Genomic DNA, 41,321 nt, shown 5'->3' with positions numbered 1-41,321 from the left:
GTAGGCACAATTGGACTCGAACCAACGACCCCCACCATGTCAAGGTGGTGCTCTAACCAACTGAGCTATGTGCCTGTCGTGTGGTGCGCATATTAGTGATCGATTGCGTACCTGTAAAGCGTTTTTTTGAGAAAAATCAAAAACTTTCGAGTTTTGTACACATGGAGCCGTGCAGCATGAGCACGGCACCGGTCGGATGGGCTGCACACCGCCGCCTGGCTGCATAAAATCACAATGAAAAAAGGGGTGACCCTTTCGGATCACCCCTTCTTCGATTTGGTAGGCACAATTGGACTCGAACCAACGACCCCCACCATGTCAAGGTGGTGCTCTAACCAACTGAGCTATGTGCCTGTCGTGTGGTGCGCATTCTACCCATTCCAAAAACCCTGTCAACACTTTTTTTCGCGCTAACCTACTGAATCTTAAACTCTTTATAGAAACGCGCGCTGACGAGGGCCGAGTAAAGGATTTTCAACAGACGACTAGCGGGTGTTTATTATTATTGATAGCATCGGTACATTCGTTAAAAATATAAAACACGAGGTTCCTGCAGCATGGCTAACACCCCCTACCCCCAGTCCTACTACGCCGCCTCGGCCAACCCGGTGCCGCCACGTCCGGCGCTGCAGGGTGAGGTGGAAACCGATGTGTGCATCATCGGCGCCGGCTACACCGGCCTCTCCAGCGCCCTGTTCCTGCTGGAGAACGGCTTCAAGGTGAGCATCGTCGAAGCGGCCAAGGTCGGCTTCGGCGCATCGGGCCGCAACGGTGGCCAGATCGTCAACAGCTACAGCCGCGACATCGACGTCATCGAACGCACCGTCGGCCCCAAGCAGGCCCAACTGCTGGGCCAGATGGCCTTCGAAGGCGGGCGCATCATTCGTGAGCGCGTGGCCAAGTACAACATCCAGTGCGACCTGAAGGACGGTGGCGTGTTCGCTGCCCTCACCAGCAAGCAGATGGGCCACCTGGAGTCGCAAAAGCGCCTGTGGGAACGCTTCGGCCACAATCAGCTGGAGCTGATGGATCAGAAGCGCATCCGCGAAGTGGTCGCCTGCGACAACTATGTGGGCGGCATGCTGGACATGAGCGGCGGCCACATCCACCCGCTGAACCTGGCCCTGGGCGAAGCCGCCGCGGTCGAGTCGCTGGGCGGCATCATCTATGAGCAAACCCCGGCCGTGCGCATCGAGCGTGGCGCCAACCCGGTGGTGCACACCCCGCAGGGCAAGGTCCGCGCCAAGTTCATCATCGTTGCCGGCAACGCCTACCTGGGCAACCTGGTGCCGGAATTGGCCAGCAAGTCCATGCCATGCGGCACCCAGGTGATCACCACCGAGCCGCTGGGCGACGAACTGGCGCGCACCCTGCTGCCGCAGGACTACTGCGTCGAGGATTGCAACTACCTGCTCGACTACTACCGCCTGACCAGCGACAAGCGCCTGATTTTCGGTGGTGGCGTGGTGTACGGCGCGCGTGACCCAGCCAACATCGAGGCGATCATCCGTCCGAAGATGCTCAAGGCCTTCCCGCAGCTGCAGAACGTGAAGATCGACTACGCCTGGACCGGCAACTTCCTGCTGACCCTGTCGCGCCTGCCGCAGGTTGGCCGTATCGGCGAGAACATCTACTACTCCCAGGGCTGCTCGGGTCACGGCGTGACCTACACCCACCTGGCGGGCAAGGTGCTGGCCGAGGCCATGCGCGGCCAGGCCGAGCGCTTCGACGCCTTCGCCGGCCTGCCGCACTACCCGTTCCCGGGTGGCCAGATGCTGCGCGTGCCGTTCAGCGCCATTGGTGCCTGGTACTACAGCCTGCGCGATCGCCTGGGCTTCTGATGTAGGCAGGGCTGGCCTCTTCGCGGGTAAACCCGCTCCCACAGGGATATCACTGGGCCTGAGGGCAGCGGGTTTCCTGTGGGAGCGGGTTCAGCCGCGAAAGGGCCGGCACAGATAAAGCTATTTGTTCAGGCTACTCACAGCCTGCTTCGCCGCAATCTCCTGCCCCGCCCGGGCCAGTTCATCCGCAGCCTGCAACCAGCGCTGGCGGTCCACCTGGGCCGGCAGTTGCCGCGGTGGCTGCACCAGCACCGCCCAACTCCCAAGCTTCGCCCAGGCCGAGGCAAAGTCATCGAACGCCATCAGCTGCCGCCGGTGCATGCCCGAGCGCAACAGCACCCGCTGCTTGTAGCGGTCGTAGCCGATCAGCACGGCGTAGCGTGGCTCGCTCCACCAGGCCGAACCATCCTCGTAACGCAGCAGCACCGGGTTGCCCGCCGCAACCTGGGTCAACAGCGCGTCCAGCTGCTTGTCCAGTGGATACACCACCATGCCGTAGTCGCGCGCCACCCGGGGGATGCCGGTGTCCAGCGCCTCGGCGCCCTGGGGCAGGTTCAGCGGCTTGTCCAGCAGCCCCGGCGTGATCGGAGCCCCCTGTTGCGACAGCACCGCCGCCAATGCCATGGCCCCGCTGTGGTTGGCGTTGCCACGGTAGAACGGCACGCTGCTGATCTCGACCCGCTGTGGCAGGCCCTTGAGGTTGGCGGAGGGTGCGCTGGCACAACCGGCCAGGCTGGCCGCTACCAGGCAGGCCGCCAGCAGCCGACGAGGGATGGTCTTGAAGGAAGGTTGCTGCATGGACACTCGCTTGCTCCAACGCCGGGCAGGCAGCGCCCGGCTCTGGCCACCGATCATAGGTCGGACAGCGGCGCGGGTATAGTCCGACACCGGTTAGGAGCAAATCGGACCAAGCAATAGACCTTTGGTCAATGGAACGTCACTGGCGAAAGACTAGACTAAAGCAGTGTCTGGAAGGCCAGCGTCGGCGACCGAGCGCGGCCCGTAGAGATGGAGGCACAGATGAGCCTGACCATGGCGATACTCATGCTGGTGGGCATGTGGCTGAGCGTTGCAGCTGCCATGCTGTGGGGTGTACTGCGTATCGTGCGGCGTCATTCCCACCACCACCTGCCACCGCAGGCCCCCGCCAAGCCACAGCCTGTGCGCCGGGCGCGGCGGCATGCCGGGGTGCACTGACTAGAGATTTTCCCTACCCCCATTCGCGGGCTTGCCCGCTCCCACAGGGACCGCGTAGCTATCTGGCTGACGCGGCACCTGTGGGAGCGGGCAAGCCCGCGAACGGGGCGCAAGCGCCCCGCTTTTCTTGCATCAACCTTCAGCCGCCTCACGCTTCAACCGCGCCCGACGGGCCAGGATGTTGAGGATCTCGATCGCCGTCGAGAAAGCCATGGCCGCGTACACATAACCCTTCGGTACATGGGCGCCGAAACCTTCGGCGATCAGCGTCATGCCGATCATGATCAGGAAGCCCAGGGCCAACATCACCACGGTCGGGTTGTCATTGATGAAGTTGGCCAACGGGTCGGCGGCTACCATCATGACGATCACGGCAGTGATAACGGCAATGATCATGATCGGCAGGTGTTCGGTCATGCCCACGGCGGTGATGATGCTGTCGACCGAGAAGACGATGTCCAGCAACAGGATCTGGAAGATCGCCGCGGCAAAGCCCAGGGTAACCGTCGACGACACCTTGGCTTCTTCCTTGGCCCCGTGCGGGTCGACGTTCTCGTGGATTTCCTTGGTCGCCTTCCACAGCAGGAACAGGCCACCGGCAATCAGGATCACGTCCTTCCAGGAGAAGGCATTGCCGAACACTTCGAACACCGGGTCGGTCAGCTGGACGATCCAGGCCACCGTGCTGAGCAAGGCCAGGCGCATGACCAAGGCCATGCTGATACCGATACGGCGCGCCTTGGAGCGATACTCCACCGGCAGTTTGTTGGTCAGGATGGAGATGAAGATCAGGTTGTCGATGCCCAGCACGACTTCCATGGCCACCAGCGTAGCCAGGGCAACCCAGGCGGTAGGGCTAGCGACGAGTTCCAGCAAGTATTCCATTGTTCAAATCCTGCAGCAGCGGTTGGGGTCAGATTTCCTGGGTGTCTTCTTTCTTGTCGGCGTCCTTGGGCTTGTGCCCTTCGCTGCCGATGGCCTCGCTCAATGCCTGCTGTGCGGCCTTGTTGGTGTCGTCGATGGCCTGCTTGGCCGACTGTGCAGCCTGGTCGAGCATCTGCTGGGCAGATTTCTCGGCCTGCTCGCAACCTGCCAGGGTGAACAGGGACAAGGCCAGCACCAGCGGCGTGCCGATGGATTTTAGTTGCAGCATGGGTTCCTCGCTTTTCATGTTCCTGCGGCGCACACGGCGCTGATGGAGTCACATTCTAAAGAGCGCAACACATCCGGAAAATTCGTATTTTCAGCGGTTATACTTCGGTTTTTACGAATCCGGAAACATACCGATGCTCAACTATCGGCAGTTGCACTACTTCTGGGCCGTGGCCAAGACCGGCAGCATCGCCCGCGCCAGCGAACAGTTGAACCTGACCCCGCAAACCATCAGCGGGCAAATCAGCTTGTTCGAACAGACATACGGCCTGGAGTTGTTCCAGCGCGTGGGGCGCCAGCTGGAGCTGACCGAAACAGGGCGCCAGACGCTGATCTATGCCGAACAGATGTTCCAGCTGGGTAGCGAGCTGGAGGCCATGCTGCGGGCCGGCCCGCAGGAGCAGATCCTGTTCCGCGTGGGCGTGGCGGACGTGGTGCCAAAGTCCATCGTCTACCGCCTGCTGGCACCGACCATGGAGCTGGACGACGTTCTGCGTATCAACTGCCGCGAAGACAAGCTCGAACGGCTGCTGGCGGACCTGGCGATCCAGCGCCTGGACCTGGTGATTTCCGACAGCCCCATGCCCAGCCACCTGGACATCAAGGGTTATAGCCAGAAACTGGGCGAGTGCGGGTTGAGCTTCTTCGCCACTCCGGCGCTGGCACAACGCCTGGAAGGCCCCTTCCCCGCCTGCCTGCAGGATGCGCCATTGCTTATCCCCGGGCAGGAAACCGTGGTACGCAGCCGCCTGCTGCGCTGGCTGGGTGAGCAACAGGTGCAGCCACGGATCGTTGGCGAGTTCGATGACAGTGCCTTGATGCAGGCGTTCGGGCAGTCGGGCAGCGGCATCTTCGTCGCGCCCAGCGTGATCGCCGAGGAGGTATGCCGCCAATACGGCGTGGAGCTGATCGGGCAGACCGAGGCAGTGCACGAGTCGTTCTATGCCATTTCGGTAGAGCGCAAGGTCAAGCACCCGGGGATCGTGGCAATTACCGAGGGGGCGCGACGAGAGTTGTTTCATTGGTAGCAGGCGGATTTGACGCCTCCCGCGTTTCAATGGTCATATGCCCGCCAGTTTCAGGTGCCCTGCGCCGCCGCGCGCAGGGTGAAACGGGAAGCCGGTGCGTCGTGTTGCCCACGACAAGTCCGGCGCTGCCCCCGCAACGGTAAGCGAGCGAACCCTTCGAGATACCACTGTGCACCTGCATGGGAAGGTGAAGGTTTCATGCCCCTCGCAAGCCCGGAGACCGGCCTGAAGCTTCACTTGGCAACCCGCGGTGGGCGGGCGCAGGCCGGTATCCGTGCGCGCGCCTGTGTGCACGGTGCGCCTTTGCGTGTTTTCCACCGGGATCCATTCATTCCTGCAGTAGTGGAACGACATGTCCCGTATCTTCAAGCTTCACCCTCTGGCGGCCTGCCTGGCCGTTTCCCTGCCGACACTGGCCGATGACCTCGACCGACAGCCACTGGCCCTGCCCTCCACGGCCATCACTGACACCCTCGACAGCTACGCCATCGACCTGGCCACGCCGACCCAGGCTGGCTCGCGTCTTGGCCTCAGCGCCCTGGAGACACCGGCCAGCACCAGCAGCATCAGCGCCAAACAGATCCAGCAGCGCAACAACTTCACCGTACAGGATGCGGTGACCCGCTCACCGGGCATCAGCTACATCGGCTCCCCGGGCGACGGCGGCACGGGCCTGTCCGCCCGCGGCTTTACCGGGCACAACTCGGTGATGACACTGTTCGACGGGGCCCGCCTGTACACCGGTGCCGGCACCCAGACGTTCCCGGTCGACCCATGGATGGTCGAGCGCATTGATGTGATTCGCGGCCCGGCCTCGGTGCTTTATGGCGAAGGCGCCACCGGTGCGGTGGTCAACGTGATCCCGAAAAAGCCGTTTGCCGGCGAGGTACGCAACCACCTGCGCCTGGGCTACGGTTCGTGGGACCGCCAGCAGCTCGGCCTGGACAGCGGCGGCAGCCTCGGCGAGCGCCTGAGCTACCGCCTGGCCCTGAACCAGCAAACCGGTAACGGTTGGGTCGACCGCACCCCGTCCCGCAGCCTGGCGCTGAGCGCCGCGCTGCGCTTCGACGCCAGCGACGACCTCAGCTTCACCCTCGCCCACGACCGCGGCGATGCGCAGCCTGCCAACTACTACGGCACCCCGCTGATCGACGGCCACTACCGCAGCAGCCTGCGCAAGAAGAACTACAACGTGCAGGACGACGTGCAGCATTACGTCGATGAATGGACCCGCCTGAACACCGACTGGGCTTTGAACGACCACCTGAGCGCCAGCAACCAGCTGTACTACATCAAGAGCCCCCGTCACTGGCGCAACGCCGAGGACTACAGCTGGGATACCGGGCGCCAGCAGCTGCTGCGCGGCAGCTACCTGCAGATCAAGCACAACCAGGAACAGTTCGGCGATCGCCAGGCATTCACCCTCGACCACAGGCTGCTTGGCCTGGCCAGCAAGACCGTGGTCGGCGCCGAGTACAACAAGGTCCGCTTCAACGTCGACAGCAACGCACCCTACAACGATGCAGGCAGTGACTACATCGACCCATGGCAGCCGCAACCGGGTTGGTTTCACAGCGCCTCGCCGCTGCGCCCGCAAACCCTGTCCACCACCCACACCTTTGCCCTGTTCGCCGAAAACCGCCTGCAGTTGAGCGATCGGCTGTCACTGGTTACCGGCGTGCGCCGCGACCAGAACCACATCGTCCAGGAGAAACTGACCACCGACAGCCGCAGCGACCGCAGCCTGCAAGGGGGCAACTGGCGTGCCGGGCTGGTGTTTGCGGTCAGCGACGACCTGTCGCTGTATGGCCAGTACTCCACCAGCGAGGACGGGGTCAACAACCTCATCAGCCTCAGCGCCAACCAGATGCACTACGACCTGACCGAGGCCAGACAGACCGAGGTGGGGCTGAAGCAGCGCTTCTGGGAGGGGCGTGGCGAATGGACATTGGCGGCCTACCACATCGTCAAGAAGAAGCTGCTGGTGGATGACCCGATCACGCACGAGAAGCAGCAGGCTGGCCAGCAGACGTCCGACGGCCTGGAGGCAACCCTGGAACTGGCGCTGGCGCACCAGTGGCAGGTGTCAGCCAACGCGGCGATCGTGCGCGCAAGGTACGACGACTTCGACGAAATGGTTGGCGCCGTGGCGCAGGACCGTGCGGGCAATCACCCGGCCAATGTCCCGCGGCGTACCGCCAACCTGTGGCTGAGCAAAGGCTTCGGCCAGCGGCTGGAGGCCGGCATTGGCGCGCGTTATGTGGACGAACGATATGCCGATACCGCCAACACCCAAAGCGCCCCCGGCTACACCGTGGTCGATGCCGACATCGGCTGGCAGGTGTTGCCGGATGTGCGGCTGGGGTTGCAGTTGAACAACCTGTTCGACCGTGAGTATGTGCAGTCGGCGTTCAGTGGCAAGCAGTGGCTGATGGGGATGCCACGGTCGTACTTTGCGACGGTGGATTACAGCTTCTGACCTGAACTGCCTGCACCGGCCTCTTCGCGGGTAAACCCGCTCCCACAGGTACGTCACCGTACTCGAATCCTGTGATATCCCTGTGGGAGCGGGTTTACCCGCGAAGAGGCCGGCACAGGTAGCACAAAAACATCTACCGTCCCGCCACGTTTTAGTTATAAGATAACGTTTCAGTTGACATCCATTCCTATCAGCGAATTCCCATGACAAGCGCCAGTGCCACCCCCACCCTGCTCACCCAGCGCCTGCAGAGCATCGATGCCCTGCGCGGCCTGGTGATCCTGTTCATGCTCCTGGACCACGTCCGCGAAACCTTTTTCCTGCACCGCCAGGTCAGCGACCCGATGGCCATCGATACCACCGAGCCTTCGCTGTTCTTCAGCCGCACCCTGGCCCACCTGTGCGCGCCGGTGTTCGTCATGCTGACCGGGCTGTCGGCCTGGCTGTACGGCGAGAAACACCAGGGCCGCGGCGATGTCTCGGCGTTCCTGTTCAAGCGCGGGCTGTTTCTGGTGGTGCTGGAATTCACCCTGGTCAACTTCGCCTGGACGTTCCAGCTGCCACCCAGCGTCATCTACCTGCAGGTGATCTGGGCCATCGGCGTGAGCATGATCGCCCTGTCGCTGCTGGTCTGGTTGCCACGCGCCGCCCTGATCGCCCTGGGCGCAATCATCATCGCCGGCCACAACCTGCTCGATGGCCTGCACTTCGGCGTCGAATCAGCCTTGCATGTGCCTTGGGCGATCCTGCATGACCGGGGTTGGCTGGAGTACTCCGAAAGCCTGCGTCTGCGTACCTCTTACCCGGTGCTGCCGTGGATCGGTGTCATCGCCCTGGGCTATGGCCTGGGCCCGTGGTTCGCCCGTGCCAGCGAGGCCGGCCAACGCCAGCATCGCCTGCTGCTGGCCGGGCTGATCGCGCTGCTGGGCTTTGTTGCGCTGCGCCTGGTCAACGGCTACGGCGAGGCGCCGTGGAGCGCTTACCCGACCGTCACGCAAACCCTGATGAGCTTCTTCAACATCACCAAATACCCGCCGTCGCTGCTGTTCCTGGCCCTGACCCTGGGCTGCGGCCTGCTGTTGCTGCGCGCCTTCGAGCGCGCCGGCCAGGCCCGGTGGATCAGTGCCCTGGCGGTGTTCGGCGCGGCACCGATGTTCTTCTACCTGCTGCACCTGTATGTGCTGAAGCTGCTGTACCTGGCCAGCGTGGCGCTGTTTGGCCGCAACCATGGCGACTACTTCGGCTTCGACGGCATCCCTGCGGTGTGGCTGGGGGCAGCGCTGCTGGCGGTTTCGCTGTACCTGCCGGTGCGCTGGTTCGCCCGCCTGAAGGCGCAGCGGCGCGACATCACCTGGCTGAAGTACTTTTGAAAAGCGTTTTCACCCGGCGGCACGATGGTCTACCATGCCGGCCGCCGGTTTCCACCACGGAATCAATAGGGAATCCCAAGCCCGCCAATTCGGGCCAAACGGAACTGCCCCCGCAACTGTAGGTGCCGAGCCTGCTCCATCGATGCCACTGGGCCACGAACCCGGGAAGGCCGGAGCCAGGCCATGACGCACCAGTCAGGAGACCTGCCGGCCTACATTCACCAACCGGCGGGGTGTCCGGGATTGGCCATCAGTGTTGCCCCTGCCGCCAGCGGGGGCTCGGCGATGCCTGTCCGTGCGTTCCTCACCCGAACTGTCCGATAGGAGATCGCCCAGCATGCTGCCCCGTTTTGCCCCCCTGCTCGCCGGCCTCGGCCTCACCGGCCTGGCCCAGGCTGCTGCCACCCATTACCCGCTGACGGTCGACAACTGCGGCAAGCCGCAAACCTTCACCCAGGCGCCGCAACGCACGGTCACCATTGGCCAGGCCGGTACCGAGATGCTCTACGCGCTGGGGCTGGGCGACAAACTTGCAGCCACCTCGCTGTGGTTCAACAACGTGCTGCCCGAGTACCAGATGCAGAACGCCAAGGTGCCGCGCCTGGCCGACAACGAACCCAGCTTCGAGGCGGTAGTGGGCAAGCGCCCGCAACTGGTGACGGTGCAGTTCGAATGGATGGTCGGTGCCCAGGGCGTGGTCGGCACCCGCGAGCAGTTCGATGAACTGGGCATCCCCACCTACCTGCTGCCGTCGGACTGCGAAGGCAAGGACAACCTGGTGGGCGCCGATGGCACCCGCCTGCAGGCGTTCCAGGTCGACACCATCTACAAGAGCGTCAGCCAGCTGGCGGCAATCTTCGACGTGCAGGACCGTGGCACGGCCCTGAATACCGAGCTCAGAAGCCGCCTGGACAGTGCCAGGGCGCAACTGGCCGACAAGTACCTGGCCGCCACCTCGGCGCTGTTCTGGTTCTCCAGCGCCGACCTGCACACCGACCCCTACGTGGCGGGCCGCCAGGGGGTCGCCGACTTCATGCTGCGTACCCTCGGCGTGCGCAACGTGGTCGAGTCCAGCGAAGAATGGCCGACCGTAGGTTGGGAAACCCTGGCCAAGGCCAACCCCACCTGGCTGATCATTGCCCGCATGGACCGCCGCCGCTACCCCGCCGACGACTACGAGAAGAAGCTGGCATTCCTGCGTAGCGACCCGGTAACGCGGAACATGGACGCGGTGAAGCACGACCGCATCATCATCCTCGACGCCGACGCCATGCAGGCCGGCATTCGCTTGTTCAGCGGCCTGCAGACGCTGGCTGCCGCCTTCGCCAGCGGCAAAGCAGCCCAGTGATGATGCGCCTGCTACCCTGCATCGCCGTTGCCCTGGCCGCCCTGTTGGCAGCCCTGCTGGCCGGCACCGCCATCGGCGAAACCAACCTGTCGCCCGGCGTGGTCAGCCAGGTGCTGGCCAACCACCTGTGGCAGGCCGGCTACCCGGTCGACCCGATCGACGCCGGCATCGTCTGGAACTACCGCCTGCCCCGCACCCTGGTTGCTGCGGCCTGCGGCGCCGGCCTTGCCACCTGCGGCGTGATCCTCCAGGCACTGTTGCGCAACCCGTTGGCCGAGCCTTACCTGCTGGGGCTGTCTGCCGGCGCCTCGACCGGTGCGGTGCTGGTGGGCCTGCTGGGTTTCGGCAGCCTGGCGCTGAGCATGTCTGGCGGCGCCTTCATCGGCGCCCTGGCAGCGTTCGCCCTGGTACTGGTACTGGCCCGGGCAGCCGGCCCCAGCAGCAACAATGCCCAGGTGATCCTTGCCGGAATCGCCGGCTCGCAACTGTTCAACGCCCTTACCGCCTTCCTCATCACCATGTCGGCCACCGCCGAGCAGGCACGCGGCATCCTGTTCTGGCTGCTGGGCAACCTCAGTGGCGTACGTTGGCCTTCGGTGTGGCTGGCCGTGCCGGTTGTACTGTTCGGGCTGCTGGTGTGCCTGTGGCATCGCCGTGCCTTGGATGCCTTCACCTTCGGTGCCGACTCGGCGGCGTCGCTCGGCATCCCGGTGCGGCGTACCCAGTTGCTGCTGATCAGCTGCGCGGCGCTGGTGACCGCCGTGATGGTGTCCATCGTCGGCGCCATCGGTTTTGTCGGGCTGGTGATCCCCCATGCCCTGCGCCTGCTGCTAGGCCCCGGGCACAGCCGCCTGCTGCCCGCCAGCGCACTGGGCGGGGCACTGTTCCTGATTGCCGCCGACATCCTGTCGCGCACCTTGATCCCTGGCCAGGTGATCCCGGTTGGCGTGGTCACCGCGCTGCTCGGCGCACCGGTCTTCGCGTTGATCCTGATCAGCCGCCGGGGGCGCCCATGACGGTCATGACGGCGGTACGGATGGCCCCCTTGAGTTGCCAGAACCTGGGGCTGCAACTGGCCGGCAATACCGTGCTCAGCAATATCGAACTGAGCGTTGTCGCCGGTGAAACCCTGGGCATCGTCGGCCCCAACGGCTCCGGCAAATCCTCGCTGCTGAAGGTGCTGGCCGGGCTGCGCAAGCCAGGCAACGGCGGCGTGCAACTGCTGGGGGAACCGCTCGCACGGTTGCCCCGCCGCCGGGTCGCCCAGGCCTTGGCGCTGGTCGAACAGCAGGCCGACACCCTCGATGCGATCAGCGTGTTCGATGCCGTTGCCCTGGGCCGTACCCCCTGGCTGTCGGCGCTGGCGCCGTTCTCCCGGGAGGACCACGCGATCGTCGAACAGGCCCTGGCCGACCTCGACGCCCTGCACCTGCGCACACGCCTGTGGGGGTCGCTGTCGGGTGGCGAACGCCAGCGCGTGCACATCGCCCGTGCTTTGGCACAGCGGCCGCAGGTGCTGCTGCTGGACGAGCCGACCAACCACCTGGATATCCAGCACCAGCTGAGCCTGTTGCAGCAGGTGCAGGCCTTGCCGGTGACCACCCTGGTGGCCCTGCATGACCTCAACCAGGCGCTCACCTGCGACCGCATCGCGGTGCTCGACAAGGGCCGCCTGGTCGCCCTCGGCAAACCGCTCGAGGTGCTTACACCCGAGCGCCTGCTGAACACCTTCGGCGTGCACGCCCATTACCTCATCGACCCTTTCGACGGCGCGCGCATCCTGCGTTTTCGCGCCCCCTGAACAGGAAGTTCTGCCCATGTCGCGCTCTGTCCCTTTGCTGCTCGCCAGCGCCCTGCTCGCCCCCCCTGCACTGGCCGACTCCGCCCAGTCGCAAAGCAACGGTTTTGTCGAGGATGGCCGCTGGAGCCTGCTCAACCGCAGCGTATTCGACCAGCGCGATTACAAACATGGCGGGCGCAACAGTGCCGGGCGCAACGCCTACAAGCCGCGCAATGAACGTAGCGGCAAGGCAGAGGAATGGGCCTATGGCCTGATGGGCACCTTCCGGTCCGGTTTTACCCAGGGGCTGATCGGTGTCGGGGTCGACGCCCACGCCTACCTGGGCGTGCAACTCGACAGCGGCGGCGGGCGCGTGGGCAAGGCACGCTTGCTCGGGGTGGATAACGAGGGGCACCCGAAGAACGAATACAGCCGTGCCGGCGCGGCACTGAAACTGCGCATGTCCGATACCGTGCTGTCCTACGGTGAGCAACGGGTCAAGACCCCGGTGTTCAGCTCGTCCGATAGCCGCCTGCTGCCCGAGACCGCGACCGGGTTCTTCCTTGACAGTACCGAGTTCGACAACCTCAGGCTGGTGGCAGGGCATTTCAACGAGAACGCCGACCGCAATGCTTCCAGCCACGATCAGGGTTTCGTGGTGAACTACTCCAATGGCCGCCAGGGCAACAGCTTCGACCTGGCCGGCGTGGTGTGGAACCCCGGCGCCGTCTTCAGCGGCAGCCTGTACACCTCACGCTACCAGGACAGCTGGAACCAGCATTACCTGGGCAGCACCCTCAGCCATGCCCTGGATGAGCGCCGCAGCCTAACCCTCGACCTAAACCTGTACCGCACCACCGACACCGGCAAGGCGCTGTCCGGGCACATCGACAACACCACCTGGAGCCTGGTCTCGCGTTACGACCACGGGCCGCACGGTTTCAGCCTGGGCTGGCAGCAGGTGGACGGCAACACGCCGTTCGACTACGTGACGCGAGGGGCAATCTTCATTGCCAACGCGGTGCAGATGTCGGACTTCAACGCACCAAACGAAAAGTCGTGGCAGGCGCGCTATGACCTGAACATGGGCGCCTATGGCGTACCGGGGTTAAACCTGACGGCGTTGTACGTGCGCGGGTTCGATATCGACGGCAGCCATGTCGACCCTGCGGGCGGGTATGCCTACCTGGGTTATGGCAAGGGGGGCAAGCATTGGGAGCGCGACCTGGAGGCCCGGTATGTGGTGCAGAGCGGCAAGGCCAAGGGCACCGCGTTTTCGCTGCGGCATAACGTGCATCGGGGCAATACGGCGCAGGCGGAGCTGGATGGGGACCAGATACGGTTGGCGGTGGAATGGCCGTTGGGGGGTGGGTTCTGATGTTCCGCGTTGCCTGAATGGGGCTGCAAGGCAGCCCCAAAATCCATCAGGCAACCACAACTGCCGTATAATCGGCAGCACTCACTGCCCAACCAGGCCACGCCATGCCTCGCTTCCAGAAGTTGCTGCTGCCCCTGCTACTGGCTGCAGCCCTCACCGCCTGCGACCAGAAACCCTCCCGCGAAGAACAGATCCTGGCCCAGCTGCCGCTGCAGGATGCCTACACGCACAATATCGAGCGCATGGCCGCGCTGCTCGGCCGCACGCACCCGCAGCTGTCGCAAGCGACCATCCAGAGCGTGCTGCGCAAGCACCTGACCGTCGAGGACCAGCGCCAGGACCTGTTCCGCCTGTACAGCGAAAAGAACTTCAGCAATGCCGAATTCGCCACCATCGTCGAGGCCACCCAAGACCCGGCCAAGGCCCGCGCCCTGGAAGACACCGAGGCCGGCAAGCGCCTGAGCGAGAAGCTCACCGCCCTGATGCGCGAATCGGCCCGCGACGCGAAGGTGCAGGCCCTGGCCGAGCAGCGCATGCAGCAGGTTGAAGACGAGCTGGACGCGCTGGAAAACCCAGGCTCCTGAACGCGGTTCCCCACTGCGCCCATAAGGCGTAACGTTGTACCCATTTCGTAGCCGTTTTCGATCATCCGAGGTCAGGATTGCCACACGCCAAGCACGGACTGCGTCTGGATCTACGCACACTCATTCTGGTGCTTTGCGCCCTTACCGCCGTGGTCATGCTGTGCGCCAGCTATTTTGCCAGCTACCGGGTGCAACGCCAGCTGCTGATCGACCACGCCCTGGAAGCCAACCGGGTGTATGCGATGAAGCTGGCCAGCATCACCGAGACCTTTATCGGCAACGCCTTGCAGCAGCTGTCGTTCAGCGCTGGCGTGCAAGGCCGCCAGCTGGGCGACGCCGTCGCCCTGCAGGCGGAGACCGAGCGTGTACTGAACCAGAGCATGGCCTTCAATTCCACGTTCGTGATCGATGCCAACGGGGTGCTGCTGGCGATATCCCCTGCACACTTGCGGCACATGGTCGGCCGGCACATGCATTCGCCCGGTGTCCAGAAGGCACTGCAGGTGCGCCGCCCACTGGTTTCGACGCCCTACATGTCAGCGGCCAACAACCTGGTGGTGGCGCTGTCGCAACCCATTTTCGACAGTAACGGCCGCTACCTGGGGTATGTCGGCGGCAGCCTGTACCTGCGTGAACGCAATATCCTCAACAGCCTGCTGGGCGAGCATTTCTACAAGGACGGTTCCTACCTGTACGTGGTCGACCGCAATCGCCGTCTGTTGTATCACCCCGACAGCCAGCGCGTGGGGACAGTGGTGGAAGGCAATGAATTGATCGACCAACTGTCAACGCTGGGCAGTGGTACCCGGCAACTGACCAACAGCCTCGGGGTGGAAATGCTCGCTGGCTTCGCCACCGTGCCCAGTGCCGGTTGGGGCGTGGTGGCGCAGCAGCCGCTGACCCAGACAGTCATGCCACTGAGCCACCTGATCCTCAACGTGGTCGGCACCTCTGCGCCATTGGCGCTGGTGGGCAGCGTGCTGCTGTGGTGGCTGGCCATGACCATCGCCCGGCCGCTGTGGCAGCTGGCCGCTGGCGCCCGCTCGATGGACCGGGCCGGCACTGCCGAGCGCCTGCATCGGGTGCCGGCCTGGTACTTCGAGGCGGCCGAGCTGAAGCGCGCGCTGCTGTTCGGGCTGAACCTGCTGCATGAACGCATCGGCCGGCTCAACCGCGACGCCCAGACCGACCCGCTGACCGGCCTGGGCAACCGCCGCAGCCTGGATTTCAACCTGTCGCTGCTGGAAGCCGAGGGGCGCGCATTTGCGGCCATCGTGCTGGATGTCGACCATTTCAAGCGGGTAAACGACTGCCACGGGCACGAGATGGGTGACCAGGTGCTGCGCCGGCTGGCGGAACTGATGCGCCGCTGCTGCCGCGAGGGTGACCTGCTGTGCCGCACCGGCGGCGAGGAGTTCCTGATGCTGCTGCCGGGGGCCAATCTGGAGGTTGCGACAGCGGTGGCCGAACGGCTGCGGGTGACGGTGCAGGATACGCCGGTGGAGCCGGTGGGGGCGGTGACGGTGTCGCTGGGGGTGGCGCGTTGGGATGGCGAGGCCGAGAGCGAACCGGGGGATGCATTGAGCGCGGCTGACCGGGCGCTTTACCGGGCCAAGCAGGAGGGGCGCAATCGGGTAGTTGTTGCCTGAGCGCCCTTGCTTGCCTGTGCCGGCCTCTTCGCGGGTAAACCCGCTCCCACAGGTAACCTGCTGCCCTCAAGGACAAAGCACCGGGTGGCGATCACCGAAACCCGCTATCGCAACCTGCACCTGGGGACCGCCAGCCCCGACCTCAGCGACCAGCAAGGCAAGCTGGAGAGCAAGTTCAAGATCAACACAAAACCACGCCGCCTTTGAAAGCCGTGCACGGCCTTGTGTCGCGATGGGCTGCAAAACAGCCCCGAAATATCAAGCCAGAACCACTACCCGACCGTTCATCCGGATGGTAGATTCGCCGCCATGAAAATCACCCGGCATACCCGCACGCTGACCGCCTGGACACTCTACGCCTGCGTCCTGTTCAGCCTGGTTCTGTGCGGCCTGCACCATGGCCAGATGGGTGGCCTGCGCCTGGCCGGCCTGGAAGGCGGTTTCTGCTCGATCAACAGCGAACACGGCGTTGCCATCGACCTGGACGGCGCCGGCGGCGAGCAGCACATGGCCCAGCTCGATTGCCCGGTGTGCTCCTCGTTCGGCCTGGCCGTGCCGCTCAGCAGCGGCGGCTGGTCGTTCACCCCTACGCAAGCCGTGGCCAGCTCGCCCATCGTGGTGCGCAGCTGGGCGCAACCGCCGCCGCGCTATCAACGCCCCGCCCTCAACCCCCGCGCCTCCCCCGTCGCTTTCCCCGCAGCCGTACTTCATTTCGCCTGACCTCAGCCGGGCGCGCCTGACTGCGCGCGCTCGCGGTCAGCCATGACCTTTGCGTGGAAGACACACCAACATGCTTCGCAATACCTCCCTGGTGCTCCTCATGGGCACCTGCAACCTTGCCTGGGCGGATGCTGCCCCGGTGGAACTGAGCGCCACCACCATTGACGGTGAACGCGACGCCGCCAGCGGCGTGCAACTGGACGAGCCGATCCGCACCGGCTCGCGCCTGGGCCTCACCGCGCGGGAAACGCCGGCCTCGGTCAGTGTCTCGGACCGCCGCCTGATCGAGGAGCGCGGCGCAAGGACAGCCAGGACGTGATCAACGCCATGACCGGCGTCAACGCCTCGGCCAACCCCGGCTTTGGCGGCTTCGTGGCCTACCGCGGCTTCACCCAGAACCAGGTTACCCAGTTGTACAACGGCATCAACCTGGGCTACAGCAGCGCCACGCGGCCAGTGGATGCCTGGGTGCTCGACCGCGTCGAACTGATCGGCGGGCCATCGTCGTTCCTGCATGGTGCGGGCGCGGTGGGCGGCTCGATCAACTACATCACCAAACTGGCCAGCCGCGACCAGCAGACCATCGACGGCCGTATCCGCCATGGCAGCTTCGACGACAGCGAAGTGGCGTTCGGCATCAACCAGGCACTGGCCAGCAACCCCGCCGATGCCCGCCATTTCATGCGCCTGGACTTCAGCCGCGGGCATGGCAACGGCTACGTCGACCGCAACGAACGGCACACCGACAGCCTGGCCCTCTCGTTGCTGAGCGACCTGACGCCCAACCTCACCCACACCCTGGCCCTGGAATACCAGGAAGACCGCGAAGACAGCCCTTACTGGGGCTCGCCGATCCTGCCCGGGCGCAGCACGATGAAGATCGACAACAGCCGCCGCTTCGAAAACTACAACGTCGGCGACGGGCGCTACGAGCAGCGGGTACGCTGGCTACGCTCGATCCTCGACTACCAGCTCAGCGACAGCACCAGCGTGCAGAACACGCTTTACCACTACAACGCCCAGCGCGATTACCGCAACCTCGAACGCTACAGCTACACCGACGATGGCAGGGTACGACGCAGCAGCCCTTATCTGCAGCGCCACGACCAGAACTTGCTGGGCGATCGCATCGAGCTGCGCCATGACAACCAGCTGTTCGGCCTGGCCAGCCAGTGGTCGCTGGGGCTGGAGTACTCGCGCATGCGCCAGACCCTCTACCCCACCTCGAGCAGCTGGAGCGACGTGGTCGATGCCGAGCACTTCGACCCCGGCAGTTTCGACGACATCCCCGGGGTGAATGCCGGCCTGACCAAGCAACGCCGCCACGAGGTGATCAACCGCGCGGTGTTTGCCGAAAACCGCCTGCAACTCACCGAGCGCCTGGCCTTGCTGACCGCGCTACGCTACGACTACCTGGACATGCAGGTGACCAACTACGGCGCGGTAACGCCAACCTCGCCGGCGTTCTTCGAACGGCGCTGGGAACCGCTTTCCGGGCGTATCGGCCTGACCTATGCGCTGACCCCGTCCGCCAGCGTCTATGCGCAGTACAGTACCTCTGCCGACTTGCCGGCCGGCTCGCTGGCGGCAGCGACCTATTCCAACGTCGGGCTGTTCGACCTGTCCAAGGGCGAGCAGTGGGAAGTGGGCAGCAAGTTCGACTTTCTCGACGGGCGCGGCGCGGCGACTCTGGCGCTGTACCAGATCGTGCGCAAGGACTTTGCCGTGCGCGACTCCAACGACGCCAATCAGACAGTCCAGGCCGGGCAGCAGACCTCGCGTGGTGTCGAGGTGTCCGGGCGCCTGCAGGTGACGCCGAAGCTGCTGGCCGAGGCCAACTATGCCTATGTCGACGCGCAGTACGACGAGTTCAACGAGGCGGTCAACGGCGTGTCGGTATCGCGCAAGGGCAACGCCCCGGTGAACGTACCGGCCAACGTCGCCAACCTGTGGCTGAACTACAGCCTGACCCCGGCGTGGTCGTTGGGGGCAGACGCGCGCTACGTGGGCTCGGTGTATGCCGACAACGCCAACAGCCTCAAGGCCCCGGCGTACACCCTGTTCGGCGCGTTCGCCCGCTACCGGCTGGATGAACACACCACGCTGACCGGGCGGGTACGTAACCTGACCGACGAGGTGTATGCCAAGCAGGCCTACAACAGCCAGTACTACATGGGGCCGCCGCGCACCTTCGAACTGGCGCTGGACATGCGTTTCTGAGCGCAAGGCCCTATCGCCGGCAAGCCAGCTCCCACAGGTACTGCACAAGCCTTGAGTGCGGTGCAAATTCTGTGGGAACTGGCTTGCCGGCGATAGGGCCATCAAGGGGCATCCCACCATGTTCGGTTGATTCAGGTATCCCGAGGTCGCCCTCGACAAAGCGCCTTCCAGCGCCCGGCTATCTACTGGCAAGCACAACAATGATGGCGCAGCCCGACCGCGCCACTTTCATCATGCCTGCCAATGGAACCGGAGAGCACTCGCATGCCCGCACCTCACGAGGTATCCCCCGCCACCCTGCGCCGGGTGATCGCCGCCTCGGCCATCGGCAATTTCGTCGAATGGTTCGACTTCGCCGTCTACGGCTTTCTCGCTACCCTGATCGCCAGCCAGTTCTTCGCCAGCGAAGACGCCAGCGTGGCCTTGCTCAAGACCTTTGCGGTGTTCGCCGTGGCCTTCGCCCTGCGTCCGCTGGGTGGCATCGTGTTCGGCGCGCTGGGTGACCGCCTGGGGCGCAAGCGCATCCTGTCGCTGACCATCCTGCTGATGGCCGGCTCGACGACCCTCATCGGCCTGCTGCCAACCTACGCCAGCATCGGCCTGGCAGCCCCCGCGCTGCTGACCTTGGCGCGCTGCCTGCAGGGCTTTTCGGCCGGTGGCGAGTATGCCGGGGCCTGCGCCTACCTGATGGAGCACGCCCCCAACGACAAGCGCGCCTTCTATGGCAGCTTCGTGCCGGTGTCGACCTTTTCCGCCTTTGCCTGCGCGGCAGTGATCGCCTATGGCCTGGAAGCCAGCCTGTCGGCCGAGGCGATGAACGCCTGGGGCTGGCGCATCCCGTTCTTGATCGCCGCGCCGCTGGGGCTGGTCGGCCTGTACCTGCGCTGGCGCATGGAAGAAACCCCGGCGTTCCGCGAAGCCATCGCCCAGGGCAAGGAGCATGAACATTCGCCGCTCAAGGAGACCTTGCGCAACCATGGCCGGGCGATCCGCAACCTGGGGGCCTTCATCTCGCTGACCGCGCTGTCGTTCTACATGTTCACCACCTACTTCGCCACCTACCTGCAACTGGTCGGCAACCTGACCCGCGCGCAATCGCTGCTGGTAACCACCGTGGCCTTGCTGTTCGCCGCGGTCGGCTGCCCGCTGGCCGGGGCGTTCTCGGACCGCGTCGGCCGGCGCAAGACCATCGGCTTTACCTGCCTGTGGGTGATGCTGTGCGTGTTCCCGGCGTACTGGCTGGCCAGCTCCGGCTCGATGTCCGGCGCGCTGCTGGGGGTGATCCTGCTGGCGGTGGGGGCGTTGTGCAGTGGTGTTGTCACGGCGGCATTGCTCTCGGAAAGCTTCCCTACCCGCACCCGCTATACCGCTTCGGCAATTACCTACAACGTGGCCTATACGCTGTTTGGCGGTACCGCGCCGCTGGTTGCAACCTGGCTGATCGGGCAGACCGGCAGCAGCCTGGCACCTGCGTTCTACCTGGTGGTGATTGCGCTGGTGGCGTTGGTGGGTGGGTTGGCGTTGCCGGAGACTTCGCGGATTTCGTTGCATGATGAGGCTGGTGGCGACAGTACAAGGGCTGGGGCTCGTCGTACTGTTTGAGAATTTGGGGCCGCTTTGCGGCCCATCGCCGGCAAGCCAGCTCCCACAAGGATTGCACTTGGCTTGAGGGCGATGGGCTGCACAGCCGCCCCAACTTCTCAGTCCTGCTGCACCTCTTCGCGCCGATATGCCCATTGATACAACGCTGGCAACACCAGCAAGGTCAGTGCGGTGGAGGACAGAATCCCGCCAATCACCACGGTCGCCAGCGGCCTTTGCACCTCGGCCCCGGTCCCGGTAGCCAAGGCCATCGGGATGAACCCCAGCGACGCCACCAGTGCCGTCATCAGCACCGGCCGCAAGCGTGTCAGCGCGCCCTCCTCGACCGCGGCCCGCAGCGTGCGCCCTTGCTCCCGCAGGCCACGGATAAAGGCGATCATCACCAGGCCGTTGAGCACCGCCACTCCCGACAAGGCAATGAAGCCCACGCCAGCGGAAATGGACAACGGGATGCCCCGCAACCACAGCGCCAGCACGCCGCCGGTAAGGGCGAACGGGATGCCGGTGAACACCAGCAGGCCATCCCTGAGGTTGTTGAACATCATCAGCAACAGCGCCATGACGAGAAGCAAGGCCACCGGCACCACCACCTGCAGGCGCTCGGCCGCCGACTGCAACTGCTCGAACTGGCCACCCCAGCGGGTCCAGTAACCCGGCGGTATCTGCACCTGCTCGATCAGCGTCTGCTCGGCCTCTTCGACGAACGAGCCCAGATCACGTCCACGCACGTTGGCACTGACCACCACCACCCGCTTGCCATCCTCGCGGCTGACCTGGTTCGGCCCCAGCTGCAGGTTCAGCGTGGCTACCTGCGACAGCGGGATGAAGCCGATTTGCCCGGCACCGGCAGCCGAACCGGCCGGCACCGGAATCAGCAGGCTGGCCAGCCCGTCGACATCGGTGCGCAGGGTTTCCGACAGGCGCACCACCATGTCGAAACGGCGGTCACCTTCGTACAGCGTGCCGGCCGTGCGGCCACCCACGGCAATGGCAACGGCGTCCTGCACGTCGCCCACGTTCAGGCCATGGCGGGCCGCGTTGTCGCGGTCTATATCGATGGTCAGCACCGGCAGGCCGGTAGTCTGCTCGACCTTTACCTCGGACGCGCCCCGCACGCCTTGCAGGCTGCTGGCAATCTGCGCGGCTGTGCGGTTGAGCACGTCCATGTCATCACCGAACAGCTTCACCGCCACATCGCTGCGCACCCCGGAAATCAGCTCGTTGAAGCGCAGCTGGATCGGCTGCGACAGCTCGTGGTTGCTGCCCGGCACGCTGGCGGCGGCACGTTGTACGTCGGCGATCAGCTCATCACGCGGCTTGCCCGGGTCGACCCATTGCTCACGCGGACGCAGCATCACATAGGCGTCGGAAATGTTCGGCGGCATCGGGTCAGAGGCGATCTCGGCGGTGCCGGTGCGGGCAAACACCCGCTCCACTTCCGGCACCTGGGCGATGATCGCCTGTTCCAGGCGCTGCTGCATGTCGACCGACTGCGACAGGCTAGTGCCCGGCACGCGCAGGGCCTGCAGGGCGAAGTCGCCTTCGCTGAGGCTGGGGATGAACTCGCTACCCATGCGGCTGGCCATCAACCCGGACAACAACACCAGGGTGGTGGCGGCGGCGAACACCAGCTTGCGCCGGCCCAGCACCCAGGCCAGCACCGGGGCATAGCGCTGACGCGCCGTGCGCATTATCAGGCCTTCCTCTTCCTTGACCTTGCCGGTGACGAACAGGGCAATTGCCGCCGGCACGAAGGTAACCGAAAGGATCATGGCACCGAGCAGCGCAATGACCACGGTGAAGGCCATAGGCTGGAACATCTTGCCCTCCACGCCGGTCAGGGCAAAGATCGGCAGGTACACCACCATGATGATCAGTTGGCCATAGATCAGCGGCCGACGGGCCTCACGGGCGGCAGCGAACACTTCATGGAAGCGCTCGGTGCGGGTCAGCATACGGCTATGGCGTTGCTGGGCGTGGGCCAGGCGGCGGATGGCGCTCTCGACGATCACCACCGCGCCGTCGACGATGATGCCGAAGTCCAGTGCGCCCAGGCTCATCAGGTTGGCGCTGACCTTGTTGCTGAACATGCCGGTTAAGGTGAACAGCATCGACAGCGGAATGACCATGGCGGTGATCAGCGAAGCGCGGATGTTGCCCAGGAACAGGAACAACACGGCGATGACCAGGATGGCGCCTTCGACCAGGTTCTTCTTCACCGTGGCGATGGCCTTTTCCACCAGGTTGGTGCGGTCGTACACCGTCACCGCGACTACGCCCTTGGGCAGGTTGCGGTTGATCTCGACCAGCTTGGCGGCAACCGCCTGCGACACCGTGCGGCTGTTTTCGCCAATCAGCATGAACACCGTGCCTAGCACCACTTCCCTGCCGTTTTCGGTGGCCGCGCCCGAGCGCAGTTCCTCGCCCAGGCCAACCTGAGCAACATGGCTGACGCGGATTGGCGTGCCATCGACACTGGAGATGACGATGTTGGCGATGTCTTCGGCCGAGGCCACCTGGCCTGGCGCGCGAATCAGCAACTGCTCGCCATTGCGCTCGATGTAGCCGGCGCCGACGTTGGCGTTGTTGCGCTCCAGCGCCGCGATCAGGTCGTTGAAGGTGAGTTTGTAGGCCGCCAGGCGCTTGGGCTCCGGTGCAATCAGGTATTGCCTGGCATGGCCGCCGATGCTGTTGACCTCGGCGACCCCGGGCACGTTGCGCAGCTGCGGCTTGATGATCCAGTCCTGGATTACCCGCAAGTCGGACGGGGTGTAGGGCGTGCCGTCTTCCTTCAGCGCGCCCTGCTCGGCTTCCACCGTCCACAGGAAGATTTCACCCAGCCCGGTGGAAATCGGCCCCATGCCCGCTTCGATGCCGTCGGGCAGCTGCTCACGCGCCACTTGCAGGCGCTCGTTGACCAGCTGGCGGGCGAAGAACAGGTCGGTGCCGTCGTCGAAAATGACCGTGACCTGCGACAGGCCCGAGCGCGACAGCGAGCGGGTCTGCTTGAGCCCCGGCAGGCCGGCCATGGCGGTCTCGATGGCGAAGGTGATGCGCTGCTCGGTCTCCAGCGGCGAATAGCCGGGCGCGGCGGTATTGATCTGCACCTGGACGTTGGTGATGTCCGGTACAGCGTCGATCGGCAGTTTCTGGTAGCTGTGGATACCCACCGCGGCCATCAGGACCACGGCCAGCATCACCACCAGGCGCTGCTCGATGGCGAATTGGATCAGGCGTTCGAACATGCAGGCGTTCCCGTGATCAATGGCTGTGCTCGGCCGAGCCTTTGCCCAGCTCGGACTTGAGGACAAAGCTGCCGGCAGCGGCCACCTGCGTGCCGGCGGCAAGGCCGGTGGTGATTTCTACCTGGCCGGCATCGCGGCGGCCGGTCGTTACCGGGCGGGCCTCGAAACCTTCCTCGGTACGGGCAAACACCACGGTCTGCTCCTCCCAGGTTTGCAGTGCGCTTTGCGGTACCACCACAGCGGCGTTGAAGCGTTCGACGCTGACCGCGACATTGACGAACAGCCCTGGGCGCCAGGCGCCGTTGGGGTTGGCCAGCGTGGCGCGGACAGTGGCAGCACGGTTCTGCTCGCCGAGCAGGCTGCCGACGTAGTTGATCTTGCCCTCGACCCGGGCGCCCAGGTCCGGCGCGCTGACCGTGACGTTGCGGCCGGTTGTCACCTTGTCCAGGTCGCGCGGGGCGACGGCGAAGGTGGCCCAGACCCGGCTCAGGTCAGACAGGGTGAAGGCATTGCTGGTCTCATCGACCACCTCGCCCACGGTCAGATGCTTTTCCACCACCACGGCATCGAACGGCGCGCGCAGTTCATAGCGGTTGCCGGCGCCGGCCGGGCCCACGGCGGCGACTTTCTGCCGGGCGTTGGCCAAGGCAATCTCGGCTTCCTGCAACACCTGACGGGCCTGCAGGTAATCCTGCTCGGCGCTGATGCGTTCCTGCCACAGCTGCTGTTCGCGCTGGAAGGTCAGGCGCGCCAGTTCCAGGCGGCGCTGGGCAGCCTGTTGTTCGCTGCGCAGGTCGGAAATCTGCTGGCTTGCAATTACCGCCAGCACCTCACCACGCTTGACCGCCTGGCCCAGTTCGGCTTGCACCGACTCGACCACACCGGGCACGCGTGGCACGACATGGGCGGTGCGGTCCTCGTCGAAGCGGATTTCACCCGGGAAGCTGATGGCGGTGCCCAGTTCACGAGGGCCGGCATCGGCCAGTTGCACACCGGCAGCTTCGATCTGGGCGATGGACAGGTGCAACTTGCCCGCCTCTTCTTCGTGACCTTCGCCGGCCTGTTCCTCGCCGTGGCCGTGGCTGCCTTCGCCGTGGTCGTCGTGCCGGGTTTCAGTGCTTGAGGCGTTGCCGAGGTTGCCGGTCCAGGCCAGGCCACCCAGGCCAAGCGCGGCAATGGTGGCAGCCAGAATGGCTATCTTGCGTGGGTTAGTCATTGTTGCTCCTGCTGTTCAATTTGTTGCTCAGGCCATCGAGGTCGCCATAGATCCGCTCGACCTGCGCCCGCGCGTCGGTCGCCGAGGCCAGTGCGTCGAGGTACAACCCGCGCGCCTCGATCAGCGTGCGCTGGGCGTCGAGCACATCGAGGAAGGCGAACTTGCCCATTTCGAAACCACGTGTGGCGGTGTCCACGGCCTGCTGGGCAGACGGCAGGATGGTGCGGTCATAGGCCTGCACTTCCTGCATGGCCGTGGCCCACTGGCTGACGGCGCTGCGGGTTTCACTGCGCAGGCGCAGCCCCACGGCGTTGCGCAGGTCACGCGCCTGCTCGGCACGGCGGGCCGCGGCCAGCACGTTGCCCTGGTTGCGGTCGAACAGCGGCAAGGGCATCGACAGGCCCACCACATTGACCCTCTCGCGGTCTTCGCGGCTGTACTGGCTGCCAAGGCTGACGGTGAGATTGGGAATGCGCAGAGCCTTTTCCGACCCCAGAGAAGCTTCGCCGCGCTCGACCTGGGCGGCGGCCAGGCGCCATTCAGCCGTTTGCTCGACCTGGTCGAGCAGGGTGTCGGCGCTGGGCGCATCACCGGGGGACAGGTTGGCTGCCAGCAACTGGTCGAAGCTTGCCAGCGGGCTACCGGTCAACCGTGCCAGGGCCTGGTAGGCCACACTGCGCTGGGTTTGCGCACGGCGCACTTCGGCCTGGGCCTGCGCCTGCTGCACCTGGGCTCGGGTAGCCTCCACTGGCGATGACTGGCCAGCACTCACCCGCCCCTGCACCACCCGCAGCCCACGCTCGGTCAACGCCTGCGATTGCTGCGCCAGCTCCAGCGCGGTCTGCGCGCGCAGGGCCGCGTGGAAGGCCTGCACCACATCGGCGCGCAGGCCGTTGCGCTGGCGCTCCAGGTCCAGCTGGGCAATGGCCTGACCGGCACCGGCCACGGCAATGCGTGCGCCGCGTTTGCCACCCAGCTCCAGCGGTTGGCTGAGGGTGACGGTGGTGGTGCTGGTGTCCCGGCGGGTGTCCTCGACCTCCCAGGACAGTTCCGGGTTGGGGATCAGCCCCGCCTGGCGCCGCTCGCCGTCGGCAATGCCGATTTCCCGGCTGGCCGCTGCCAACTCCGGGTTCTGGGCAAAGGCGGCGTCAAGCGCCTGGGGCAGGCTCAGGCTCTGGCTGGCCTGGGCGCTGGCGACACCCGCCAGCAAAAGGCTGAGCAAGGCGGTCTTGCGGGGGATGGGCACGGAAAAGGTCCTCGTCGGCGAGCTTTGGCGAGGGACTTTAGAAAGCCGTGCTTATCGGAGCGGTGGCGGGAAAATTACAATTTTGTAATCCAGCTGCTCCTACAGGGGTATGTACATGCTGAGGGTTCGATAATCGCCCACTTTCCCGGTACAGCGGTTTAGTCCAATTGACTAAACTAACTAGACGGTACAAAACTAGGTGCATCCAACAACAACAAAGCGATGCCCGTAATGAAGCCCATTATTCTCGTGCTCAACGGCCCCAACCTGAACATGCTGGGCACCCGCGAGCCTGCCCAGTACGGCTACGAAACCCTCGCCGACCTGGCCCGGGGTTGCGCCGATACTGCCCATGCCCATGACCTGGAAATCGAATTCCGCCAAACCAACCACGAAGGCGAACTGATCGACTGGATCCATGCTGCCCGTGGCCGCTGTGCCGGCATCGTGATCAACCCCGGTGCCTGGACCCACACCTCGGTAGCCATCCGCGATGCACTGGTGGCCAGTGAAGTGCCGGTCATCGAAGTGCACCTGTCCAACGTGCACAAGCGCGAACCGTTCCGTCACCTGTCGTTCATATCGTCCATCGCTGTCGGGGTCATTTGCGGGCTGGGCAGCCATGGCTACCGCATGGCCATCAGCCACTTCGCCGAAATGTTGCAGGAGCGCAGCGCATGAGCCAGCAAGCCATCCTTGCCGGCCTGATCGGCCGCGGCATCCAGCTGTCGCGCACTCCTGCCCTGCACGAACACGAAGGTGATGCCCAGGCGCTGCGTTACCTGTACCGGCTGATCGATGCCGACCAGCTCCAACTGGACGACAGCGCACTGCCCGGCCTGCTCGACGCCGCCCAGCACACCGGTTTCACCGGGCTCAACATCACCTACCCGTTCAAGCAGGCGATCCTGCCGTTACTCGACGAACTGTCGGACGAAGCCCGTGGCATCGGCGCGGTGAACACCGTTGTACTCAAGGACGGCAAGCGGGTCGGCCACAACACCGACTGCCTGGGCTTTGCCGAAGGCTTGCGCCGTGGCCTGCCGGATGTGGCACGGCACCAGGTGGTGCAGATGGGTGCCGGTGGTGCCGGTTCGGCCGTGGCCCATGCCCTGCTCGGTGAAGGGGTCGAGCGGCTGGTACTGTTCGAGGTGGACGCGGCCCGTGCACAGGCGCTGGTGGACAACCTGAATGCCCACTTCGGCGCCGGGCGCGCCGTGGTCGGCACCGACCTGGCCACGGCCCTGGCCGAGGCGGACGGGCTGGTCAACACCACGCCGGTAGGCATGGCCAAGCTGCCGGGCACGCCGCTGCCGGTGGAGCTGCTGCATGCACGCCTGTGGGTGGCGGAGATCATCTACTTCCCGCTTGAGACCGAACTGCTGCGTGCCGCCCGGGCACTGGGCTGCCGCACCCTGGACGGCAGCAACATGGCCGTGTTCCAGGCGGTGAAGGCGTTCGAGCTGTTCAGCGGGCGCCAGGCGGATGCGGCGCGGATGCAGGCGCATTTTGCCAGTTTCACCTGACGGATCGGTGTTGGCTTCTTCGCGGGTAAACCCGCTCCCACAGGGATCGCACAAGTCTGCAAACGGTGCAGTATCTGTGGAAGCGGGTTCATCGAGTCGTCGAACCGCCGCGAAGAGGCCGGCACAGACAACTCACCCTTTTTCATCCAGCAACGCCTGTATCACCTGCTCTTGCCCCCCATAATCCCCCTCGCCAAAGTGCACATGGCGCACCTGCCCCTTGCGGTCGACAAAGTAGTGTGCCGGCCAGAACTGGTTGCCCCAGGCATTCCACACCTTGTAGTCGTTATCCACCGCCACCGGGTAACCGATCCCCAAGCTGGCCACCTTGTCACGCAAGGTGCCTACATCGTGCTCGTAGTCGTACTCCGGCGTGTGCACGCCCACCACCACCAGGCCCTGGTCGGCATAGCGCCGCGCCCATTCGTTCACATGGGGCAGGCTGCGCCGGCAGTTGATGCAGTCCCAGGTCCAGAAGTCCACCAGCACCACCTTGCCCTTGAGCCCGGGGCCATCCAGCGGCGCCGAATTGAGCCACTGGCTGGCTCCCGACAGCGACGGCATGGCACCGTAGCTGTCGCGGGCCATCAGGTGCCCAGCCAGGCCCAGGCCGGCCAGCGCCAGGGCAATGCCACCAACCTTCAACAACAAGCGGCGATCAATTCTCATGGCAACCGCCGGTGGCGTAGGTGCGGTACTGCACGCTCTGCTGCTGGCCCTTGGAGTCGAGGTAGTCCATGCGAGTGTTCACCAGGCCGCAGGCGTTACTCTGGTCATCCTGTATCGACAGCACTTTCTTCACATCCAGGTGGTCACCGTAGCGGTACTGCATGACCCCGGTATCGTCCATTGGCATCGTGGAGGCCTGGGCGGCAAGGGCGCCGAAGCTGAGCACGGCGAACAGGGTGGCACGGGCGAAGGTATTGAAGTTCATGGCATCTCTCCTGTGTATCGCTTGAGGGTGGGGAGTTGTGCTCCCCGGTCGAGAGCCATTTCACGCCGGCCAGGTATCCCGTATGTGTCGCCGAAGCTGTGATGTGCTTCCTCCTGTATCTGTACACATGCCGGGGACACCCCTCAAATACCAGGAAAACCCTGTAAAATCAGTTGTTTGAATCAAAGCGCAAGCCTAAAAACAGCCTCCTTCCCTGTACAAGCGGATACAATAGAATCAGGCGTTTACGGATGCATTTTGGGGAAAAATTACGCACCCAGTACTGCAGCAGTAGCGGAAATAATCGACCGCAGGCCGCGACCAATGCGGCCTGCGAATCGAGCCTGTCTACCATGGTTCGGCCAGCTTCGGCGCCCCGAACCAACCTTCCCCGGCGTTCTGCCGAACGACTCCCTTCCTTTGTGTAGTTGCTCACTTCTTGTCGGGTCGAAGGCACCTTTCCTGCCCGGCAAACTCCATCGGAAACAACCCGAGCCTGAGAGGTGGCCGTCATGCAGCCCCCTACGGTACCGTGCCCTGAACGGATCGCGCCGCAGCTCGTTACGCTGGTCAGCCGGCCACCCGCCGGCGCCTGGCGGTACGAGATCAAGTATGACGGATACCGGATGCTGGCCAGGATCGATGGCTCGGTCCAGCTGTTCACCAAGAACGGTTACGACTGGACAGACCGTATGCCGCTGCTGGCCGCGGACCTGGCCCGGTTGGCTGTGCATTCGGCCTGGCTCGACGGCGAGGTGGTTGTTCAGGATGACGATGGCCGGCCGGCGTTCCAGGCGCTGCAGTCTGCCTTCGCCACCCGGAATACCGACCACCTGGTGTATGTAGTTTTTGACCTGCCCTACCTGAATGGCGTGGATCTTCGCGGCGAGCCGGTGGAGAAAAGGCGCCAGACCTTAACCGACCTCCTCGACGACTCCCCGCTTGACCTGGTGCGTCTCTCCGACACGCTCGACGCTGACCCTGCCCAGCTGCTGGCCAATGCCTGCCGCCTAAAGCTAGAGGGCATAGTCGGCAAGCGGGACGGCAGTCGGTACAGCGGCGTGCGCGATGGGAGCTGGGTGAAGCTCAAGTGCGGAAACCGGCAGGAGTTCATCATCGTGGGTTACACCCGGTCATCCGCCGGCATCGGTTCCCTGCTGCTGGGCCTGCATGATGACGATGGGCGCCTGGTGTATGCGGGCCGGGTAAAGTCCGGATTCAGCGGGACCACCCTGGACGATTTGAGGTCGCGGCTTGGCACTCTGGCCCAGACGGCCCCGGCCCTGGCACATCCACCCAAGCTGGAAAAAGGTCTGACCGTTGTGTGGGTTGCCCCTGAGCAGGTGTGCGAGGTGAAGTTTTCAGAGATCACGCCGAGCGGCAAGGTGCGCCACGCCGTGTTTGTCGCATTGCGAGACGACAAGCCGGCTGCGGGCATCAGTTTGGAGAGCGACATGGAGCCGCAGTAGGCGGGGCGAATGCCCTAGGAGGCATTGTGTACGAGGTGTTGGTTGAAGCGGAGGCCAGTGTGCTGCAATGCGAGATCACCGACCTCGTTGACGAGCAGTCGAAGACCGGCGCCTGGTCGAGCGACTGGGACACCCATGGCTACAGGGAGTTAGAGTTCCGTGTGGTCTCCGGTCAGTGGCTCGATCCAGACGGTACACCCCATGACCTGGGCATGAACGGCTGCGCAGAAGTTGTCGACCGATACGCCGAGTTCATCGAAGAAGAGTTATGGGCGCCCTGCCCTGCCGATTCAATGAAAAGGTGGCAAATTCTTTCCGCCCTTTTCCCGAAGCACAAGTGACCGAGACGCTGGGCTTACGGTTCAACACCATCTTTTGCCTTTATCGATGGAGCACCTTGAGCATCAGCAAGCCAGTTGGCAATGGCGCGTGCGACAATGCCCGAACACTCAACCATCATCATGTGCTGTTCTCCTTCGATCAGATGCAGCGTCGAACCTGCTATTCGATCGGCTGTTCGCTTCATCGCGCCTTCTCCGAAGAACTGGTCATCCTCCCCGCCAATAACCAAAGTCTGTGCCTCGATGCTGTTCAGCCAATCTGCACGCTCGCCGGAACATTCCAATAAAGCATTCAGGTAACGAACAATCGTTTGGGTATTCCCCATATGCTGAGCCAGTAGCTTACGACCAAGCCAAAGTGCCGCGCGTAGCAAGGCGTTTCGCCATGGGCGCCGAAAGACAGTGGTGAAACTCTCCATCAATGCAACGTAATCTTGAGCCAGGACATGGGACACTTGCTGACGAACCAACCCCCTGCCGGTTTCACCAAGCTCGTGAGCGCTTGAAACAAGAATGAGCCTGCGGACAAGGGCAGCGTTCCGAGAAGCGAGGCGCAATGCCAGGATGCCCCCGAATGATATACCGACCAGGATAATGGGCCCAAATCGTCGAGCGACCAGCTCCGCCATACGTTCCGCAAGTATCTCCAAGGTCGCACCTGGTACTGCATCGGGATACCCAAGCAAGACGAACGAAGTATCTGCAGGCAGAATTCGGGCAATTCGCCGACAATCCCTGCGCTGACGGCGAGGCGTCTGCTGCCGCACAAATCCTTGTCCACCGTTAATCACAACGACTTCCGGCGGCTTTTCACCAAAATGAGTGTACGGGATACCACGCGCTTCGCAGAACTGGATAACGGGACCTGTTGCCTGCGATTCGATGCCTGGACGTAAAGGATATTTCGAAAACATAATCTATGGTTTTAGTGTATTCATCATGCGCCGGGCGCCTGGACATTCGCGCTTTCAGAAACCGAAGCGACGGCCTTTTCAAGAAACTTCAGCAGACAGGGATGGAGCCAGGTACCGACGCGCAATTCTTCTTCGGACTCCTCTGCACGGCGTATGGCCTGGAGTGCGGCGTCGTCCAGTGCCAGCTTGTGCCGCATGGCCAGCCACGACCTTGCGATCAGCTGCACCTCGGCGCTCGTGGCTGGACAATGAGCGTTGCGCAGGACTTCCAGGCTATCAAGCAGGCCTGGCCACTCCCGCATCACGCCGATGTAAGTGCGCCGCAGGTGTTGATAGGCGTTGGGGCTCAAATGCTTGCGATAGATCAGCAGGCGGTGCTCGCAGAACGCCTTCAGGATGTACTCTCCAAGCTGTGGAGAAAACCCCGTATTAAACAGGTCCTCCCCGCGCGAAGTGAGCAGATTGTCCACGCGCACGAACATTCCAGCGTTTGACCGCGTGTCTTTTTCCACCAGCGCTATCCAATCGCGTGCCGCACGGCGAGCAGCCGACGCGCGTGGAGACACTCCCTTTTCAAACAATGCCCTGAGGCCATCAATACGCTTCTGCCAAGGAGCCGCAAATCTTCCGTTAGCTCCAAGCAAGGGCAGACTGAGATCATCTTCACTGAGATGGTGGCGATAGAACGCCATCGCTTCCAGCGTATTGAGGCAACCCGCCTCCGACAGGTCTTCTTCAAGTAGTGCCCGTTGCAAACGTTCCAGACGGGTGCGAAGCCTCTGCTGATGCGCTATCTCGGCATCGACACGGATCAGCTGCGCAGAAAGAATGGCCGGGGTTGAAAGTGTTCCTTCACACAGGATCTGGCGGATTTCACCCAGAGAAATGCCCAGCTCGCGAAGCGCCAGGATTTTGTTGAGCCGTTGGATGTCTGCCGCTCCGTAAAGCCGATAACCGGCATCGGAGCGAACTGACGGTTCAAGCAGCCCGAGGTTGTCATAGTGGTGCAATGTGCGTACCGAAAGCCCCGCCCGCTTGGCAAGTTCGCCGACTTTTAGCTGCACGGCAATGTCCCCTCACGCCAATTCAATGCACATTAGCCTACAGTTGCGGTGAACAGGCGCAAGCCACCATCCACGGCCTGGAGCCCATCTCGTCGACGCATGAAGTAGCGTGCGTTAATGGCTTCCGCATCCAGGCATTCCACATCGCAGAACCCGTTACAAAGGAGCATCTCCATTAATTGAGCGGGATCAAACGCGCTTAGCCAAGGCTCCCCTGCGGCCGCGAAAGACCGCGCAGCCATCTCTTCCATCCATTGCTCTACCGGTGACAGAAACTCGCGCGAGATGCGGGCATCGAACACAATCTCGCTCTGGGAAGAATAAAGGGAAACCTGGCGGATGATCGCCGAAACGACTGAGGTTTCCAGGTAAGGAAGCACGCCCAAGCAGCTGAATATGGTCGGCAGCTTCGGATCAATTCCATGGTTACCGAGCAGTTCCATCAAGGGGGCTTCAGCCAGGTCGGCGGCCAGAAAGACCACGTTGGAAGGAACGGAAATGCCGCTCTCCTTCAGACGGTCAAGTTTCCATTGCTGGGTCTGCGCTTGATCCAGTTCGACGCATCTGACGTTGTCAGGGATGCGAAGGAACAGCGTGTCCAGGCCTGCTCCCAAGATCACGACCTGGCGAACTCCGGTGCCAATAGCGCGAACGACCCTGTCTTCCACAAGCCTGGTGCGTGCGACCACAGCGGCGCGCATTGTTCGAAGCATGGGAGCGTTGTGGACATAGGGGTCAACGAGCGTTTGTCGCGCCAGGTTGCTGCCCAATATGTCGAACGCGTGTCTATCATGCAAAAGCGTGGGCTCATCGAGCAGTTGATGGACCGCACGTGCAAGGGCCATGGTAAGCGCTGACTGGCGGCGGGGAATGCCATCGAGCAGTGGTTGCGGGTTCATGTTTCAATCACATCCCATTGATTTCAGTTGACCATAGAAATGGTCAACCCTCCCGTAACGTCAGGGTCAAGTCCGTTTTCCCGTTCCTGTTCGACTCTTTCGCCCATCAGGATCAGCCACCAGGGCAAACTAGTTGTTCAGCTCAGAGAAACAGGCTCATGTAGCCAAGACAACATTCCTATCTGCACCGTCCGCTTTCGACCCATAGCTGACATTCAAGGCACAGGGCTGATTCAGAATTCGTTAGCTTTTTCACGTCAAGACACGCCAGCAAGCACTATCAAACCAGCCATAAGGCTATCTCTCTGGCCGGACGCATTGCTTCCGCGCAAACAATGCATGCGCCAATGCAAACAGGAGAAGCTGGTTGGGAGCCACACTGAGCGCGCAAAATTACAGTGCCAACGCGAGAAGAGCGGATCATCTTCCGGGCATCTTTCAACACAGGAGTGACGATGAGAGAACACAATTATGCTGTCACCATCAATTGGATAGGCAACACGGGTGAGGGTACTGCCAGCTATACGGCTTACCAGAGAGACTTCATTGTCGAGTCACCAGGTAAAGCGCCTATCCCTGGTTCCGCCGACCCTGCTTTTCGTGGTAATCCCGAATTCTGGAACCCTGAAGACATGTTGCTGGCATCGATCTCGTCCTGCCACAAGCTCTGGTATCTTCATCTTTGCGCGGTCAACAACGTCCGTGTATTGGAATACGTCGATCACCCCGTGGGCCGCATGATCGAAGGCGATGACCAGCGCAAGGGCCATTTCAAGGAAGCAGAGCTAAGACCTCAGGTCACTATTAGTAGTCAATCAGATAGAGATCTTGCAATGCGCTTGCATGACGATGCTCACCACGAGTGTTTCATTGCCAACTCGGTCAACTTCCCAATCCGATGTAGGGCTGTTATCGACTATCAAAATTAACCCCTCAAAAGCTCTTTCGTCGGTATCGGCCCGGACATCTAAATGTCTGCATGGGGTCGATGGCAGCCACCCGAGGACAGCAGCTATCGACCCGGAGCGAACACTGATCCAGAGCTCTGTTGTCAGTGCAGGCCTCATCGCCGGCAAGCCAGCTCCCACAGGAACATCACCAGCCTTCAGGCATGCGCTGTATCTGTGGGAGCCGCGCTTGCCGGCGATGGCCGCGAAGCGGCCCCGGTTACAGATGTTCGCTCTGGGTCGAAAGCAGCCATTCACGACCGGCGACAAACGTCCCCCTAGCCGCCGGGCGCATCGAGCGGCTCAAGCTGCCACTTCATCCTCAATCAGAGCCCACAACCTAGCCGCCTCGGCAAACTCCAGCATGTCGGCCAACTGCCCCGCATCAACGTCCCCGCGTCGGTGCGCAGAAATCGCGAGTTCAGCAAGCACCCCGGCTCGGCCATCCGGATCGGCTACAAGAGCGGGCTGATCATTGAGTTCGGCCAGCCAGGCCGCTGGCAGGCTCAACATTTGACCGTCCACAGTTGATCGATACGCGTTGTATAGGATTGGCTCATCATCTCCCTCCTCATCCCCCAGTCCGGTGTCGCCGGCACGCTGGCGGCTCGCATTGTCCCCCTTCCCCAGCGCTCATTGATGTCATCCATCACCTGCATGAGCCGGTCACATGCCACCGATTGCTTGAGCGCGAACAAATCCTCTGAAAACTCACCTGGTTGCCGCAGGTCCATCAGCAGCACCTCGGCCTTGCTGTAGCGGAACCCAGGCCTGAAGATCCTCCCGACTGCATCGGTGGCCAGTCGAGTCATCAGCAGCGTGTCGCAGGTTGGGTATGGAAGTTCTACCAACGCACCCTGGGCGTGGTGCGCCTCCTCCGGATTGAACATCCCGGTACGGATGCTGATTCGCATACGCTTGCAAACTGACCCTTGAGCCCGCAGTTTCTCCGCAGCGCGGCCAACGTAAGTGGCCACGGCCTGTTTGATCGGCGCCAGCTCGTTCAGCCGCTTTCCGAACATCCGACTGCAGCAGATCTCCTGTTTCGGCGGTTCGGCCTCGTCCAGTTCAAGGCATGGCGTGCCAGCGAGCTCTCGGGCCGTCTTTTCAACCACAACGCTAAACTTCTGGCGGAGTGTCCAGGCGTCAGCTTTGGCCAGGTCCATGGCTGTGCGGATACCCATCGATTCAAGGTGAGCGGTCATACGCCGACCAATGCCCCACACTTCCTTCACCTCGGTATTGCGCAATACCCAATCGCGCTTGAACGGATCGGTGATGTCGACCACGCCCCCCGTCTGTGCCTGCAGGCGCTTGGCCGTATGGTTGGCCAGCTTCGCGAGGGTCTTCGTGCAAGCAATGCCGACGCCCACCGGAATTCCCGTGCACTGGAAAATCCTCGAGCGCAGCTTTCGCCCGAACTGGGACAGGTTTTCCTGAATGCCGGAGAGGTCAGCGAAACACTCGTCGATGCTGTAGACCTCTGTTGCCGGCACCATCGATTCAATCAGTGTCATGACGCGCTCGCTCATGTCGCCGTAGAGCGCATAGTTGCTGCTGAAAGCCATGATGCCGTGTCGGCGCAGCTTGTCCTTCGCCTGGAAAAACGGCTCGCCCATCTTCACAAATGGCTTAGCGTCGTAGGATCTGGCAATCACGCAGCCGTCGTTGTTGCTCAACACGACGATCGGGGTCTTGGCCAGGTCCGGGCGAAACACGCGCTCGCAGCTCGCGTAGAACGAGTTGCAGTCGATCAGTGCAAACACCTGATCACTGCGCATGGTCACGAACGCTGTAACGCACAACGCCCCATATCACGAGCTCGTCGCCTTCCATGATGTACCGCGGCGGATATGCCGGGTTCTCGGACTTCAGGATGACCACCCCATCGCGGCGGTGCAGGCGCTTGCAAACTGGCTCGCTGTTAACCGCGGCAATCACCACATCGCCGTGTTCAGCCTCGCGGCCGCGATCGACGATGACGATATCCCCGGAATAGATGCCTGCCCCTTGCATGCTGTCGCCTTCGACTTTCACTAGATACACATGGGGCGCGCGGAGGTCGAATAACTCATCAAGGGAAATATGGCCTTCCAGGTGGTCCGCAGCAGGCGATGGAAACCCGGCCGGCACGCGAAACGAATACAACGGGAGCAGTTCGGTACCGCCAGTTGGCGTACCTAAGAAAGTGATAGTCATGGTGGAAGGTCCGAAGCAGACTGTATGCATATACAGTAAATCCGGCATCGGCTGCCCGGTCAATCCTGGACGGTGAAAATTCTGACGGGCGAGAGGGGGAAATATGTGCGGACGATACTCGATCTATGAGTCGATGGATCACTACCTGCGCCAGCTATCGCTGGACCTGGTGGTGATCAATGGGTACGACCATGAACCCATCAGTCGTTTCAATGTGGCGCCTTCGACCCGGGTCGAGGTAATCCGCAGAGTAGACGAGGGGCTGAGTGTGGATAGAGTCAAGTGGGGATGGTCGCCTTTCTGGGCGAAGGGGAAACGCCCGGACCCGATCAATGCTCGGGCCGAGACCGTGGTGATGGGAAAATTCTTCAAGGCTCTGTGGCCGAACGGGAGAGCTTTGGCGCCGGCAAATGGCTGGTTCGAATGGGTTCCAGACCCTGCAGACCCCAAGCGAAAGCAGCCGTACTACATCACGAGCGCCGATGGCGGACCTCTATTTTTTGCCGCGCTCGCAGAAGTACATCAGGGTCTGGAGCCAGATGAGCGGGATGGATTTGTTGTCATCACAGCCGCTGCTGATCACGGCCTGGTCGACATCCACGACAGAAAACCCCTGGTGCTCTCGCCTGAAACCGCGAGGGAATGGCTGGATCCAGCCACATCAGGCGAACGCTTGGAAGCTATTGTCGAGGTTGGATGCCGGCCGGCACGAGACTTCCGATGGTTTCGAGTTGGCAAGGCGGTGGGGAATGTTAAGAACCAAGGCCATGAGCTGATTGAGCCGGTCAGTGAACAGAACCGCCAGGGCGACCTAGAGCTCTGAGCTGGTAGTCGGTTACCGCCTGGAACTGCGATTCGGCAATTAGCCGCAGACGCTCCACCTCTTCCGCCGGCTCACCCGAAGCCTGGGCCTCGTGATAACGCTTCATAGCGTCCACGGCGTTGGTGTACATGGGATGGTCAGGGTAAAGGATCGGCGGCTTACACTTCATCGGGGTTCCATCCTAAGAAGGCCATCACTGAATGGTAGCCGGTGCCCGACCTGCTTGGATTAACTGGTAATCGATAACCGCTTGGTATAGCGAATCCGCCAACAGGCGTAGGCGCTCGACCTCTTCAGGCGGCGCGCCACCTGTTTCCGCATCACGATGGGCCCGGACCGCTTCCAGAGCTTTCAGTAGCAAGGGCTCACCAGCGAGCGCCATCCCTTCCAGCGTTCTTTTCACGGATTAATCCTTTGGTGGAAGTCAGTGCATTATAGGCCGCTTCGCCCCAGTGCCCGCTATTCAGTGGATCGAGGCGATGCGGCGACAATTGACCCTGACTTCACACCCCGATAAGGCGGAAAACCGAGCTCCACCTTGGCGACTTCCTTAGCAGGGTTAGGCGGTTGACAGCTACGCCTTCGCGGCAGGCTTGAGTCTGAACGTAACCCCCATCCTGTTGAAAGCGTTCATTGCAGCAATCGTGGCAGTCAAATCTACCAAGTCTCGCTCGTTGAAGACCGCGGAGGCGGCAGCGTAGGCCTCGTCCGAAACATGGGTTTCTCCCACATTGGTCACCTCTTCTGCCCACTTCAATGCAGCGCGCTCTAGATCAGAGAATAAGTGTTCCGCCTCATGCCAAACCGCGACTAGCAGCACCTTGTCAACTGACATGCGGCCTTTGATCAAGTCGCGAGAGTGAAGATCGATGCAGAACGCGCAACCATTGATCTGTGATACTCGAAGGAAGACCAGATGTATCAACTCCGGAGGTAGATTCGTTCCGGTGGTTACATAGTGGTGTAACCCGGTCAGCGCTTTTGCTGCACCGGGAGACTTTTCAAACCAATTCATACGAGTCATACATACTCCATAAGCGCTTTCGTAAAACACAGACGCATTTTATTGCGTACGCGGCTCGGCTCATGGGTCCAATCCGCTGTAATTTCTGGGTTCCAATAGGTGGCTAGGGCGCTTTTCTGCCTCCCTGCTTCCCTGCTTCCTTGCTATGGAGAGAACTTTCCAAAACCGTCGATCACCGCCTCGCATGCCAGGCCGGCTATTCGGCTTCGCTCAAGCGCCGTCGCGAGGTCTCCCGCCATTCGGTCAGCTTCTTCAAGCAATCCCCCGAGCACCACGACGGCAGAGGTTCCTGCTTGGCGCTGCTGGGCAGCGATGGTGTCGCAGGTGGCTCGGTGACCGGCCCGCAGTCGGGCGATCTCACCGCGCAGCCCACCAGCAGCAGACTCAGCAGCATCGGCGCGGTCTTGGGCCAGTTCCAGTTTCTTACGCGCACTCTCACCCTCCTCGTCCGCCACGGCTTGGCGGCGCTGTTCTTCGGTTCTGGCCTGGGCAGCGGCGCGCCGGTCACGCTCGGCCACCTCCAGGCGGTAGTCGGCCAAGACCTTCTCGGACCGCGCAGTTTCCGCGCGCGCATCAGCCGCAGCCCCGTCAGCAACCACCACCCGGTACTGCTGGCCACCGGCGACCAGTACCAGTGCGAGGAGCCACCAGCACCAGGCTGGTACCGCGCTGTTCACGCCAGCACCCCACCCAGCTTCGGCCACTGATCCAGCAGCTTTTCCAGGCGGTGCGGGTTTTGGCCGTAGCTGTTGCCAGGGAAACTGGCCCAAATGTTCGAGCACTTGGCGATCGCCTGCTCGATGCGGCCTGCCTTGATGTCGTCCAGGGCTCGCTGCTCGCGGATCTGCTGCAGCGCGATGCGGTCTTGGTTCTCCGGCGTGAAGCCGCCCGCTAAGCGAAGGCTGACCCGGTACGCATCCCAGTAACGTTCGAGCAGCTGGTACCGGCCGGCAGCCGTGCTGGTCACAGGCTTGCCGTTGATGGGGAATGTCAGCTTGCGCCGCGGGTGGTCCGCATAGCCCTGAAACAGGCCGCCGCCGTACAGAACGTTGTACCCGTCGTCGCTTACTCTGACGGTTGAGGTGCCTTCAGAGAATGCGATCAGGTCCAGAAACCGGAGCACGTTCACGCCTCCGGCCTGGGTTTCGGTGAGTCTGGCCATGTTTTCTCCAGGCACAAAAAAGCCCGCGCTAGGCGGGCTGTGTGAATTTGGTATGAGGATCAGTTCTGCTTGTACATCTCGAATATCTTCTGCGCGTACAGGGAGTGACCATAGTCATTCGGATGCAACATTACGCCGGCGGACGTGCCGAGGCCAACCGCTCAGAGAAGTGCGCATTCGTCGCCAGCGCCAGCGTTGACGTTCGCCATCTCTACCCGGCTGGCGATGCCTTGAGCAACGACTCCTAGCTTCGCGCCACACGCTACGCCTTGGCATAAGATCCTAAGGGATCCAGATGGACTGGATACACCAGCAATGCCTTTTAGCTATTATTGCTGTCGCTAGGTCAACGGTTCAGTTGCTTAATAGGGTCGCGACAACAATGACAAGTACAATGATAAAGTCCCAAGTTCTGCGAAGGGATGTCCATTCAGAGGGGAATGGCTACCGGGCAGATATCGACGGCCTCAGAGCCATAGCGGTCCTGTTGGTGGTGCTATACCACGCAGGTCTCCCGGTGCCCGGCGGATTCGTCGGGGTCGATGTTTTCTTCGTTATTTCGGGCTATCTGATCACAGCTATACTTCGACGCGAAATTCTGGATCGAACCTTCACATTCCGCTCCTTCTACGTCCGCAGAATAAAGCGGTTGATGCCAGCTTATTTCTTCTTGCTGGCATGTACCACCCTCTATGCAGGTTTGTACCTGCTGCCTGATGACATGATTTCCTATGCTAAGAGCGCAGTGACCTCACTCGTAGCCTTGAGCAACGTCTACTTCTTTAACGGCACTGGTTATTTCGGTAATGCTGCTAGCGAGCCGCTTTTGCATACATGGTCGATCGCGGTTGAGGAGCAATTCTATATCGTGTGGCCTGTGCTGCTGCTTGCGCTTTCATGGATTGATAGCAAGCGTGCAGCCCGCTATGCCGTGGCAGCCATCCTGCTGGCATCTCTTACAGCGTCCCACTACTACGCAATCAATCATAAAAATGCTGCCTACCTCCTTCTGCCATTCCGCTTTTTTGAATTGATGATTGGAGCCCTTTTAGCCCTTTACCAGCACCGCGTGGCGAAAACGATGAGACCAGGAGCGACCGCCGCATTGGCTGGTCTGCTACTGATAATCGGTAGCGCATTTGCGCTGGACAATTCGAGTCCGTTCCCAGGCTTATATGCGCTTCCAGTTTGCATCGGTACGGCGATGATGATAGCGAGTGGATTCATCACAACCAACCACATAGGACTGCGGTACCTTACGCTACCGCCTATTCGTTACATTGGGAAAGTATCCTATTCCTTCTATTTGTGGCACTGGCCAATATTGGTGCTCGCTCAATACCGCGGAATTGAACTTACCACAGCGAACGCCTGGATCCTTATATTTACCGCATTTACAGCGTCGTGCTTCAGCTACCATTTCATTGAGACCCCATTCAGATCCATTAAAGCCAAGAGATTCGCCAGCGTCGCAATACCAATGTATCTCATCCCCGCGCTACTGGTATGCACCGGGGCGTACGCAATCTTCAAGAATGACGGCTTCAGGTCGCGATCTGGCGAGTTGATCTCTGAACTGGAGGATAAGAACACCTCACACGTACAAAGAGCGCAATGCATTAGCTTGTTATTGGTCGGAAACTACGAACAGTGTCACCTAGGCGTATCAAAGAGTGAAGTTGACGGACTACTGATCGGCGATTCATTTGCCAATGCTTACGCACAGTTTGTAGACGTGCTTGCTCGGGACGCAGGCTTAATGATCCATGACACCACAGCGGGCTCTACACCAGCAATCCCAGACGTTTTTACCAATGACTCGCTAAACAAACTCCCTCAGGAAGAATGGAAAAAAATCTCCGACTACAACACTGCGAGATTTGAACTGGCCAAATCAAAAAAACTTGTAATAATTTCTAACTTCTGGAACAACTACGCAACTTGGCAGACAAGATTTCGAGTCC

Annotated in this window: 40 protein-coding genes, 2 tRNA genes, 2 pseudogenes and 2 riboswitches (1 of these 46 cut by a window edge); of the genes and pseudogenes, 23 read left to right on the top strand and 21 right to left on the bottom strand. The window is 62.4% G+C overall.

What is annotated here, in order from left to right; translation table 11 throughout:
* Nucleotide 1: 1 nt before the first annotated feature.
* Nucleotides 2–75 (bottom strand) — tRNA-Val (locus IRZ77_RS15330).
* Nucleotides 76–277: 202 nt separating this feature from the next.
* A tRNA-Val gene (locus IRZ77_RS15325) sits at nucleotides 278–354 on the bottom strand.
* A gap of 203 nt (nucleotides 355–557) precedes the next feature.
* Between IRZ77_RS15325 and IRZ77_RS15320 the strand changes: the two genes are divergently transcribed.
* Nucleotides 558–1,841, top strand: a complete 1,284-nt coding sequence (locus IRZ77_RS15320) for an NAD(P)/FAD-dependent oxidoreductase (protein WP_196173853.1) — start codon at nucleotides 558–560, stop codon at nucleotides 1,839–1,841.
* Nucleotides 1,842–1,961: 120 nt separating this feature from the next.
* Here IRZ77_RS15320 and IRZ77_RS15315 read toward each other — a convergent pair whose 3' ends face one another.
* A complete protein-coding gene (locus IRZ77_RS15315; protein WP_025338520.1) occupies nucleotides 1,962–2,696 on the bottom strand; it encodes a peptidase C39 family protein in 735 nt (244 codons plus the stop codon).
* Between the two features lie 165 nt (nucleotides 2,697–2,861).
* Between IRZ77_RS15315 and IRZ77_RS15310 the strand changes: the two genes are divergently transcribed.
* Complete coding sequence (locus tag IRZ77_RS15310) at nucleotides 2,862–3,038, top strand: hypothetical protein (RefSeq protein ID WP_167506588.1); 177 nt, start codon at nucleotides 2,862–2,864, stop codon at nucleotides 3,036–3,038.
* A 132-nt stretch (nucleotides 3,039–3,170) separates the two neighbouring features.
* Here IRZ77_RS15310 and IRZ77_RS15305 read toward each other — a convergent pair whose 3' ends face one another.
* Both IRZ77_RS15305 and IRZ77_RS15300 read right to left on the bottom strand, forming a co-directional pair.
* Nucleotides 3,171–3,923: a TerC family protein gene (locus IRZ77_RS15305; RefSeq protein ID WP_003260907.1), complete on the bottom strand. Its 753-nt coding sequence runs from the start codon at nucleotides 3,921–3,923 to the stop codon at nucleotides 3,171–3,173.
* A 28-nt stretch (nucleotides 3,924–3,951) separates the two neighbouring features.
* On the bottom strand, nucleotides 3,952–4,191 hold the full coding sequence (locus IRZ77_RS15300; RefSeq protein WP_046615745.1) for a hypothetical protein: 240 nt from the start codon (nucleotides 4,189–4,191) through the stop codon (nucleotides 3,952–3,954).
* A 133-nt stretch (nucleotides 4,192–4,324) separates the two neighbouring features.
* Here IRZ77_RS15300 and nhaR point away from each other — a divergent pair, with 133 nt between their 5' ends.
* From nhaR to IRZ77_RS15235, 13 genes and pseudogenes are all read left to right on the top strand, one after another.
* Complete coding sequence (gene nhaR, locus IRZ77_RS15295) at nucleotides 4,325–5,218, top strand: transcriptional activator NhaR (protein ID WP_015269780.1); 894 nt, start codon at nucleotides 4,325–4,327, stop codon at nucleotides 5,216–5,218.
* 35 nt (nucleotides 5,219–5,253) lie between these two features.
* Nucleotides 5,254–5,461: riboswitch (cobalamin riboswitch) on the top strand.
* A 109-nt stretch (nucleotides 5,462–5,570) separates the two neighbouring features.
* Nucleotides 5,571–7,697, top strand: coding sequence for a TonB-dependent receptor (locus IRZ77_RS15290; protein ID WP_196173851.1), 2,127 nt, complete (start codon nucleotides 5,571–5,573; stop codon nucleotides 7,695–7,697).
* Nucleotides 7,698–7,900: 203 nt separating this feature from the next.
* Nucleotides 7,901–9,067, top strand: coding sequence for a DUF1624 domain-containing protein (locus IRZ77_RS15285; protein ID WP_108479815.1), 1,167 nt, complete (start codon nucleotides 7,901–7,903; stop codon nucleotides 9,065–9,067).
* A gap of 28 nt (nucleotides 9,068–9,095) precedes the next feature.
* Nucleotides 9,096–9,293, top strand: a riboswitch (cobalamin riboswitch).
* 111 nt (nucleotides 9,294–9,404) lie between these two features.
* On the top strand, nucleotides 9,405–10,415 hold the full coding sequence (locus IRZ77_RS15280; protein WP_196173849.1) for an ABC transporter substrate-binding protein: 1,011 nt from the start codon (nucleotides 9,405–9,407) through the stop codon (nucleotides 10,413–10,415).
* Entirely contained in the window at nucleotides 10,415–11,431 is a 1,017-nt protein-coding gene (locus IRZ77_RS15275) for a FecCD family ABC transporter permease (protein ID WP_085600309.1), read from the top strand. The genes IRZ77_RS15280 and IRZ77_RS15275 overlap by 1 nt, the downstream gene beginning before the upstream one ends.
* The gene (locus IRZ77_RS15270) at nucleotides 11,428–12,216 is read left to right on the top strand and encodes an ABC transporter ATP-binding protein (RefSeq protein WP_046615663.1); all 789 of its coding nucleotides are present in this window, start codon (nucleotides 11,428–11,430) and stop codon (nucleotides 12,214–12,216) included. Before IRZ77_RS15275 ends, IRZ77_RS15270 begins: the two co-directional genes overlap by 4 nt.
* Nucleotides 12,217–12,232: 16 nt before the next feature.
* The gene (locus IRZ77_RS15265; protein ID WP_046615664.1) at nucleotides 12,233–13,573 is read left to right on the top strand and encodes an OprD family porin; all 1,341 of its coding nucleotides are present in this window, start codon (nucleotides 12,233–12,235) and stop codon (nucleotides 13,571–13,573) included.
* A gap of 104 nt (nucleotides 13,574–13,677) precedes the next feature.
* Nucleotides 13,678–14,157 carry a hypothetical protein gene (locus IRZ77_RS15260; protein ID WP_196173847.1) on the top strand — a complete coding sequence of 160 codons (480 nt, stop codon included), beginning with the start codon at nucleotides 13,678–13,680 and terminating at the stop codon, nucleotides 14,155–14,157.
* Nucleotides 14,158–14,234: 77 nt separating this feature from the next.
* Complete coding sequence (locus IRZ77_RS15255; protein WP_046615666.1) at nucleotides 14,235–15,806, top strand: sensor domain-containing diguanylate cyclase; 1,572 nt, start codon at nucleotides 14,235–14,237, stop codon at nucleotides 15,804–15,806.
* Between the two features lie 75 nt (nucleotides 15,807–15,881).
* Nucleotides 15,882–16,010: pseudogene (locus tag IRZ77_RS15250) on the top strand (ParA family protein); the annotation flags it as partial.
* Between the two features lie 105 nt (nucleotides 16,011–16,115).
* Nucleotides 16,116–16,526 carry a DUF2946 domain-containing protein gene (locus IRZ77_RS15245; RefSeq protein ID WP_046615667.1) on the top strand — a complete coding sequence of 137 codons (411 nt, stop codon included), beginning with the start codon at nucleotides 16,116–16,118 and terminating at the stop codon, nucleotides 16,524–16,526.
* Nucleotides 16,527–16,596: 70 nt separating this feature from the next.
* A pseudogene (locus IRZ77_RS15240) lies at nucleotides 16,597–18,746 on the top strand (TonB-dependent receptor).
* Nucleotides 18,747–19,010: 264 nt separating this feature from the next.
* Complete coding sequence (locus IRZ77_RS15235) at nucleotides 19,011–20,348, top strand: MFS transporter (protein WP_046615669.1); 1,338 nt, start codon at nucleotides 19,011–19,013, stop codon at nucleotides 20,346–20,348.
* A gap of 98 nt (nucleotides 20,349–20,446) precedes the next feature.
* On the opposite strand, the gene IRZ77_RS15230 is transcribed toward IRZ77_RS15235, so the two are convergent.
* From IRZ77_RS15230 to IRZ77_RS15220, 3 genes are read right to left on the bottom strand one after another with little or no spacing between them, the layout of a single operon-like run.
* Nucleotides 20,447–23,593: an efflux RND transporter permease subunit gene (locus IRZ77_RS15230; RefSeq protein ID WP_196173845.1), complete on the bottom strand. Its 3,147-nt coding sequence runs from the start codon at nucleotides 23,591–23,593 to the stop codon at nucleotides 20,447–20,449.
* Between the two features lie 16 nt (nucleotides 23,594–23,609).
* Complete coding sequence (locus IRZ77_RS15225; protein ID WP_196173844.1) at nucleotides 23,610–24,809, bottom strand: efflux RND transporter periplasmic adaptor subunit; 1,200 nt, start codon at nucleotides 24,807–24,809, stop codon at nucleotides 23,610–23,612.
* The gene (locus IRZ77_RS15220) at nucleotides 24,802–26,055 is read right to left on the bottom strand and encodes a TolC family protein (RefSeq protein WP_196173842.1); all 1,254 of its coding nucleotides are present in this window, start codon (nucleotides 26,053–26,055) and stop codon (nucleotides 24,802–24,804) included. Before IRZ77_RS15220 ends, IRZ77_RS15225 begins: the two co-directional genes overlap by 8 nt.
* A 231-nt stretch (nucleotides 26,056–26,286) precedes the next feature.
* Here IRZ77_RS15220 and aroQ point away from each other — a divergent pair, with 231 nt between their 5' ends.
* Nucleotides 26,287–26,736 (top strand): type II 3-dehydroquinate dehydratase, encoded by a 450-nt coding sequence (aroQ, locus tag IRZ77_RS15215; RefSeq protein WP_046615673.1) that lies wholly within the window; start codon nucleotides 26,287–26,289, stop codon nucleotides 26,734–26,736.
* Nucleotides 26,733–27,581, top strand: a complete 849-nt coding sequence (locus IRZ77_RS15210) for a shikimate dehydrogenase (protein ID WP_046615674.1) — start codon at nucleotides 26,733–26,735, stop codon at nucleotides 27,579–27,581. Before aroQ ends, IRZ77_RS15210 begins: the two co-directional genes overlap by 4 nt.
* A gap of 132 nt (nucleotides 27,582–27,713) precedes the next feature.
* Here IRZ77_RS15210 and IRZ77_RS15205 read toward each other — a convergent pair whose 3' ends face one another.
* Together IRZ77_RS15205 and IRZ77_RS15200 are read right to left on the bottom strand one after the other, a co-directional pair.
* Nucleotides 27,714–28,250: a thioredoxin family protein gene (locus IRZ77_RS15205; protein WP_075044653.1), complete on the bottom strand. Its 537-nt coding sequence runs from the start codon at nucleotides 28,248–28,250 to the stop codon at nucleotides 27,714–27,716.
* Nucleotides 28,240–28,515, bottom strand: coding sequence for a DUF2790 domain-containing protein (locus tag IRZ77_RS15200; RefSeq protein WP_135002794.1), 276 nt, complete (start codon nucleotides 28,513–28,515; stop codon nucleotides 28,240–28,242). The genes IRZ77_RS15205 and IRZ77_RS15200 overlap by 11 nt, the downstream gene beginning before the upstream one ends.
* Before the next feature lie 512 nt (nucleotides 28,516–29,027).
* On the opposite strand from IRZ77_RS15200, the gene ligD reads away from it, so the two are divergent.
* Both ligD and IRZ77_RS15190 read left to right on the top strand, forming a co-directional pair.
* Complete coding sequence (ligD, locus tag IRZ77_RS15195) at nucleotides 29,028–29,984, top strand: non-homologous end-joining DNA ligase (protein ID WP_196173841.1); 957 nt, start codon at nucleotides 29,028–29,030, stop codon at nucleotides 29,982–29,984.
* Nucleotides 29,985–30,010: 26 nt separating this feature from the next.
* A complete protein-coding gene (locus tag IRZ77_RS15190; protein WP_153670797.1) occupies nucleotides 30,011–30,325 on the top strand; it encodes a hypothetical protein in 315 nt (104 codons plus the stop codon).
* Between the two features lie 14 nt (nucleotides 30,326–30,339).
* Here IRZ77_RS15190 and IRZ77_RS15185 read toward each other — a convergent pair whose 3' ends face one another.
* From IRZ77_RS15185 to IRZ77_RS15175, 3 genes are read right to left on the bottom strand one after another with little or no spacing between them, the layout of a single operon-like run.
* A complete protein-coding gene (locus IRZ77_RS15185; protein WP_196173840.1) occupies nucleotides 30,340–31,239 on the bottom strand; it encodes an alpha/beta fold hydrolase in 900 nt (299 codons plus the stop codon).
* Between the two features lie 23 nt (nucleotides 31,240–31,262).
* Nucleotides 31,263–32,303, bottom strand: a complete 1,041-nt coding sequence (locus IRZ77_RS15180) for a MerR family transcriptional regulator (protein WP_153670795.1) — start codon at nucleotides 32,301–32,303, stop codon at nucleotides 31,263–31,265.
* A 32-nt stretch (nucleotides 32,304–32,335) separates the two neighbouring features.
* Nucleotides 32,336–33,202 (bottom strand): class I SAM-dependent methyltransferase, encoded by an 867-nt coding sequence (locus IRZ77_RS15175; protein ID WP_196173839.1) that lies wholly within the window; start codon nucleotides 33,200–33,202, stop codon nucleotides 32,336–32,338.
* Nucleotides 33,203–33,657: 455 nt separating this feature from the next.
* Between IRZ77_RS15175 and IRZ77_RS15170 the strand changes: the two genes are divergently transcribed.
* Nucleotides 33,658–34,131, top strand: coding sequence for an OsmC family protein (locus IRZ77_RS15170; protein WP_196173838.1), 474 nt, complete (start codon nucleotides 33,658–33,660; stop codon nucleotides 34,129–34,131).
* Between the two features lie 321 nt (nucleotides 34,132–34,452).
* Here the strand turns inward: IRZ77_RS15170 and IRZ77_RS15165 are convergent, their stop codons facing one another.
* From IRZ77_RS15165 to IRZ77_RS15155, 3 genes are read right to left on the bottom strand one after another with little or no spacing between them, the layout of a single operon-like run.
* Nucleotides 34,453–34,662, bottom strand: a complete 210-nt coding sequence (locus tag IRZ77_RS15165) for a hypothetical protein (protein WP_085615073.1) — start codon at nucleotides 34,660–34,662, stop codon at nucleotides 34,453–34,455.
* Entirely contained in the window at nucleotides 34,656–35,930 is a 1,275-nt protein-coding gene (locus IRZ77_RS15160; protein ID WP_153670793.1) for a Y-family DNA polymerase, read from the bottom strand. Before IRZ77_RS15160 ends, IRZ77_RS15165 begins: the two co-directional genes overlap by 7 nt.
* Nucleotides 35,920–36,348, bottom strand: a complete 429-nt coding sequence (locus IRZ77_RS15155) for a LexA family protein (RefSeq protein WP_019097710.1) — start codon at nucleotides 36,346–36,348, stop codon at nucleotides 35,920–35,922. The genes IRZ77_RS15160 and IRZ77_RS15155 overlap by 11 nt, the downstream gene beginning before the upstream one ends.
* A gap of 103 nt (nucleotides 36,349–36,451) precedes the next feature.
* Here IRZ77_RS15155 and IRZ77_RS15150 point away from each other — a divergent pair, with 103 nt between their 5' ends.
* Nucleotides 36,452–37,171, top strand: a complete 720-nt coding sequence (locus IRZ77_RS15150) for an SOS response-associated peptidase family protein (protein WP_196173837.1) — start codon at nucleotides 36,452–36,454, stop codon at nucleotides 37,169–37,171.
* On the opposite strand, the gene IRZ77_RS26960 is transcribed toward IRZ77_RS15150, so the two are convergent.
* The 5 genes from IRZ77_RS26960 to IRZ77_RS15130 all read right to left on the bottom strand — a co-directional run bounded on the left by IRZ77_RS26960 (nucleotide 37,134) and on the right by IRZ77_RS15130 (nucleotide 39,357).
* On the bottom strand, nucleotides 37,134–37,340 hold the full coding sequence (locus tag IRZ77_RS26960) for a hypothetical protein (protein WP_046615170.1): 207 nt from the start codon (nucleotides 37,338–37,340) through the stop codon (nucleotides 37,134–37,136). The two genes, IRZ77_RS15150 and IRZ77_RS26960, sit on opposite strands and share 38 nt — an antisense overlap.
* 24 nt (nucleotides 37,341–37,364) lie before the next feature.
* On the bottom strand, nucleotides 37,365–37,574 hold the full coding sequence (locus IRZ77_RS15145; RefSeq protein WP_019097712.1) for a hypothetical protein: 210 nt from the start codon (nucleotides 37,572–37,574) through the stop codon (nucleotides 37,365–37,367).
* A 171-nt stretch (nucleotides 37,575–37,745) separates the two neighbouring features.
* Complete coding sequence (locus IRZ77_RS15140) at nucleotides 37,746–38,195, bottom strand: carboxymuconolactone decarboxylase family protein (RefSeq protein ID WP_019097713.1); 450 nt, start codon at nucleotides 38,193–38,195, stop codon at nucleotides 37,746–37,748.
* A 143-nt stretch (nucleotides 38,196–38,338) separates the two neighbouring features.
* Nucleotides 38,339–38,872, bottom strand: a complete 534-nt coding sequence (locus tag IRZ77_RS15135) for a DUF2514 family protein (protein ID WP_108479901.1) — start codon at nucleotides 38,870–38,872, stop codon at nucleotides 38,339–38,341.
* Nucleotides 38,869–39,357, bottom strand: a complete 489-nt coding sequence (locus IRZ77_RS15130) for a glycoside hydrolase family 24 protein (protein ID WP_196173836.1) — start codon at nucleotides 39,355–39,357, stop codon at nucleotides 38,869–38,871. Before IRZ77_RS15130 ends, IRZ77_RS15135 begins: the two co-directional genes overlap by 4 nt.
* A gap of 122 nt (nucleotides 39,358–39,479) precedes the next feature.
* Between IRZ77_RS15130 and IRZ77_RS27105 the strand changes: the two genes are divergently transcribed.
* Together IRZ77_RS27105 and IRZ77_RS15125 are read left to right on the top strand one after the other, a co-directional pair.
* On the top strand, nucleotides 39,480–39,605 hold the full coding sequence (locus tag IRZ77_RS27105; RefSeq protein WP_258229905.1) for a hypothetical protein: 126 nt from the start codon (nucleotides 39,480–39,482) through the stop codon (nucleotides 39,603–39,605).
* A gap of 146 nt (nucleotides 39,606–39,751) precedes the next feature.
* A protein-coding gene (locus IRZ77_RS15125) for an acyltransferase family protein (protein ID WP_196173835.1) crosses the window boundary here: on the top strand, nucleotides 39,752–41,321 show its 5' portion. Its footprint extends 452 nt past the window's final position; 1,570 of the gene's 2,022 nt are visible here — the first part of the coding sequence; its start codon is at nucleotides 39,752–39,754; the stop codon falls past the right edge of the window.

The organism is Pseudomonas pudica (genome assembly GCF_015680405.1).
Taxonomy (GTDB): domain Bacteria; phylum Pseudomonadota; class Gammaproteobacteria; order Pseudomonadales; family Pseudomonadaceae; genus Aquipseudomonas; species Aquipseudomonas pudica.
The sequence above is the reverse complement of the archived record's forward strand: the minus strand, read 5'-3'. Positions and strand labels throughout refer to the sequence as shown.

Coding starts and splice junctions, on each gene's coding strand:
- IRZ77_RS15320 (WP_196173853.1), top strand. CDS start 558: ATGGCTAACACCCCCTACCCCCAGTCCTACTACGCCGCCTCGGCCAAC.
- IRZ77_RS15315 (WP_025338520.1), bottom strand. CDS start 2,696: ATGATCGGTGGCCAGAGCCGGGCGCTGCCTGCCCGGCGTTGGAGCAAG.
- IRZ77_RS15310 (WP_167506588.1), top strand. CDS start 2,862: ATGAGCCTGACCATGGCGATACTCATGCTGGTGGGCATGTGGCTGAGC.
- IRZ77_RS15305 (WP_003260907.1), bottom strand. CDS start 3,923: ATGGAATACTTGCTGGAACTCGTCGCTAGCCCTACCGCCTGGGTTGCC.
- IRZ77_RS15300 (WP_046615745.1), bottom strand. CDS start 4,191: ATGCTGCAACTAAAATCCATCGGCACGCCGCTGGTGCTGGCCTTGTCC.
- nhaR (WP_015269780.1), top strand. CDS start 4,325: ATGCTCAACTATCGGCAGTTGCACTACTTCTGGGCCGTGGCCAAGACC.
- IRZ77_RS15290 (WP_196173851.1), top strand. CDS start 5,571: ATGTCCCGTATCTTCAAGCTTCACCCTCTGGCGGCCTGCCTGGCCGTT.
- IRZ77_RS15285 (WP_108479815.1), top strand. CDS start 7,901: ATGACAAGCGCCAGTGCCACCCCCACCCTGCTCACCCAGCGCCTGCAG.
- IRZ77_RS15280 (WP_196173849.1), top strand. CDS start 9,405: ATGCTGCCCCGTTTTGCCCCCCTGCTCGCCGGCCTCGGCCTCACCGGC.
- IRZ77_RS15275 (WP_085600309.1), top strand. CDS start 10,415: ATGATGCGCCTGCTACCCTGCATCGCCGTTGCCCTGGCCGCCCTGTTG.
- IRZ77_RS15270 (WP_046615663.1), top strand. CDS start 11,428: ATGACGGTCATGACGGCGGTACGGATGGCCCCCTTGAGTTGCCAGAAC.
- IRZ77_RS15265 (WP_046615664.1), top strand. CDS start 12,233: ATGTCGCGCTCTGTCCCTTTGCTGCTCGCCAGCGCCCTGCTCGCCCCC.
- IRZ77_RS15260 (WP_196173847.1), top strand. CDS start 13,678: ATGCCTCGCTTCCAGAAGTTGCTGCTGCCCCTGCTACTGGCTGCAGCC.
- IRZ77_RS15245 (WP_046615667.1), top strand. CDS start 16,116: ATGAAAATCACCCGGCATACCCGCACGCTGACCGCCTGGACACTCTAC.
- IRZ77_RS15235 (WP_046615669.1), top strand. CDS start 19,011: ATGCCCGCACCTCACGAGGTATCCCCCGCCACCCTGCGCCGGGTGATC.
- IRZ77_RS15230 (WP_196173845.1), bottom strand. CDS start 23,593: ATGTTCGAACGCCTGATCCAATTCGCCATCGAGCAGCGCCTGGTGGTG.
- IRZ77_RS15225 (WP_196173844.1), bottom strand. CDS start 24,809: ATGACTAACCCACGCAAGATAGCCATTCTGGCTGCCACCATTGCCGCG.
- aroQ (WP_046615673.1), top strand. CDS start 26,287: ATGAAGCCCATTATTCTCGTGCTCAACGGCCCCAACCTGAACATGCTG.
- IRZ77_RS15210 (WP_046615674.1), top strand. CDS start 26,733: ATGAGCCAGCAAGCCATCCTTGCCGGCCTGATCGGCCGCGGCATCCAG.
- IRZ77_RS15205 (WP_075044653.1), bottom strand. CDS start 28,250: ATGAGAATTGATCGCCGCTTGTTGTTGAAGGTTGGTGGCATTGCCCTG.
- IRZ77_RS15200 (WP_135002794.1), bottom strand. CDS start 28,515: ATGAACTTCAATACCTTCGCCCGTGCCACCCTGTTCGCCGTGCTCAGC.
- ligD (WP_196173841.1), top strand. CDS start 29,028: ATGCAGCCCCCTACGGTACCGTGCCCTGAACGGATCGCGCCGCAGCTC.
- IRZ77_RS15185 (WP_196173840.1), bottom strand. CDS start 31,239: ATGTTTTCGAAATATCCTTTACGTCCAGGCATCGAATCGCAGGCAACA.
- IRZ77_RS15175 (WP_196173839.1), bottom strand. CDS start 33,202: ATGAACCCGCAACCACTGCTCGATGGCATTCCCCGCCGCCAGTCAGCG.
- IRZ77_RS15170 (WP_196173838.1), top strand. CDS start 33,658: ATGAGAGAACACAATTATGCTGTCACCATCAATTGGATAGGCAACACG.
- IRZ77_RS15165 (WP_085615073.1), bottom strand. CDS start 34,662: ATGTTGAGCCTGCCAGCGGCCTGGCTGGCCGAACTCAATGATCAGCCC.
- IRZ77_RS15160 (WP_153670793.1), bottom strand. CDS start 35,930: ATGCGCAGTGATCAGGTGTTTGCACTGATCGACTGCAACTCGTTCTAC.
- IRZ77_RS15155 (WP_019097710.1), bottom strand. CDS start 36,348: ATGACTATCACTTTCTTAGGTACGCCAACTGGCGGTACCGAACTGCTC.
- IRZ77_RS15150 (WP_196173837.1), top strand. CDS start 36,452: ATGTGCGGACGATACTCGATCTATGAGTCGATGGATCACTACCTGCGC.
- IRZ77_RS26960 (WP_046615170.1), bottom strand. CDS start 37,340: ATGAAGTGTAAGCCGCCGATCCTTTACCCTGACCATCCCATGTACACC.
- IRZ77_RS15140 (WP_019097713.1), bottom strand. CDS start 38,195: ATGACTCGTATGAATTGGTTTGAAAAGTCTCCCGGTGCAGCAAAAGCG.
- IRZ77_RS15130 (WP_196173836.1), bottom strand. CDS start 39,357: ATGGCCAGACTCACCGAAACCCAGGCCGGAGGCGTGAACGTGCTCCGG.
- IRZ77_RS27105 (WP_258229905.1), top strand. CDS start 39,480: ATGCAACATTACGCCGGCGGACGTGCCGAGGCCAACCGCTCAGAGAAG.